The sequence below is a fragment of the Bacteroides sp. K03 genome (assembly GCF_019734355.1).
GTDB classification, from domain to species: domain Bacteria; phylum Bacteroidota; class Bacteroidia; order Bacteroidales; family Bacteroidaceae; genus Bacteroides; species Bacteroides nordii.
In genome coordinates this window covers 346,029-403,699 of sequence record NZ_JAASHC010000003.1, presented here as the reverse complement: position 1 = coordinate 403,699, position 57,671 = coordinate 346,029, and the positions used below count along the sequence as shown (strand labels likewise).

49 protein-coding genes (2 of these 49 cut by a window edge) are annotated in these 57,671 nt (G+C 39.0%); 32 read left to right on the top strand and 17 right to left on the bottom strand.

Annotation, left to right across the window (positions count from 1 at the left end):
• Together HCG69_RS04125 and HCG69_RS04120 are read left to right on the top strand one after the other, a co-directional pair.
• Positions 1-158, top strand: partial view of a hypothetical protein gene (locus tag HCG69_RS04125; protein WP_221648968.1) — the final stretch only. The gene continues 772 nt to the left of window position 1, outside the view; 158 of the gene's 930 nt are visible here — the last part of the coding sequence; its start codon lies beyond the left edge, outside the window; the stop codon is at positions 156-158.
• A gap of 2 nt (positions 159-160) precedes the next feature.
• A complete protein-coding gene (locus HCG69_RS04120; RefSeq protein WP_221648967.1) occupies positions 161-1,099 on the top strand; it encodes a T9SS type A sorting domain-containing protein in 939 nt (312 codons plus the stop codon).
• Positions 1,100-1,456: 357 nt separating this feature from the next.
• On the opposite strand, the gene HCG69_RS04115 is transcribed toward HCG69_RS04120, so the two are convergent.
• The 8 genes from HCG69_RS04115 to HCG69_RS04080 form a co-directional block, all read right to left on the bottom strand.
• Complete coding sequence (locus HCG69_RS04115; protein ID WP_221648966.1) at positions 1,457-2,155, bottom strand: LytTR family DNA-binding domain-containing protein; 699 nt, start codon at positions 2,153-2,155, stop codon at positions 1,457-1,459.
• Between the two features lie 115 nt (positions 2,156-2,270).
• Entirely contained in the window at positions 2,271-3,326 is a 1,056-nt protein-coding gene (locus tag HCG69_RS04110) for a sensor histidine kinase (protein WP_221648965.1), read from the bottom strand.
• Positions 3,327-3,434: 108 nt separating this feature from the next.
• The gene (locus HCG69_RS04105; RefSeq protein WP_221648964.1) at positions 3,435-4,655 is read right to left on the bottom strand and encodes an ABC transporter permease; all 1,221 of its coding nucleotides are present in this window, start codon (positions 4,653-4,655) and stop codon (positions 3,435-3,437) included.
• Positions 4,656-4,840: 185 nt separating this feature from the next.
• Complete coding sequence (locus HCG69_RS04100) at positions 4,841-5,587, bottom strand: ABC transporter ATP-binding protein (protein WP_221648963.1); 747 nt, start codon at positions 5,585-5,587, stop codon at positions 4,841-4,843.
• A gap of 18 nt (positions 5,588-5,605) precedes the next feature.
• A complete protein-coding gene (locus HCG69_RS04095; RefSeq protein WP_221648962.1) occupies positions 5,606-6,826 on the bottom strand; it encodes an efflux RND transporter periplasmic adaptor subunit in 1,221 nt (406 codons plus the stop codon).
• Positions 6,827-6,918: 92 nt separating this feature from the next.
• Positions 6,919-8,349: a TolC family protein gene (locus HCG69_RS04090; RefSeq protein ID WP_221648961.1), complete on the bottom strand. Its 1,431-nt coding sequence runs from the start codon at positions 8,347-8,349 to the stop codon at positions 6,919-6,921.
• A gap of 464 nt (positions 8,350-8,813) precedes the next feature.
• Positions 8,814-9,254: a hypothetical protein gene (locus tag HCG69_RS04085; RefSeq protein ID WP_221648960.1), complete on the bottom strand. Its 441-nt coding sequence runs from the start codon at positions 9,252-9,254 to the stop codon at positions 8,814-8,816.
• A gap of 176 nt (positions 9,255-9,430) precedes the next feature.
• The gene (locus tag HCG69_RS04080) at positions 9,431-10,780 is read right to left on the bottom strand and encodes an MATE family efflux transporter (protein WP_002560693.1); all 1,350 of its coding nucleotides are present in this window, start codon (positions 10,778-10,780) and stop codon (positions 9,431-9,433) included.
• Positions 10,781-10,904: 124 nt separating this feature from the next.
• Here HCG69_RS04080 and HCG69_RS04075 point away from each other — a divergent pair, with 124 nt between their 5' ends.
• The 3 genes from HCG69_RS04075 to HCG69_RS04065 all read left to right on the top strand — a co-directional run bounded on the left by HCG69_RS04075 (position 10,905) and on the right by HCG69_RS04065 (position 13,782).
• Positions 10,905-11,555 carry an HAD family phosphatase gene (locus tag HCG69_RS04075; RefSeq protein WP_221648959.1) on the top strand — a complete coding sequence of 217 codons (651 nt, stop codon included), beginning with the start codon at positions 10,905-10,907 and terminating at the stop codon, positions 11,553-11,555.
• Between the two features lie 245 nt (positions 11,556-11,800).
• On the top strand, positions 11,801-12,622 hold the full coding sequence (gene panB / locus HCG69_RS04070) for a 3-methyl-2-oxobutanoate hydroxymethyltransferase (RefSeq protein WP_002560691.1): 822 nt from the start codon (positions 11,801-11,803) through the stop codon (positions 12,620-12,622).
• A 5-nt stretch (positions 12,623-12,627) separates the two neighbouring features.
• On the top strand, positions 12,628-13,782 hold the full coding sequence (locus HCG69_RS04065; protein WP_221648958.1) for an MFS transporter: 1,155 nt from the start codon (positions 12,628-12,630) through the stop codon (positions 13,780-13,782).
• Between the two features lie 109 nt (positions 13,783-13,891).
• Here the strand turns inward: HCG69_RS04065 and HCG69_RS04060 are convergent, their stop codons facing one another.
• Together HCG69_RS04060 and HCG69_RS04055 are read right to left on the bottom strand one after the other, a co-directional pair.
• Entirely contained in the window at positions 13,892-14,254 is a 363-nt protein-coding gene (locus HCG69_RS04060) for a diacylglycerol kinase family protein (protein ID WP_221648957.1), read from the bottom strand.
• A 176-nt stretch (positions 14,255-14,430) separates the two neighbouring features.
• A complete protein-coding gene (locus HCG69_RS04055) occupies positions 14,431-16,647 on the bottom strand; it encodes a bifunctional (p)ppGpp synthetase/guanosine-3',5'-bis(diphosphate) 3'-pyrophosphohydrolase (protein WP_221648956.1) in 2,217 nt (738 codons plus the stop codon).
• A gap of 198 nt (positions 16,648-16,845) precedes the next feature.
• On the opposite strand from HCG69_RS04055, the gene HCG69_RS04050 reads away from it, so the two are divergent.
• Positions 16,846-18,363, top strand: a complete 1,518-nt coding sequence (locus HCG69_RS04050; RefSeq protein ID WP_221648955.1) for a DUF4301 family protein — start codon at positions 16,846-16,848, stop codon at positions 18,361-18,363.
• 207 nt (positions 18,364-18,570) lie between these two features.
• Here the strand turns inward: HCG69_RS04050 and HCG69_RS04045 are convergent, their stop codons facing one another.
• Positions 18,571-18,714, bottom strand: a complete 144-nt coding sequence (locus HCG69_RS04045) for a hypothetical protein (RefSeq protein ID WP_221649093.1) — start codon at positions 18,712-18,714, stop codon at positions 18,571-18,573.
• A 110-nt stretch (positions 18,715-18,824) separates the two neighbouring features.
• Here HCG69_RS04045 and purT point away from each other — a divergent pair, with 110 nt between their 5' ends.
• From purT to HCG69_RS03930, 23 genes are all read left to right on the top strand, one after another.
• Positions 18,825-20,009 (top strand): formate-dependent phosphoribosylglycinamide formyltransferase, encoded by a 1,185-nt coding sequence (purT, locus tag HCG69_RS04040; protein ID WP_263668521.1) that lies wholly within the window; start codon positions 18,825-18,827, stop codon positions 20,007-20,009.
• A gap of 712 nt (positions 20,010-20,721) precedes the next feature.
• The gene (locus HCG69_RS04035; RefSeq protein WP_002560678.1) at positions 20,722-21,249 is read left to right on the top strand and encodes a UpxY family transcription antiterminator; all 528 of its coding nucleotides are present in this window, start codon (positions 20,722-20,724) and stop codon (positions 21,247-21,249) included.
• Positions 21,250-21,253: 4 nt separating this feature from the next.
• Positions 21,254-21,724, top strand: a complete 471-nt coding sequence (locus HCG69_RS04030) for a UpxZ family transcription anti-terminator antagonist (RefSeq protein ID WP_221648954.1) — start codon at positions 21,254-21,256, stop codon at positions 21,722-21,724.
• A 399-nt stretch (positions 21,725-22,123) separates the two neighbouring features.
• Positions 22,124-23,329: a UDP-N-acetyl-D-mannosamine dehydrogenase gene (gene wecC / locus HCG69_RS04025; RefSeq protein ID WP_221648953.1), complete on the top strand. Its 1,206-nt coding sequence runs from the start codon at positions 22,124-22,126 to the stop codon at positions 23,327-23,329.
• Positions 23,330-23,341: 12 nt separating this feature from the next.
• On the top strand, positions 23,342-24,505 hold the full coding sequence (gene wecB, locus HCG69_RS04020; RefSeq protein ID WP_221648952.1) for a non-hydrolyzing UDP-N-acetylglucosamine 2-epimerase: 1,164 nt from the start codon (positions 23,342-23,344) through the stop codon (positions 24,503-24,505).
• Positions 24,499-25,812 carry a murein biosynthesis integral membrane protein MurJ gene (gene murJ / locus HCG69_RS04015; protein WP_221648951.1) on the top strand — a complete coding sequence of 438 codons (1,314 nt, stop codon included), beginning with the start codon at positions 24,499-24,501 and terminating at the stop codon, positions 25,810-25,812. Before wecB ends, murJ begins: the two co-directional genes overlap by 7 nt.
• Complete coding sequence (locus HCG69_RS04010; RefSeq protein ID WP_007485204.1) at positions 25,809-27,062, top strand: O-antigen polymerase; 1,254 nt, start codon at positions 25,809-25,811, stop codon at positions 27,060-27,062. Before murJ ends, HCG69_RS04010 begins: the two co-directional genes overlap by 4 nt.
• Positions 27,063-27,241: 179 nt before the next feature.
• Positions 27,242-28,192 (top strand): glycosyltransferase, encoded by a 951-nt coding sequence (locus HCG69_RS04005; protein WP_221648950.1) that lies wholly within the window; start codon positions 27,242-27,244, stop codon positions 28,190-28,192.
• 11 nt (positions 28,193-28,203) lie between these two features.
• Positions 28,204-28,614 carry a serine O-acetyltransferase gene (locus tag HCG69_RS04000; protein WP_255585411.1) on the top strand — a complete coding sequence of 137 codons (411 nt, stop codon included), beginning with the start codon at positions 28,204-28,206 and terminating at the stop codon, positions 28,612-28,614.
• A 207-nt stretch (positions 28,615-28,821) separates the two neighbouring features.
• Positions 28,822-30,711 (top strand): heparinase II/III family protein, encoded by a 1,890-nt coding sequence (locus HCG69_RS03995; RefSeq protein ID WP_221648949.1) that lies wholly within the window; start codon positions 28,822-28,824, stop codon positions 30,709-30,711.
• Position 30,712: 1 nt separating this feature from the next.
• Positions 30,713-31,930 (top strand): glycosyltransferase family 4 protein, encoded by a 1,218-nt coding sequence (locus tag HCG69_RS03990; protein ID WP_221648948.1) that lies wholly within the window; start codon positions 30,713-30,715, stop codon positions 31,928-31,930.
• A 23-nt stretch (positions 31,931-31,953) separates the two neighbouring features.
• Positions 31,954-32,562, top strand: a complete 609-nt coding sequence (locus tag HCG69_RS03985) for a sugar transferase (RefSeq protein WP_221648947.1) — start codon at positions 31,954-31,956, stop codon at positions 32,560-32,562.
• A gap of 4 nt (positions 32,563-32,566) precedes the next feature.
• Complete coding sequence (locus tag HCG69_RS03980) at positions 32,567-33,151, top strand: acetyltransferase (RefSeq protein ID WP_221648946.1); 585 nt, start codon at positions 32,567-32,569, stop codon at positions 33,149-33,151.
• Positions 33,152-33,164: 13 nt separating this feature from the next.
• Complete coding sequence (locus HCG69_RS03975; protein WP_221648945.1) at positions 33,165-34,319, top strand: DegT/DnrJ/EryC1/StrS aminotransferase family protein; 1,155 nt, start codon at positions 33,165-33,167, stop codon at positions 34,317-34,319.
• 564 nt (positions 34,320-34,883) lie between these two features.
• Positions 34,884-36,404, top strand: coding sequence for a F0F1 ATP synthase subunit beta (atpD, locus tag HCG69_RS03970; RefSeq protein WP_221648944.1), 1,521 nt, complete (start codon positions 34,884-34,886; stop codon positions 36,402-36,404).
• Between the two features lie 17 nt (positions 36,405-36,421).
• Positions 36,422-36,667, top strand: coding sequence for an ATP synthase F1 subunit epsilon (gene atpC / locus HCG69_RS03965; protein WP_221648943.1), 246 nt, complete (start codon positions 36,422-36,424; stop codon positions 36,665-36,667).
• A 42-nt stretch (positions 36,668-36,709) separates the two neighbouring features.
• On the top strand, positions 36,710-37,141 hold the full coding sequence (locus HCG69_RS03960; protein WP_221648942.1) for a hypothetical protein: 432 nt from the start codon (positions 36,710-36,712) through the stop codon (positions 37,139-37,141).
• Positions 37,125-38,231: a F0F1 ATP synthase subunit A gene (gene atpB, locus HCG69_RS03955; protein WP_221648941.1), complete on the top strand. Its 1,107-nt coding sequence runs from the start codon at positions 37,125-37,127 to the stop codon at positions 38,229-38,231. Before HCG69_RS03960 ends, atpB begins: the two co-directional genes overlap by 17 nt.
• A gap of 64 nt (positions 38,232-38,295) precedes the next feature.
• Complete coding sequence (gene atpE / locus HCG69_RS03950) at positions 38,296-38,550, top strand: ATP synthase F0 subunit C (protein ID WP_002560656.1); 255 nt, start codon at positions 38,296-38,298, stop codon at positions 38,548-38,550.
• A 142-nt stretch (positions 38,551-38,692) separates the two neighbouring features.
• On the top strand, positions 38,693-39,193 hold the full coding sequence (atpF, locus tag HCG69_RS03945) for a F0F1 ATP synthase subunit B (protein WP_221648940.1): 501 nt from the start codon (positions 38,693-38,695) through the stop codon (positions 39,191-39,193).
• Between the two features lie 10 nt (positions 39,194-39,203).
• Positions 39,204-39,764: a F0F1 ATP synthase subunit delta gene (locus HCG69_RS03940; protein WP_221648939.1), complete on the top strand. Its 561-nt coding sequence runs from the start codon at positions 39,204-39,206 to the stop codon at positions 39,762-39,764.
• A 96-nt stretch (positions 39,765-39,860) separates the two neighbouring features.
• Positions 39,861-41,447 (top strand): F0F1 ATP synthase subunit alpha, encoded by a 1,587-nt coding sequence (atpA, locus tag HCG69_RS03935; RefSeq protein ID WP_221648938.1) that lies wholly within the window; start codon positions 39,861-39,863, stop codon positions 41,445-41,447.
• Between the two features lie 135 nt (positions 41,448-41,582).
• Positions 41,583-42,467 carry a F0F1 ATP synthase subunit gamma gene (locus tag HCG69_RS03930; RefSeq protein ID WP_221648937.1) on the top strand — a complete coding sequence of 295 codons (885 nt, stop codon included), beginning with the start codon at positions 41,583-41,585 and terminating at the stop codon, positions 42,465-42,467.
• An 88-nt stretch (positions 42,468-42,555) separates the two neighbouring features.
• Here the strand turns inward: HCG69_RS03930 and HCG69_RS03925 are convergent, their stop codons facing one another.
• On the bottom strand, positions 42,556-43,191 hold the full coding sequence (locus tag HCG69_RS03925) for a DedA family protein (RefSeq protein WP_370634116.1): 636 nt from the start codon (positions 43,189-43,191) through the stop codon (positions 42,556-42,558).
• Positions 43,192-43,361: 170 nt separating this feature from the next.
• Between HCG69_RS03925 and HCG69_RS03920 the strand changes: the two genes are divergently transcribed.
• Together HCG69_RS03920 and HCG69_RS03915 are read left to right on the top strand one after the other, a co-directional pair.
• The gene (locus HCG69_RS03920) at positions 43,362-45,893 is read left to right on the top strand and encodes a helix-turn-helix domain-containing protein (protein WP_221648935.1); all 2,532 of its coding nucleotides are present in this window, start codon (positions 43,362-43,364) and stop codon (positions 45,891-45,893) included.
• 85 nt (positions 45,894-45,978) lie between these two features.
• On the top strand, positions 45,979-47,412 hold the full coding sequence (locus tag HCG69_RS03915) for a hypothetical protein (protein WP_221648934.1): 1,434 nt from the start codon (positions 45,979-45,981) through the stop codon (positions 47,410-47,412).
• A gap of 9 nt (positions 47,413-47,421) precedes the next feature.
• Here the strand turns inward: HCG69_RS03915 and HCG69_RS03910 are convergent, their stop codons facing one another.
• Genes HCG69_RS03910 through HCG69_RS03890 form a run of 5 tightly spaced genes read right to left on the bottom strand, consistent with a single transcriptional unit; the run spans position 47,422 to position 55,792 of the window.
• A complete protein-coding gene (locus HCG69_RS03910) occupies positions 47,422-50,310 on the bottom strand; it encodes a PD-(D/E)XK nuclease family protein (protein ID WP_221648933.1) in 2,889 nt (962 codons plus the stop codon).
• A gap of 13 nt (positions 50,311-50,323) precedes the next feature.
• Positions 50,324-51,256: an energy transducer TonB gene (locus tag HCG69_RS03905; protein ID WP_221648932.1), complete on the bottom strand. Its 933-nt coding sequence runs from the start codon at positions 51,254-51,256 to the stop codon at positions 50,324-50,326.
• Positions 51,257-51,281: 25 nt separating this feature from the next.
• On the bottom strand, positions 51,282-51,989 hold the full coding sequence (locus tag HCG69_RS03900) for an energy transducer TonB (protein WP_221648931.1): 708 nt from the start codon (positions 51,987-51,989) through the stop codon (positions 51,282-51,284).
• 15 nt (positions 51,990-52,004) lie between these two features.
• A complete protein-coding gene (locus HCG69_RS03895; protein ID WP_221648930.1) occupies positions 52,005-52,613 on the bottom strand; it encodes a radical SAM protein in 609 nt (202 codons plus the stop codon).
• Positions 52,610-55,792, bottom strand: a complete 3,183-nt coding sequence (locus HCG69_RS03890) for an exodeoxyribonuclease V subunit beta (RefSeq protein ID WP_221648929.1) — start codon at positions 55,790-55,792, stop codon at positions 52,610-52,612. Before HCG69_RS03890 ends, HCG69_RS03895 begins: the two co-directional genes overlap by 4 nt.
• 653 nt (positions 55,793-56,445) lie before the next feature.
• Here HCG69_RS03890 and HCG69_RS03885 point away from each other — a divergent pair.
• On the top strand, positions 56,446-57,671 hold the 5' end (the start) of the coding sequence (locus tag HCG69_RS03885; protein ID WP_221648928.1) for a zinc-dependent metalloprotease. 1,408 nt of this gene lie beyond the right edge of the window; only the first 1,226 of its 2,634 coding nucleotides appear in the window; its start codon is at positions 56,446-56,448; the stop codon falls past the right edge of the window.

Below are 57,671 nucleotides of genomic sequence, written 5' to 3'. Positions count from 1 at the left end.
CTTTACCAGGTATTCCTAGTGAATCAGATGTTAAAGCCAATGGAGTTAGTTTGGGTGAAGTGAATGCTTTATTACTTCAAAAAGTTGAAGAGTTAACCTTGTATGTTATAAAATTGCAAGAAGAAGTAAATGAGTTAAAAACGCAAAAAAGTAATTAATTATGAAAAATGTTATAATATTGTTTTTGTTATCACTGTACTCATTTACAGTGAATGCTCAGTATTATTTAAAGGGTGAACTTAATTATTGGGAAATCCATGAACCTTATAAAGAATATTCCTATATTTTTCATCTTGATATAGCTGTTGGTATACAGACACGTGCATCTGAAGTTGGTTATGTAACATGGAATGTTGTTAATGGGAAAATAAAGGATGAGAATGGGAATTATACTTTGACTACAATAACAAAACTTGCCAATGATTATCCTCATCCTAATGCAAACGTAAGTAATATTTGTGTAATGTGGGATGGCAAAGAAGAAGGAAAGATAGAATTTTATATGCCATTAAATTATTATATTTATGGATATGAAGAAATTAGGCCTTTCGTATATACAATTCCTATTAATCCATTTAATGGTAATGTTGAAAATGTTAATATAAATAATGAAAGGTCTTATCAGGCTCAAGATATATATGTTGAGAATGTAAACATAAAGAGTGGAGCTAATGTGATATTGAATGGTTCTAATTCTGTGCGGATTGTTCCAGGATTTACTGCAGAGTTGGGAAGTGTTGTAAGAATTTATAATGGAAATACTTTTATTATATCTCAAACAAAAGCTGATTTTAGTAACAGGAATATGGCAGATAATCAAATGCAAATAGAGAAGAAGTCTGCTTTATTAAGCCAAAACTCACCTAATCCTGTAAGTGAGCATACTACTATTAATTGTTATATTCCTGAGAATTCAGGAAGTGCCTGTTTGCAATTTTATAATATGATGGGAGTTTTAGTCCTGAAAATACCAATAACTTCTATTGGCCCAAATAGTATTGATGTAAACACTACAGAACTAACTAATGGAGTTTATATGTATTCTCTTATAGTTGATGATTGTTTGATTGATACCAAACGAATGGTAGTAGCGAATTAAAAATTAAGGCAGCCTGATAAGCTGCCTTAATTTTTTAGTATTGCAGCAATAAAACGGCAATAGAATATCGCTCAAAGTGACGTTTTGGGGTTCTTAATGATAAATACTAATTAAGAAAGAAAATACCCGATTTGTATTTGTAATTAATTGAAGATAAGTAAATAAAAAAGAGGCTTCCTTGTTCGTCCGCCGACGAGGAAGCCTCTTAACACAAAAACTAAACTAGACTTAACTAAACTATTCTATTCTCAGAGTTTCACAACTCCTTTCTGTTCGGTACAAAGATACATATTTGTCATCTATTTTGCAAATAAGAATAGACAAATGGGGGCTTTTTACCGATAAACGGGTTATTTCTTAGCTTCTTTCATCAAGAAAAGTTTGAAAAACCTGTTTGTAGCTATCACTGATGGGGATATATGTCTTATCAAAGACAATCCGACCACGATCTATGATCCGTATTTTATCCTTTTGCACAATGAATGAACGATGTACTCGCATGAAGCGAGTGGGAGGGAGCAATTCCTCCATAGCTTTCATGCTCATCAGCGAAAGGATGGGTTTGGGCTGATCTTCGGTATATATTTTAATGTAATCTTTCAATCCTTCGATATAAAGAATCTTTTTAAGTTCTACTTGTACCAGTTTATAATCGCTTTTTACGAAGATACTTTCGATCTCTTCCGGTTTCTGTACGAGCTCAAACCACTGTAACGCCTTGTTGGCTGCTTGCAGGAAGTCGACGTATGAAATGGGTTTTAGTAAATAATCGAGAGCATTCACCCGATACCCGTCGATGGCATATTGATTGAAAGCAGTGGTGAATATAATACGGGTATTTTTGTCTACCATTTTGGAGAATTCAAGCCCGTTAAGTTCCGGCATTTGAATATCTAAAAAAAGCAGATCAACTTTCTTTTCCGGAAGCTCGTTCATTGCTTGTACAGCACTCGAATATTTACCGGTTAAAGACAAAAACGGAGTTTTGTTGACATAACTTTCCAACAGATCAAGAGCCAGAGGTTCATCGTCTACGATGGCACAATTTAGAGTCATGATTTTAATAATTAGTGATTAGTGATTAGTGAATAGTGATTAGTGAATAGTGATAAGTGATTAGTGGGCTACGCTGTGAACCGCATGGCACTAATCATTAATCACTTATCACTAATCACTCCTCCCTAATCACTAATCTTGATGAATATTCTTTTTTATCTTTACTCACTTCGTGTTGCCACTGATAGCGTCCGGGATAGATTAATTCGAGACGTTTGCTTACTTGTTCCAGTCCGATACCCGAACCGCTTTTATCTGTTTCGGCTTTGGGATGGTAACTGTTTGTAATTTCACATCTCACTTCTCCGTTGGCTTCAGAAAAAGCAATGCGGATAAAGCTGGGTTCTGTAGGAGAGATACCATGCTTAAAGGCATTCTCGATAAGTGATATGAAAATGAGCGGAGCGATTTCTGTCCGGTTATCCGGAGAGATATCGATATTTGTTTCTACTACTACATTGGAGGAGAGGCGGATACGCATTAGCTCTATGTAATTGCGAATGAAATCCATTTCTTTCCCTAAAGAGACAAATGTCTGCTGATTATCATACAATACGTGGCGAAGAAGCCGGCTTAACTCTTGTACGGCTTGTTGTGCTTTGTCTGTATCAAAGGCGATAAGGGCATAGATGTTATTCAGTGTGTTAAGTAAGAAATGAGGATTCAGCTGATTCCGTAAGTTCTTTAATTCGGCTTCAGTACGGCTTCTTTCCGCTTCCCGTCGTGCAGCTTCAATTTGTCCCCATCGGATACTCATTTTGATAGCGGCAGCAAGTCCTATGGTAAGTACCATCGAGAACATATCGCGAACAAAAAAGATCCAGCCGGGAGGCATGTTTTTATGGGGAGTTTTGGGAATATCGTTAACAAACATGATGGTTTGCCATAAATGAAGCCCACCGCTCATAAGAACGATTAGTGTGAGATTCAGCAATAGAAACTTTTGAATGCGTTCATTAAACAGATAACGGGGGATAAGAATGAAATAGTTTAAATAGAATACGATACAAAAGCTAAGAGGTACTCCACTACGGCGTATGTATCCTATCCAGTCAATAGGTTCTCCTCCCCGGTTGATGAAAAAGAACGGGAAGCCAAAAATGATACCCCAGCCAATGATATGGGTTAGTACCATGGCAAAGCGAACGCGGCTGTTTGTAGATTGTTTCATATTTGCAAAGATAGTAAAATTAGTGATTAACGAGTAGTGATAAGTGATTAGTTCCATGCGGATCATAGTACTCATCACTTATCACTACTCATTCTTTACTATTGCTGTTTATTCGTATCGTATTGCTTCAATCGGATCAAGGTCCGCTGCTTTTTTAGCCGGGTACCAACCAAAGAATACTCCTGTGACAGTACATACGGCAAATGATAGGAATACGCTCCACGGTTGTATAAAAATAGGCCAATGGGCTACGCTCTTAACGATCCAGCTGGCACCACAACCTATAATTACGCCTATAATACCTCCGGTAATACTTATCAGGATAGCTTCTATCAGAAACTGGCTGAGGATATCTATCCCTCGTGCACCTACCGACATACGGAGTCCGATTTCACGGGTACGTTCTGTGACAGATACATACATAATATTCATAATACCAATGCCACCCACTACCAATGAAATACCGGCGATACAAGCGAGTAGGGTAGTCATCAGGTCGGTTGTAGAATTGAGCATTGTACTAAGCTCCTGTTGGCTGCGTATAGTAAAATCATCATCATCGCTGTCTTTCAGCTTATGTTCGCGACGCAGGATACTTGTGATTTCTTCAATGGCATAATCTGTCATATCTTCGGAGAGAGCAGAGGCATAGATACCTTGCAGGTAAGTGACGGCCAGCAAACGTTTCATTACCGTAGTATAAGGTGCCAGTACAATATCGTCCTGGTCCATGCCCATAGAGTTGTATCCTTTGGCTTTGAGTACACCTACTACGCGGAAAGGTATTTTATTGAAGCGAATAACTTTTCCAACAGGATCAGATCCGTCAGGAAAGAGGTTGTCAGCTATTGTTTTTCCGATGATGCAGACTTTAGCAGAGCTCTGTATATCTGCCTCGGTGAACATCTCTCCGTTTTCTACATCCAATTGGCGGATTTTTAGATAATCCAGTCCTACTCCATTAACGGATGACGGATAGTTGCTGTTACCATTAACAAGCTGTCCGGAAGAAGATACATTAGGACTTATCCCTGAAAGATAGTTTGTTTCTTCACGCAGCTTTTCATAGTTTTCCAGCTTTAACGTCTGCATCTCGGATGCATCACGACGTACACCACCACGCATGTCACCTCCGGGATGTATCATGATCATGTTCGATCCCATTTCGGCTATTTGCGTCTGGATACTTCTTTTGGAGCCTTGACCAATAGCCAGCATGGTGATAACGGATGCTACGCCAATGATAATACCAAGCATCGTCAAGAAAGCCCGCAACTTGTTGTTGGCTAATGCCCTAAGGGCTATTTTGAATAAATTGGTTCCGTTCATTATTTTGATTTACAATTAGACAATTTACGATTTACGATTGAGGGTACTTCGACTTACGACTAGACAATTTACGATTGAAGTCATTTTGATTTACGATTAGATAATTTACAATTGAGATTACTTTCATCTATAATTTAAAGAGTGGCTTCAATCGTAAATTGTAAATCGTCCAATCGTAAATCCTTTCAGTCTTCATCATTTTTCGGCAGTGCCGCCAATCCTTCAATTGCGGAGAGGATATGAGTATTGATCGTATCTTCTATCACGTGGCCGTCCCGCAACCGGATGTTGCGACTGCTGTATTGTGCTAATTCCGGATTATGGGTGACAAAGATAATAGTACGCCCTTCGGCATGAAGTTTCTGGAACAGTACAAGTATCTCAAATGAGGTACGTGAGTCAAGGTTACCCGTTGCTTCATCCGCCAGTATTACAGCAGGATTATTGACCAATGCGCGGGCAATAGCCACACGTTGCATCTGGCCTCCGGACATCTGGTTGGATTTATGTTCCAGTCGATCACCCAGTCCTACATCCTGTAATGCTTCAATGGCCCGTCTACGACGTTCGGAAGCACTGACGCTGGCATTATACATCAGAGGAAGTTCCACATTTTCTATGGCAGTTGTTTTAGGCAGCAGGTTATAACTTTGGAATACGAAACCTATTTTCCGGTTTCGTAGTACGGCCCGTTGAGATTTACTCATGCTTCTTACAGATATTCCGTCAAGCAGATATTCTCCGCTTGTTGGAGTATCCAGGCACCCCAACGTATTTAACAAGGTTGACTTGCCTGAACCCGACGTACCCATAATGGTTACAAACTCTCCTTCGTTGATGGTGAAGGAGACCCCACGCAGGGCGTGTACAATCTCTTCCCCCACCAGAAAGTCCCGTTTGATGTTATGTAGTTCAATTACTTTCTTGCTCATATTATTGAGAACATTAATTTATTTTTTCTTATTTCCTCCCGGTCTGCCAGGCATGAAGGGGCTTTTCTCTGTATTGCCGCCAGCTTCCATTTCTGCTGTATTACTTGTAGTTGCACCGAGATTGGCTTCACTTATCACTTGGGTACCTTCGTTGATTCCACCTGTGATTTCAGTTTTGATTCCATTACTAATACCTATTTGTACAGGATGTGCAGTGAACGTATTACCTTCTTTTGTCCAAAGTTTATGTTCGCCCGCGCAATCTTTTACAATGTCTTCTTTACCGATGAGAGGAATTTCAGGAGTGAAGCGTAATGCTTTGGAAGGTACGCTGAGAACATCCTTCTTGTCCAGGATATAGATTGTGACGTTGGCTGTCAGGCGAGGTTTGAGTTTTAAGTCCGGGTTTTGTGCAGAGATGACTACCTCATATGTGACTACGCTTGTTGTTGTACTACTACTCGTACTTGTACTACTGCTTGTACTTCCCAGGCGTATCTGAGTGACTTTACCTTCGAACATATCATTGGGATATGCATCTACAGTGAAACTTACGCGTTGTCCTTCTTCTACACCACCTATATCGGCTTCATCCACATCGGCCACAACTTGCATCTGTGTCAGGTCTGCGGCAATAGTGAACAGGGTAGGCGTTTCAAATCCGGAAGCAACTGTCTGTCCTTCTTCTACATCACGGCTGATAACTACACCATCAATAGGCGAAGTGATGGTAGCATATGAAAGGTTACGTTCGGCTTTGGCTAAAGCGGCTTTACTACTGTCGAACATGCTTTTAGCCTTATCGTAATTGTATACGGCTTGTTCGTAATCTGTATCGCTGATAAGAGCTTTCTCATGCAATCCTTTGCTACGCTCGTAATTCTTCTTCTGATATTCGTATTCAGCTTTATTTCCGTCATAAGTTGCACGTGCTGAAGCAAGTTCACTTTGGAGTGTCACTTTATCCATTTCTGCAATAAGTTCTCCTTTTGTAACTACAGAATTGTAATCGACGTAAATCTTATCTACGATACCGGATACCTGTGTACCGACTTCTACTTCCGTTACAGGCGCAATCGTTCCTGTAGCCGTTACAGAGTTAGAGATGTCACTTTTGCTCACGGTAGCTGTGACATATGAGATTTTGTGCTTGGTTACCCGACCACTTAAAGCCCATATCGCTACACCTGCCACCACTATTATGGCAACACCGATGAGGATGATTTTTTTCTTGTTCATGGTTATATTTACTATTTTATAATTTACTGTTTACTATTTACTATTTACTATTTGATTTGCGTATACCATTAGGCAGGTTACACGTAATCTGTCTATAATTCGATATTCCCCCCCTGGTAGAATTTTAGTAGCTGAGCATTTAATATGGCCATGTATTTAGCCTGCAAGGTTTCTTGTTGGGCACTGAGAAGGTTATTCTTTTCCGTTAGCAGTTCTACGGTATTTTTCATACCCAGGTTGAACTGTGCACTAACCAGATCGAAGCTGGTCTGAGTACTACGGAGTTTTTCTTGTGCAGCTACATAACGTTGCTGAGCACTATTGGCATCAAGCCACAACCCTTCAATGGTTTTATACAATGTTTTTTGTTCGTCCAGCAGGTTTAACATACTGGTCTCACGTTGTAATTTAGCTTTCTGTACAGCACTTTTCGTCTGGCGATTATTGAAGATAGGTACACTAATAGATAATCCCAAAGAGTTGTTCCAGCCATTCTTTACTTGTTGAGCAAAGGTAAAGTCAGAACCACTGGTATTGTTTGTACCAATCCCGGCACTAAGGCTGACACTGGGCATGTATCCGGCACGGGCGATATCGATATTTAATTCGGATGCCTGTATGTTCAGTTTTCCCGATTCAATTTCCGGACGTACGGCAAGAGCTGCATGATAAACATCCGTTTTGGTAGGTAGGGGAGAGAGTACTTTACTATTATCCAGCGCAGGCAGATAGAGGTTGATTTCTTCTTCACCGTCCAGCTCAAGTAATTGTTTCAGTTGCAACTTGTAGTTTTGCAAAGTGGTTTGTGCAGTAACAAGTTGATAACGATCAGTACTTACTTGTGCTTCCAATTGTGCCAGATCGGCTTTAGACAGGCTTCCGGCAGCAAGCAACTCTTTTCCACGGTCGCATTGTGCTTCACTGACAGCAAGGGTACTTTCATTAACCTTCACCGACTCGGCAGCATAGAGAATCTGTACATAAGTTTGTGTGATACTTTCCTCGATATTCTTTTCTGAGGTAGCTACATCCAGCTTTGCTACACGGTTGTTCAGCTTTTCCTGTTCAATTGTTTTCAGGCGTTTACTGCCATTGTACACGGTCCATTGTGCATTTAGTCCATAGTTACCATTGTAACTGGTTTTACTGTTACTGCGTAGAATTTCGGTTCCACTTACCGTACTGCTTGATTCCTGATATGGACGGTTCACCATATTCTGGCTGGTAGAAAATGAGAGACTTGGGAAAAGAGCTGCTTTAGCTGTTTTTACATCAACGGCTGTACTTTCTGCATTAATACGGCTTTTGCGTAGGGTGATGTTTTGCTCTAAAGCGTAGTCGATACAGTCTTGTAAAGTCCATTCGGCAGGGAGTTGTAGAGAGTTGTTCTCCACCGCTTGTTCTGTGGCTGGAGTAACGTAAGTGTTCATAGCAGGATTATCTTGTGCCCTGAGGACATTGCCACCTATGCTACTACTGGTTACGCAGAGTGTTATTACTGTCAATCTTCTTACATTTATCATACTTCTTACAGTTTATTATTCTTTTTGATGTATGCGAAGGTACGTACCTATAATAACTGTTGCAAAAATGATAGACGTAAGGGGAAGTTTCGCCGCCGAATGAGTTATTTATGTCGATAAGATAACTATGATTTATCCGCTAAATACATAGTTGTCAAAAAAGTAATTATATGAATCCTTTAAGGAGAAAAATGAGGGAAGACGATGAATGTTTATACCTATGTAATAGCCTGATTTATAATGAATCAGAAACTCTTGTTTATAGGTTGTCAAGAGTGTACAGTTTTGTAAGTGTTAATTGTACACTTTTACTATACTATATTGTACATTCTTGATATGCTAAAGTGTACACTCTTATGAAATAAAACTCGGATGTTAAAAAATAGCGTTAACAATATTAACGCTATTGTATCGAGTTATACATTTGACAAATGATCCATAATAATGGATTTCTTTTCATGCTTTTATTTTGTTCGTGAACTCAGGGTTACCATATTATCAGGTGAAGGTTCTTTTCCCATTGAAGTAGAAAGTATATCTTTTTTTATGCCATACATATACAAAATAGGAGTGTTATCTGTCCCTATTAGTATGCAAGCATCATCCTGTTTAATCCACTTTTTTATTTCTATTCTTGTATAATCATTTGTTGCTCTATTTTCTATAATAAGTGCATTTTCTTGATATTCTTCATAAATATCTTTGAGTTCTGTTATACCGGCAACTCCTCCATATTGACGGAATGGTATCCAATGGCCTATAACGCAACTTTTTATGGCGCTAATAGGGATGTCCTTGAACAAGACATTAGACGGATCATATTGGGGATTGGATTCTTCTTTACTGCATGCAAACAATGACAAAATGCAAAATAATAAACAGATTAGTTTTTTTATAGTTTTCATAAGCTTAGGTATTTGTTTTATAGTTCAAAGGTTTTATTGACTAACAAATATAAATGCTTTTTTTAAATAAACCTACTGTTTGTAAGGATTGTTTTGAAAACAGTTGTAATTAATATCTTTCTTTTTCGTACAAATGCTATAAAACAAGGACACTGAATCCGAAATCTTAATTGGTTTTAGGCATTGTGTTTTATTCTTTTTATATAGATCATCAGGCTAATTACTGCTGTGATAAAAGCCAGTCCGTCTGATACCGGCATACTCATCCAAATGCCATTTAACCCATACCAACCGGGAAATAACAGAAGGCAGGGCAGTAAGTATACCAATTGGCGGGACAACGAGAGAAATATGCTGACTTTTGCTTTCCCGATACTTTGAAAGAAGTTAGAAATAACAATCTGTGCACCAACCAGAGGGAACATCAAGATACAGATACGCAGTCCTGTTGCTGCCATATTAATCAACTCCTCACTGTCAGTGAATATAGCAGAAACGGTGTGCGGAAAGAGTTCGCAGATAATGAAACCACTACTTGTGATCAGTACACCAACGATGATACCCAGGCGGAGCGTATGTTTTACACGATCCTGTTTTTGTGCACCGTAGTTGTAACCGATGATGGGTTGCATCCCCATGGTCAGTCCCATTACAATCATAACGTAGAGCATTAACAACCGGTTCATAATACCGTATGCGCCGATAGCCATGTCTCCACCATACTTTTGTAAGCTGTTGTTGATAAGGATCACGATGACACAAGCGGTTACATTCATTGCAAAAGGGGACATACCGATAGAAAAGATACTGGCTACAATACGTCTTTTCATTTTCCAGAAACCAGGACGGAAATGTACAAAACTCTCCTTGTTGCGGAAATGTTGCACTACCCATACCATACCGATAAATTGCGATACTACAGTTGCCATAGCCGCTCCCCGGATTCCCCAATGGAAATGGAATATGAATATAGGAGCAATAATTACGTTGGCTAATACAGTTACCAGAGAAGTCAGCATCGCTTTCTTTGGATATCCGGTGGCACGCATTACATTATTCAAACCTATCATGGTATATGTCACAGGAGTACCAAGTAGGATTACCTGCATAAAATCGCGTGCGTAGGGTAATGTAGCAGGGCTGGCACCGAAGAAATTTAGTATAGGATCCAGAAAAATAAAAGCAATGCCGCCAAATACTACCGAGTTAATAAGGCACAGCATTAATGTGTTACCCAACACTTCTGTTGCGCCTTCCATATCTTTCTGCCCCAGGCGAATAGAAGAAATTGTAGCCCCACCGGCCGAAATAAGTACACAGAAAGCTACCACAAGATTCATCAGCGGGAATGTAATGGCCAGGCCGGAAATGGCTATAGCTCCTACACCGTGCCCGATAAAAATACTATCAATAATGTTGTAAAGTGAAGTAATAGTCATTCCGATAATAGCGGGAATAGAGTATTGTAACAGAAGTTTCCCGATTTTTTCGGTTCCCAGAATGCGTGGGTCGGTTTGTTGAGCCATATATTGAGTCGTTACGGTTTTTTAAGTGGCGCAAAGGTACAAATAATTTGCCTTATCCATTGATTATTCTGAACTTTGCGCCGATGTAAATACAACGTTTAACGTTTAAAGGTAAAAGATGTTTATGGATGCTACAAAGACAATTGCTGCACTGTTCGATTTTGACGGTGTTATAATGGACACAGAATCACAGTATACTATTTTTTGGAATGAACAGGGACAAAAGTATCTGCATAAAGAGAATTTTGGTCCCGGAATAAAAGGACAGACCCTGGTGCAGATTTATGATAAATACTTTTCCGGAGATCTTGTTCCGGTACGTGAGCAGATTACTCGTGAACTAAATAAGTTTGAGAAAGATATGGTCTATGAATATCTTCCGGGGGTACAAGGTTTCCTTGCCGATCTTCGTCGTCATGGTGTGAAGATCGCTCTTGTCACCAGTTCCAACGAAGAGAAGATGGAAAATGTCTATCATGCTCATCCCGAATTCAAGACACAGTTTGATCGTATTCTTACCGGAGAGATGTTTGAACATTCTAAACCGGCTCCGGATTGTTTTTTGCTTGGAATGAAGATCTTTGAGACTACTCCGGAGAACAGTTTTGTATTTGAAGATTCTTTTCATGGCTTGCAAGCCGGGCGTTCTTCCGGTGCTACTGTTATAGGATTGGCAACCACAAATTCCCGTGAAACGATCACAGATAAAGCAAATGTTATCATGGATGATTTCATGGGAATGACCTATGAGAAGTTACTGTCTATGGTGAAATGAAACTTATTCTGCCACTAACTTATTTAATGTTTTCAACAAGTACTCTCGTTGCATAGGGCCGGGAGCTTGCTTGTTTCTTGTTTGGTTTATTGGAGTATCATCAAAGTTGTAATAATTCTGATAATAAAGTAATTAAACGGATTGGGAAATTCTCTAAAATATGAATTCTTCTTCTTTTCTTGTTTGTTATAAATTAAAAGTTATACCTTTGCGCCCAATTTATTAATTCATAAATATATAGAAACATGGCTGGATATATATCAGATGACACCAGAAAAGTGACTACACATCGCCTAATAGAAATGAAAGAAAGAGGCGAGAAGATATCTATGTTGACTGCTTACGATTACACAATGGCACAGATTGTTGATGGTGCCGGAATGGATGTGATTCTTGTCGGTGATTCTGCTTCCAATGTGATGGCGGGTAATGTGACAACTCTTCCTATTACGCTCGATCAGATGATTTACCATGGTAAGTCTGTTGTGCGTGCAGTGAAACGTGCTATGGTGGTAGTAGATATGCCGTTTGGTTCCTATCAGGGAAATTCAAAAGAGGGTCTTGCTTCTGCTATTCGTATTATGAAAGAGAGCCATGCCGATGCATTAAAATTAGAGGGTGGCGAAGAAATTATCGAAACTGTAAAGCGCATTCTTTGTGCAGGTATTCCTATCATGGGTCACTTAGGACTGATGCCACAGTCAATCAATAAATATGGTACTTATACGGTTCGTGCTAAAGATGAAGCAGAAGCTGAAAAGCTGATTCGTGATGCACACTTACTTGAAGAAGCCGGTTGTTTTGCACTGGTTCTTGAGAAGATCCCTGCCGAACTGGCTAAACGTGTGGCAAGTGAACTGACTATTCCTGTCATTGGTATTGGTGCCGGTGGTGATGTAGATGGTCAGGTGCTTGTTATTCAGGATATGTTGGGTATGAACAATGGTTTCCGTCCTCGTTTCCTGCGCCGTTATGCTGACTTGTTCACAGTGATGACGGATGCTATCAGTCACTACGTATCGGACGTAAAGAACTGTGACTTCCCGAACGAGAAGGAACAATATTAATATTTATGACAAACCATTTGTGGACAATTCATTTTATGCGGATATGTGTTGCTAATTTGCTGTTGTTCATATCCCTGTATATGCTATTTCCGGTTGTTCCGGTAGAGATGGCGGACCACTTGGGTGTGCCGGTTTCTCAAACCGGAGCAATGTTTTTGTTGCTTACTTTGGGAATGTTTGCCATTGGTCCCTTTCATGCATACCTGGTAGATGCATACAAGCGGAAGTATGTCTGTGCTTTCTTTTTTGCAACGATGGTAGCGGCTACGGTGGGATATGGCTTTGTTAATGATATCACACAGCTGTTGCTGCTTTGTTTCGTACAAGGTATTGCATTTGGTATGGCTACTACGGCAGGCATTACGCTGGCTATTGATATTACCAATACTAATCTGCGTAGTTCGGGGAATATTGCTTTCTCGTGGACGGCCCGGTTAGGAATGCTTATCGGCATAGCATTGGGGGTAGGTTTGTATCAGTGGTATGATTTTAAAACCTTATTGTATGTATCGGTTATTGCCGGATTGGCAGGCATTTTCTTTGTTTCCCGTGTTTATGTACCTTTCCGTGCACCGATTGTGACTAACCTATGTTCGTCCGACCGTTTTTTACTTTTACGAGGATGGTTGCCCGCTTTCAATCTTATGTTGATAGCTTTTATTCCGGGATTGTTGTTACCTGTTTTTCATAATTCATTGAGTGATGTGTTTATAGGTAATATCGAAATTCCGTTTTTTGCAATAGTAGGAGTGGGCTTCCTGTTTTCTGTATTGCTGGCAAGGTTTGTTTATCGTGAGGAGAAAACGCTGAGGGTTATTACTTTAGGAATTAGCCTGATGATGGTTTCTTTTATTTTACTGAAAGAACTGCCGGCTATTGTAACTGCCATATTGTTGGGAGTGGGACTTGGATTGGTTACTCCTGAGTTCTTGCTGATGTTTGTAAAACTGTCACAACATTGCCAGCGTGGCACTGCCAATACCACTCATCTTTTAGCATGGGAAACAGGCATGTCTTTGGGAGTTGCTGCTGCTTGCTATCTGAGCACTGAGTCTTCTGTAGATGCCGTTTATCATTTAGGGCGTATTCTGACTCCGATAGCTTTGCTGTTCTTCATATTGCTAACCTATCCCTATTTTAAGAAAAAGCGGGTACGATAGTTGAATAATTGAAAATTGAAAGTTGAAAATTGAAAATGAAAGACTGCTGGTAAATCTCCAGCATGTTTCTTCTGCCTTTCTTCCATTTTCAATTTTCAATTTTCAACTTTCAATTAATATATGGTATAAAGATAATCAATCCTACGATTGCTGCTGCAATAGCACATATCAGTACGGCGCCTGCTGCAATGTCTTTTACCTCACCGGCTATCGGATGCCATTCAGGAGATACTAAGTTCACGAGTCGCTCAATGGCTGTATTGAATGCTTCTGCCGCGATAACAACCCCTATGCAGATAATAATTGCTACCCATTCGAACTTCTCTATATCGAAAATAAAGCCTGCAATAATTACTAACATAGCAATTGTCAGATGAATCCATACGTTGTGTTCCCTACATACAAAGCCTCTGATCCCTTTCCATGCATAGGTAAAGCTTTTCAGACGTTTTTTTATACTGAATGATTCCATAAGTACTGTATCCTAATTAAATGATCGTATCATTGAAACGCAGATTATCGCAAATTTACGCAAAGAATATCGTCTCTCAAATGTAGCAAGCCATCTAATCTGCGAAAATTTACGATCATTCGCGTTTCAATAAAACATTGGCACATTGGCATATTGGCACATTGATTCATTATTTTTCAATTTCTGCTCACTTGTTTCACTCCTTTTACCGTCCTTAATTTCTTTATCAAAGCTTCCAGACGACCTGTATCACCTACCATGATAGTCATTGTACCCGAGAACAGGCCATCATGGGAGTCAATGCCAATGGAACGTAACGTGATATTGTTTTCTTTAGAAATAATCGAAGTAATGTTTGTGACAATACCAATGTCATCATGTCCCACTACACGGAGTGTGATGGGGTATTGTGTTCCCTGTGATTTTCCGGCCCAACGGGCTTTTACAATACGATATCCAAAGCGTTCTCTCATTTGATCTGCGTTCGGACAATCCATGCGATGAATCTTGATACCTCCGGATACAGTAACAAACCCGAATACTTCATCTCCATAGATCGGATTACAGCATTTTGCCAGTTTGAACTCCAGTCCTTTCAGGTTTTGATCAATGACAAGTACATCTTCTTTGCCATTCGTCTCTTCTATCTGGTTTTGCAGGTTATATCCTTCGGCACTGCGGTATACAATTTCATCATGTGTATCGTTGTCTCGTTTTTGCTGTTCTGTGTATTTGTCGAGCAAGTCGTTTACATCCAGTGTGCCATCGGCTATCGCCTGATAGAACTCTGTAACTACCTTATATCCTAATCGCTTGATGAGGCGCATCATTGTACCCTCATCGTATTCCATCTTCCGGTTCTTAAATTTACGTTCCAGTGTTTCTTTGGCAAAGTCATGCTGGCGTGCCACCATCTCTTTCAGTGCCTGTCGAATCTTGGTACGAGCCTTGGAGGTGGTTACAATGTTCAGCCAATCCTGCTTGGGTGTCTGGGTGTTCGATGTCATGATCTCTACCTGGTCACCGCTGTTCAGTTTTTGTTTCAACTGGGCGTTTTTGCCATTGACCTTTGCACCGATACATTTACAACCTAATTTGCTATGGATATGGAAAGCAAAATCGAGTACAGTTGCTCCTTTGGCCAGTTTGAAAAGGTCTCCTTTGGGTGTAAATACGAACACTTCATCCTCGTACAGATCCATTTTGAACTGGTCCATCACTTTCATTGAATCATTGTCCGGATTCTCAAGTGCTTCACGTACAGAAGTCAGCCATTCGTCCAGTCCTGTCTCTCCTTTGATACCTTTGTACCGCCAGTGAGCTGCAAGACCCCGTTCGGCTATTTCATCCATGCGACGGGTACGTATCTGTACCTCCACCCATTTTCCTTCCGGTCCCATTACGGTGATGTGGAGCGATTCATATCCATTACTTTTAGGGATAGACAGCCAGTCACGCAAACGCTTCGGATTGGGCTGATACATATCTGTCACGATAGAATAAGCCTGCCAACACTCCTGTTTCTCTTTGTCCGGATCCGAATCGAGAATGATTCGAATGGCAAAAAGGTCATAGATACCTTCAAAAGGCGTTTTTTGTTTCTGTATCTTGTTCCAGATAGAGTGGATGGACTTGGTACGCCCCTTAATGTCGAATTTCAGCCCGGCCTCTTTTACTTTCTTTTGTATCGGTTCTATAAAAGCAGCAATGTACTTGTCCCGCGATGCTTTTGTTTCATTCAGTTTGTCTTTAATGAAATAATAAGTATCCCGGTGAATATACTTCAGAGACAAGTCTTCCAATTCCGACTTCAGTTTGTAGAGCCCTAACTTATGAGCTAACGGTGCATACAGATAGGCCGCTTCATTGGCTACCTTGATACGGTCTTCCTCATTTTCCGAATCCTTGATTTGCCGCATTACGTTTACACGGTCGGCAATCATAATAAGGATTACGCGCATATCTTCTGCAAAAGAAAGAAGCAGGTTACGGAAGTTTTCTGATTCGATAGCAGGACTTTTAGCATACAACTCATTGGTCTTTACCAATCCTGTGATAATACTCGAAACATCCTCTCCAAACTCACTGCGGACAGTTGCGGGAGATAATACGTTATTTTTTACAATCTCGTGCAGCATGATACCTATCAGGCACGATCCTTTCATTCCTATCTCATCGGCTACAATAACAGCCGTTTGTAAATCCCTGATAACAGGATTCATCCCAAAATTGTTACGGCGCAGACTATTGCACTGTGCAGCATGAATAAGGTATTTCTTCAGCTTCCGGGTATCGTCCTTCGTGATACTTTCTCCTGCTGACCGTATCAGCCGTTTATATAAAGCGAATAACTCAGCTTTCTCTTTTTCTGTGAAAAATGAAATATCCTCCATGATAAATAATTATTTAATGTGCCAATATGTCAATGTGCCAATTAGCTGCGCTGTGATACCGAATGGTAATTGGCACATTGGTATATTGGCACATTACTACATTATTTCGATGTAAAAGTAGTTTTTTTTGTTTAGTAAAAGGGCATAACTAAATAACATTTTGTATTTTTGGGCATCAATTAATAAAAATAGATACGTATGATGACACCACAAGACAAAGAGTTGCTTGCCAAAAAAGGTATTTCGGAAGCTCAGATAGCCGAACAACTGGCATGCTTTCAGAAAGGTTTTCCGTTTTTGAAATTGGATGCAGCTGCATCGGTTGAGAAGGGGATTCTTGCTCCTGATGCAGATGAGCAGGGGGCATATCTTGCAGCCTGGGATGCATATAAGAATACAGAGAAGACGATTGTGAAGTTTGTTCCTGCCTCCGGAGCAGCCAGTCGTATGTTTAAGAATTTGTTTGAGTTTCTGGGAGCCGACTATGACCGGCCTACAACGAAATTTGAGCAGGCTTTCTTTGAGAGCATTGAGAAGTTTGCGTTTTATGATGATTTGAATGTAGCCTGTCAGCGTACAGCCGGAAAGGACATTTGCGGATTAATAGCCGAAGGAAATTACAAAGCAGTGGTATCTGCCCTGCTCGAAGAAGCCGGATTGAACTACGGTGCTTTGCCTAAAGGACTACTCAAATTCCATAAATATGAAGAAGGTTCACGTACGCCGCTTGAAGAACATTTGGCCGAAGGTGCTATGTATGCTGCCGGAAAGTGTGGCAAGGTGAATGTGCATTTTACTGTTTCTACTGAGCATCGTGAACTGTTTAAAGTTTTGGTAGCAGAGAAAGCCGGAGAGTTTGCCCAGCGTTATGGGGTAGATTACAATATCACTTTCTCAGAGCAGAAGCCCAGTACAGATACGATTGCTGCCGATATGGATAACCAGCCTTTCCGTGATAATGGTAAGCTGTTGTTCCGTCCGGGTGGTCATGGAGCACTGATTGAGAATCTGAATGATCTTGATGCCGATATTATCTTTATCAAAAACATCGATAATGTAGTACCTGATAGATTGAAAGCAGATACGGTGCTTTATAAGAAACTGATTGCGGGTGTGCTGGTTGCTTTGCAAAAACAAGCTTTTGAGTATCTGGAATTATTGGATAGCGGTGATTATTCTCATGAACAGGTGATGGAAATTCTTCAGTTCGTACAAAAGAAACTATTCTGTAAGAATCCGGAGACCAAGAATCTGGAAGATTCGGAATTGGTGATGTATCTGAGAAAGAAACTGAATCGTCCGATGCGTGTTTGTGGTATGGTAAAGAATGTAGGCGAACCGGGAGGTGGTCCGTTCTTAGCCTATAACAATGATGGTACTATCTCATTGCAGATTCTGGAAAGCTCTCAGATTGATATGAATGATCCTACTGCCAAAGAGATGTTTGAGAAAGGTACTCACTTTAATCCGGTAGATCTGGTATGTGCCGTGCGTGATTATAAAGGCCATAAATTTGATTTGACGAAGTATGTAGATAAAGCTACCGGGTTCATATCTTATAAGTCTAAGAATGGCAAAGATCTCAAGGCTCTTGAACTTCCCGGATTGTGGAATGGTGCAATGAGTGACTGGAGCACCGTGTTTGTAGAAGTGCCACTCTCTACTTTCAATCCTGTAAAAACGGTGAATGATTTATTGCGTGAGCAACATCAATAAACACGTTGAAATAGAAAGAAAAAAGCCAGGCTCCATGCAAAGGAGGCTGGCTTTTTTCTTTCCTTACACTTTATATGCGGGAATTATTTTTTTAACTTCTTTTGTTCCTTCTCAAAACGTAACTTCTATTTTAGATTCACCATCTTCAGTTTGATAGAGTAATATGTTTCCTTTATTAAATTCTTCCATAAATAAAAACAGTTTCCTTTATATCTTACTGATTGCATAGATAGCTTCCGGTAAGATCGATTTTCTAACATTGTTTCGTCCTACTATCAGATTGACTGGTGCCAATGAGTCAATAGAGAGGTCTTTGATATTTTTATAGTTTTTAATGACTATCGACTTCATGAATTCTTAGGTTATATGGATGAATAACTACGCAAATGTACATAAAATCTTTTGTTTTTCTCTTTATGTATACAATGTTTCTCTAAATGTACTAATTTTGTAGCATTAAAATTAAACACTCAAAACCAATGAAGAAAATACTTTTACTCGGTTCCGGTGAATTAGGAAAAGAGTTTGTTATTTCTGCCCAGCGTAAAGGGCAATATATCATTGCATGTGATTCGTATGCCGGAGCTCCTGCTATGCAAGTGGCTGATGAGTATGAGGTGTTCAACATGCTCGATGGAGAAGAACTGGAACGCGTAGTCAGGAAACATCAGCCGGATATTATTGTACCGGAAATTGAAGCCATTCGTACAGAACGCCTATATGACTTTGAAAAGGAGGGAATACAAGTAGTGCCCAGTGCGCGTGCAGTAAACTTTACAATGAATCGTAAAGCTATTCGTGATTTGGCAGCTCAGGAGTTGGGCTTGAAAACGGCTAAGTATTTTTATGCAACTTCTCTGGAAGAATTGAAAGAGGCTGCTGCTAAAATTGGTTTTCCATGCGTGGTGAAGCCATTGATGTCGTCTTCCGGTAAAGGTCAGTCATTGGTGAAAAGTGCCGATGAATTGGAACATGCCTGGGAGTATGGTTGCAGTGGTAGCCGTGGAGATATTCGTGAGCTTATTATTGAAGAATTTATTAAGTTTGACAGTGAGATAACATTGCTTACTGTTACTCAAAAGAATGGTCCCACTCTTTTCTGCCCGCCTATCGGACATGTACAAAAGGGAGGAGATTATCGTGAAAGTTTCCAGCCCGCACATATTGATCCTGCTCATTTGAAAGAAGCGGAAGAAATGGCTGAAAAAGTGACTCGTGCTTTAACCGGTGCTGGTTTGTGGGGAGTAGAGTTCTTCCTGAGCCATGAGAACGGAGTATATTTCTCCGAACTTTCTCCTCGTCCGCATGATACGGGTATGGTGACTTTGGCAGGAACACAGAATCTGAATGAGTTTGAGCTTCACCTGCGTGCCGTACTTGGTTTACCTATTCCGGGCATCAAGCAGGAGAGGATAGGAGCCAGTGCTGTTATTCTATCAACAATTGCCAGTCAGGAGCGTCCTCAATATCGGGGGATGGAAGAGGTGACACGCGAAGAAGATACATATCTGCGTATTTTTGGTAAGCCTTTTACCCGTGTTAATCGTCGTATGGGAGTGGTGCTTTGTTATGCTTCTTTGGGTTCGGATTTGGATGCATTACGTGACAAGGCAAAACGAATTGCTGAAAAGGTAGAGGTTTTCTGATAATTATAGAAAATAGATAAAATAAGAGGGCTGCACATGCAGGATGTTTAATTCTGGTGTGTAGCCCTTTTTGTATTAACATTGTTAACGCCACATCAGGCATCCTATTCTTTATATTATAAAAGTACGTATTTTATAGGTGTAAATTATGCATATTAAATATGGGTTAATTAGGTAATTAACGGAGATTTAAATACGTTATTTTGTAATGAATAAATAGTATATAATAAAACGTTGTTTATTAATGAAATAGTGTATTGAAATACTATAAAAATATATTCAACTCATTATTTATAATAAAGAGATAATTGATGATTTGTGAATTCTGGTTGTTATTAAGAAAAGTGTTTCAATAAACGTTCGTTTAATGGCACACTTTTTTTGAGGTCTTTTTAAGAGAAATATTTAATGGAGGAATACATGAAAATATTAATTTTTCCGGAAGATCATATTATTGAATATCAAAGATATACAACGTAAAAAAATAATGTTTTGAATTTTATATATAGAAATATTTTGTACTTCTAATTATACGTTTTACCTTTGTGCCATTAAACGAACGTTTATTGAAACGTTTTTATCTTCTAAACGCTTCGTTTCCAATATTAAATAAATTCTAAAAAGTTGACGGTTTGAAAGAGGTTCTATGTCTCATTCAAACCGCGAAGCGCACCCGAAACTAAGGAAAAAACTTCCCAATCATTTCTCGTAAATGTCTGAACAACAACAATATTGGTTTGCCGCCCGTACTCGCGACAAGCAAGAATTTGTCATCCGGGATTCTTTAGAAAAATTGAGAGCCGATATTAATATTGAATATTATCTTCCTACTCAATTTGTTATTCGCCAATTAAAATACCGTCGTAAATGTGTTGAAGTTCCTGTTATTCGAAACTTGATCTTTGTTCGTGCCACTAAACAGGATGCCTGCGATTTATCAAATAAGTATGGTGTTCAACTTTATTATATAAAGGACTTTGTGACTCGTGCTATGCTTATTGTTCCCGATAAACAGATGGAGGACTTTAAACAAATAATGGATCTTAATCCCGATAATATCAGCTTTGACAATGAAGTTCTCACTGTTGGTAGTAAAGTTCGTGTGATGAAAGGTGATTTATGTGGTGTTGAAGGTGAGTTGGCTTTAGAGGCTAATAAAACTTATGTCATCATTCGTATTGAAGGTGTATTGACAGCCAGCGTAAAAGTGGCGAAAAGTTATTTGAAAGTAATCAGTTAATTTTATGAATAAAACAGAAGAATTGCAGCAGCTTGCTCAAAAATCACTCTACTTAGGTTTGGATGGTGACCCAATTTACGCAGAGCATTTTAGTCGTTTGAATAAAGAAATTCAGATTCTTTCCGATGCTCTTTATTCTGTTAAGGGTGATACTCCCGAAGAAGAAGCCGGCATTTGCCTGGCTTTGTTGATGGGTTACAATGCCACTATCTATAGTGATAAAGATAAAGAAGCGAAAAAACAGTCCATTCTCGACCGTGCTTGGGAGGTATTAGAGCAACTTCCTCCTTCTTTATTAAAATGTCAGTTGCTGACGTATTGTTATGGTGAAGTTTTTGAGGAAGAGTTAGCACAAGAAGCTCATGCAATCATTGATAGTTGGCAGGGACGAGAGCTGACGGCCAAAGAGCAAGAGGTTGTTGAGAATCTTCGGAATTTGGAGGAAAATCAATATCCATATAGTGATTTTGAATAATGGTTCTGCCTTATTTTTTTACAAATATGAATTGAGGATTTCATAACTTATATTCTTTTTGTTACATAATATGACTTTTTGATTTATTTCTCGTAGAGAATAATCCTTTTTCTCGTAGAGAATCGGGATGTTTCTCGTAGAGTTTCTTATCATTCCTCGTAGAGAAAAAAGTGTTATATGCAATTACTTGATAACTAATGTTTTATGTAATACTATAAATGTATTTATATTTCTTAATATAGAAATAGCACTTTTTTTAAGAAACCATTGTCTGATATTTTTTAATTCGTTACAAATTTGTTTTTTTACCTATATGATAACTGACCTGTATAAAAGTTTATAGTATATCTATATATTATAGGTCAACCCCACAAGATACTTACTTAAATAGATACTCAAATGAAAGCTTGTTTTATGGGCTTAGGCTACATTGGCCTTCCTACTGCTATTATAGCAGCTAAACACGGTATTCAAGTTACCGGTGTTGATATTAATCCGAAAGTTGTTGAGATGACCAATCAGGGGCAATTACATATCATTGAACCGGGTATGCAGGAACTTCTTCAGGAAGTTGTTTCTGCCAAGCAGTTAAAAGCTTCTACTACTCCTGAAATCAGTGACGCCTATTTTATGGTAGTACCCACTCCCTTTAAGGGTAATCACGAACCGGATATTTCGTATGTGGAATCCGCAACCCGTGCAGTAATCCCTTTGTTGAAGGAAGGTGACTTATATGTTATCGAATCTACTTCACCGGTAGGCACAACAGATAAAATGGTTCATTTAATATTTAGCCTTCGTCCAGAATTGGAAGGCAAAATATTTATAGCGTACTGTCCGGAACGTGTATTACCGGGAAATGTAATACATGAGTTGGTACACAACGATCGTGTGATTGGCGGTATGGATGAAGCATCTACAGATAAAGCAATTGAGTTTTACAGCCAATTTGTACAAGGTACGCTACATCGGACTAATTGTAAAACAGCCGAGATGTGTAAACTGACAGAGAATTCCTCGCGAGATGTACAGATAGCATTTGCAAATGAATTATCTCTTATTTGTGATAAAGCAGGTATTAATGTCTGGGAATTGATCAGCTTAGCCAATAAGCATCCGCGTGTAAACATTCTCCAGCCGGGTTGTGGAGTAGGAGGACATTGCATTGCTGTGGATCCTTATTTTATCACAGCCGATTTTCCGATAGAATCTCAGATAATATCAAAAGCCCGTGAGATCAATAACTATAAATCCTTTTGGTGTGCAGAGAAAGTAGAAAACGCCATGTTGAAGTTTGAGTTAGAGCACCATCGCAAGCCTGTTGTCGCCATGATGGGATTAGCTTTCAAACCGGATATTGATGATTTACGTGAGGCACCGGCAAAATACATCACAACAAAGGTGATGCAAAGTTGCAACAATGCAGATATATTGGTAGTTGAACCGAATGTGACAGAACATAAAGTTTTTAAACTCACTGATTATAAAGAAGCTTATAAGCAGGCGGATATTGTTGTATTCTTGGTAGCTCATTCTGTATTTAAAGCTTTGCCTTATGATGACACAAAAGTGATACTTGATTTTTGTGGGATCTATAAAAAATAAGTATATATTATTATGAAAAAAATAATGTTAGTCTTCGGGACTCGTCCCGAAGCTATAAAGATGGCTCCATTAGTGAAGGAGTTCCAGAAGTATCCGGAGACATTCCAAACCATTGTATGTGTAACAGGCCAGCATCGTGAAATGCTTGATCAGGTACTTCATCTTTTTGACATTAAGCCGGACTATGATTTAAATATAATGAAACAGGGACAAGATCTTTATGATGTCACTTCCCGAGTACTTTTAGGTATGCGTGACGTTTTGAAAGAAGCAAATCCGGATATTGTCTTAGTACATGGTGACACCACTACATCCACTGCTTCAGCTTTAGCTGCCTTTTATCAACAAATTCCTGTTGGTCATGTAGAGGCAGGACTTCGTACCCATGATATCTATAGCCCCTGGCCCGAAGAAATGAATCGTTTGATAACCGGCCGTATTGCTACTTATCATTTTTCTCCAACTGCACTAAGCAAACAAAATCTATTGGATGAAGGGATAAGTGAAGAAGCTATTACCGTGACAGGCAACACTGTGATTGATGCTCTTTATATGGTGGTTGATAAGATTAAATCGGACAAGCAGTTAGGAAAGGAGTTGGAGACCCTACTTCGTGAATCCGGTTATGACGTAAATCGTTTGAATGGTACTCGAAAGTTAGTTCTCATTACCGGACATCGACGTGAGAATTTTGGTGAAGGTTTTATTTCGATGTGCAGAGCAATAAAGGCCTTGACTGAGAAGTATCCGAATGTTGATTTTGTTTATCCGATGCATTTAAATCCCAATGTTCGCAAACCCATTCACGAAGTATTTGGTGAAGACTTATCCGATTTGGATAATATGTTCTTTATAGAGCCATTGGAATATCTTTCGTTTGTTTATTTGATGGAGAAATCTACCATTGTTCTTACCGATAGTGGAGGCATTCAAGAGGAAGCGCCAGGACTTGGTAAGCCTGTTTTGGTTATGCGTGATACCACGGAGCGTCCGGAAGCTTTAGAAGCGGGAACAGTAAAACTGGTGGGTACGGATTATGATAAGATTGTAAATGAAGTTTCTGCTTTACTGGATGATAGAGAATATTATGATAAGATGAGTAAGGCTGTAAATCCATATGGGGATGGACTGGCTTGTGGACAGATATGTTCTTTATTTAATTTTTCTAAATGTTAGCAGCGGGTAAGCTAAAAAGAAATTTTGTAATGCTAGCTATTGCTACAATTTGTAGTAAATGCATTGGTTTTCTGAGAGAAATATTGTCAGCACAGCAATTTGGATTATCTAATGAGTTTGATATTTATTTATCTGTATTTGTAGTTCCTGGAATAATTATTAGCCTTTTGACATATGCTGTTCCCAATATTATTATTCCTAAATTAAATAGGAATATGGATGATCCTACTTTCTATCGTTATTTCGCATCTCATTTTTTTACTCCATATGTGCTGTTTTTGATATTTATTGTTATTGTATATCATTTATTTATAGGGTCTTATATTAATATTTTAGCGTTTTCTCATGAGCAAACAATATTAGCTTTAAAATTAGGGCGCCTTTTATCTATATATGTGTTTTTCGAGTCCTTTTTTAATTTGCTGATGACACTTTACAATTCAAAAGAAAAATTTATATTACCTGCTTTTTTACATTTGACACTGCAATCAAGTGTAATATTATTTATGCTTTTATTTTCCAAAAGAGTAGGGGTTGTTTCTATTTGTTATGGTTTAGCTTTTGGTGCAGTACTAGAATCTCTTCTTTTTTTAGTAGTACTAAAAAAACAGTCAATTTTGAAATATTTTACATTTAAAATGTCGTATACTCCAAATCTTTTGTCTAATATATTTGTTGTTTTAATAATTGAAGCTTTAGGGCAATTTTATACATTTTCGGATAGGATCTATGTTGCATATTTACCACAAGGATATATAACAGGATTATATTATGCTAATATTGTAAAGGAACTTCCATTTACTGTATTAGGAATAACTTTAGGCGGAATTTTACTCCCTAAAATAGTAAGAGTTTATCAAAATAATGACTATATTATTTTGGATGGATTGATGAGGAAGATTCTGCTATATGTATTTTTATTGGCGTCTCTTATAGCTTTATTTTTAATACTAGGTAATAATTATATAATATCATTACTGTTTGAACGGGGGGCTTTTTCATCTAATGATACTTCCTTATCATCACACTTATTGTCTTTGTTTGCCATTGGATTACCATTTATGTTTATTCAATTCATTATTATTAAGTTATACTATACGTTGAAATTAGAAAGATATATATTTTACTTCTCTATATTGTCTGTTTTGTTAAAATGTTTTTTGAGTTTTTGTTTTGTGCAAGTAGGTTATTATGAGGGGTTGGCATTATCAACATCTATTGCTTATATGTTTAGTGCTAGTTTATTTATACTTATGTATTTTGTAAAAATACATCCGTACTTAGAGGGTAGAAGAAAAATATTATGATATTGTCTTTTTTACAGTTTTTTGCTTTTGTTTTTATCATAATATATGAATTTAGGAGAAAATCAGTGTCAATTTTTCTTTGGGGAACTCTTTTTGTAATGTTCTCAATACCACATTTGCTGATGTTTTTTGTTGGTAGTTTTGAATATCCATCTTGGGTGATAGATAAAGTTTCAATATTTGTGGTATTATTTTGCATATTTTATATGGTGGGAATTAAATTAATTCCTTGGAATAATCGACCGAATATATCGTTGTTAGTTCCTGAAAATAAGAGTTATATAACTACATTTGTTTTTCTTTTATTCGTTTTGATCTTCGTAAGGACTCTTGTACTTTATAGAGCCACAGGTAGTTTGCTAAATACTTCATGGGCAGAGAATAGAAATGTATCTGATGAAGTCTTTTTTATGAAGTTGTATGCCTATTTTTATTATGTTTTTTCTTCTGTGCTGCTGTTATGCTTTTTGTATAGAACACATTTGAAAATAGTTGTTGTTATAGCTTTATTAGTCTTTGGCGTAATATTATCACGAAATAGAATGGAAATTCTTCCTTTATTTATTTCTATATATTGGTTTTATATTTTAAAAGAGAATAAGTTTGGTGGTCTATTTTTTATAAAATGTTTGTTATTATTGGTATGTGCTGTATATTCTATCTTTGCATTACTAATTTTTAGGTATTATGGTAGCATTGATATGTTTTTATCTTCTGATATTAAGTGGGGAGATTTCAATGAGGTTGTGACTAATATGCTTTTTGAAGGAGATGGCGAACTTGCTTTACGTAAAGTATTTTATTATTTTGTTTATCATGATAATGATTTTGGGGGATTTGGAGAAGGGCATACTTATTTTAGGATTTTATTATGGTTTCTGCCAACGAGTTTAAGCTTTGGAATAAAACCTGATGATTTTGCCATAACTATGGGGCAAGCTTGGATTCCAGGAATTGCGAATTTTAGTGTTCATCCTACATTATTTGGAGATTGCTATGCTAATTTTGGAATGTGTGGATGTTTTCTTGGACTTTTTTGGGGAATATTTATTGGAGTATTAGATTCGTATATACGTAAAGCTATGTATAATAATATAAAAGGTTTTCTATTATTGATTTTAGTATCTTCAAATTTAGTGACTATAGCTAGAGGATCTGTTTATAATGGTTTTATGTGTCTATTTGTTGGAGTTATAATCTTGAATATAATTTTTAAATTTCTATCCTTCCATAAAAGTTTAGATTCGTAGGTATATGGTGTTTTATGTTTTTGACCGAGTCAAATAGATATAAAAATAGGATTAAAAAATGATATCAAATTATCTAAAAGATACTTTTCCAAGTGTTTAATATTAATTTGTTGAACTGTAATAATTATTGAATAAATATGAGAATATGTTTTTTTTGTAAAATAAAGGATCGCAAACTTTTGGATACGATAGAATTCTATAAAACAGACATTGATTGTTTAAAAGAGATAGATGATAAAATGGTAATTGCTACTAAGTATTCGGAAATAGATTGGAAAGCAGATATTTTGTTTGTGTGGTGGTGGACTTATGCTTTTTTACCTGTTTTTATATTTCGTTTATTACGGAAGAAAGTATTCATAACAGGTACGTTTAATTATTATGTTCCTAAAGGTGAGATTGATTATTTTCGTCGTCCTTGGTGGCAAAGATATTTAATAAAAGGAGCATTTAAGTTGGCTACTAATAATATTTTAGTATCTAAAAAGGAATATGATATGATAAGAAGAGATTGGGGATGTGAAAATATGTCTTATTCTCCACATGGAATAGATACAGAAAAATATAAATTGAAACAAGGGGAGCGAGGTGATTTCTTTTTGGTAGTAGGATTAATAGGAGGGCATAGTATTGTTAGAAAGTCTTTTATAGAGATTGTGGATGCTGTAAGTTTGTTAATCTCTCAAGGATATGTTGTAAAGTTGAAGATAGCAGGGCACAAGGGTGATGCCTTTGATTTTTTTTCTAATTATATAAAAAAATTGAAATTAGAAAATTATATATCATTTTTAGGTAGTGTTAGTGTAGATGAGAAAATATGTTTAATGCAAAACTGTTATTGTTATATTCAACCGTCTAAATATGAGGGATTTGGCTTAGCTGTAGCTGAAGCTATGGCATGTGGTGCACCTGTTATTGTTAGCCAAGAGGGAGAATTACCAACCTTGGTAGGTAATTCTGGTTTTATACTAAATGATATAACTCCTTTAAGTATTGCAAAAGTAATTAAAACTGTTAGTGAGCTTTCTAATATAGAAGAATATTCAAAATTAAGCCGTCAGCAAATTGTTGATAATTATGATGTGAAAAGGAGGTTTAGGGAATTAAAAAATATTATATTAAAAGGATAATTCTTTCTCATATGAATGCTATAGGATTATATCGAATCGAACATTGGTGCTATCTTAAAAAGATACCTATATTCCCAAAACTAATTCACTCTCTTATTTTCTTGTTATTTAATTCTCATATTCCAGCTTCTTGTACAATTGGAAAAGGTACCCGTTTTGGATATGGAGCTATTGGAGTGGTGATTCATTCAAATGCTATTATTGGAAAAAATTGTATAATTGGTACAAATGTTACTATTGGAGGGCGAGGAAGACCAGGTGTACCTATTATTGGAGATAATGTTTATATTTCTACTGGAGCAAAAGTTCTTGGACCAATCAATATAGGAAACAATGTAACTATTGGTGCAAATGCTGTGGTTATTACGGATGTTGTTGACAATGCTGTAGTAGGAGGAGTACCTGCAAAGATATTAAAGTAAAACTCCGTATGAAATTTGTTATGTGGTCATTGACGTAAATGTACTTGGGTAACCTAAAATTTATTATACCATATTGGGATAAGACTATATTCTTGATTTTTTTTTCATTTCTATATTGTAGCAATTATTCTTTTAATGTAGTAATGAGGAATGGTTATTATTGTACTAAATAGTAGCACTAAATAAAATAGAAATGTTGAATATTATATGTCATTGATAGTTAATTTTCATCTCTACTCCCAGATATTGAAAAATATGGGAGGAAGATATTTTTTATTTCGTGCCTCTTATGAAATGCAACGTAAATCGGGTTTATTACGGCTTAGATATCCGGTGAACTATAAGTTGCAGAAGTTTTTTTCATTAGAGGAATGGAAAGAGAAAGTACTACCGTTCTTCTTTGATTCGTCAAAAGAGGTCTCATTCAGTAGAGTGCATACAGATAATTTGGCTTCTGATTTCCATCGGGTTGTAAAAGGGGAGTGCTGTTTTTTTTCATCTGCATGGTATGATTTGGGTACTGATTATGATTGGGTGACTAATCCTGATACAAATTATAAATATGACGTATCCAAGCATTGGACAGAGGTGGAAGACATTGTACAAGAAGCCGGAGATATCAAGTATGTATGGGAGAAGTCAAGATTCTCATATCTCTATACGGTGATACGATATGACCACTCAACCGGAGAAGATCATAGTCAGTTCGTATTTGATCAGATACAGGACTGGATTGATAAAAATCCTCTGAATTGCGGACCGAATTATAAGTGTAGTCAAGAGATTTCGTTAAGGGTTCTCAATTGGATTTTTGCTCTGTATTATTACAAATCATCCCCTTTTTTAACAGAAAGTTGTTTTCAGAAGATCATAAACTCTATATACTGGCAGATAAAGCACGTCTATGGTAACATTAACTTCTCAAGAATAGCAGTCCGTAATAATCATGCTATAACAGAGACATTAACATTGTATATTGTAGGTTTACTTTTTCCATGGTTTCCGGATGCGAAGTTATGGAAATCGAAGGGAAAAAAGTGGTTCGAAAAAGAGATCGAATATCAGATAGCAGAAGATGGAACGTACCTTCAGTTTAGCATGAATTATCACAGGGTGGTGATTCAATTACTGACATGGGGCATTGCTCTTGCTCAAAGGAATGGAGAATGTTTTAGCGAACATGTCTATCAGCGCGCTTATCAATCTGTCAATTTTCTATATCAGTGCCAGGAATTATCAAATGGATATTTACCTAATTATGGTTCGAATGATGGAGCTCTGTTTTTTAAATTAAATGATTCGGATTATAGAGATTACCGTCCTCAGCTCGATGCTCTTCATTATCTGCTTACCGGTGAAAATCTTTATGATGATGTATATGAGGATAGAGGTTGGTATGCAAATAATCGGAATTGTATACATGCTGAATTTGCTCCTCTCAAGCAGAAGATAGGATGTATCTCTTTTGATGTAGGAGGGTACTATTTGATACGTGAACAGGATACATTGACTTTTATTCGTTGCGGTAAATATAAGGATCGTCCGGCACATGCAGATAATTTGCATATGGATGTTTGGTATAAAGGAGAAAATATATTGATGGATGGAGGTAGTTATAAGTATAATACGGATGCTTCGGATATCAATTACTTTATGGGGACCCAATCTCACAACACAATCATGTTGGGCAATAATAACCAGATGTTGAAAGGGGCAAGATTTATGTGGTTTTATTGGTCGCAAGCTTTAAAGGCCTCTATACAGGAGTTGGATGATTCTTATTGTTTTTCGGGAGTAGTAAGTTGTTTCAGGCAATTAGGACACGATATAGCTCATTCAAGAAAGATTATAAAGAAGAAAAATGCTCCGGAATGGATGGTTGAGGATATTGTTTTGAATAAACCTCAAGGGAGCAAAATACGCCAACTGTGGCATACCCAATCTTCAAGAATAGATTTTAAATCTGTAAGTCATAATTACATTTCGTCCAAGGGTATGTACTCTGAATATTATGGACAAAAAAAAGAGAATAAAGAAATCGAATTTATAAGTGATACAGAATCTAAATCTATAACAACAATTATTCAAGTGATTTAAAATGAAAGTTCTTTATTTTCATCAACATTTTACGGTCCCTACTCAGGCTGGAGGTACACGATCTTATGAATTGGCAAAACGGCTCGTTGAACGTGGACATTCGGTTTGCATGGTATGTGGTGAAACTGCAAAGTTGGACTTACCGCGCACTCAAATGAAAAATGTGCACAGAGGGATGGTAGATGGAATTGACGTGATACAAATAGCTTTGCCCTATTCGAATAAGGATGGGATAGCTAAAAGAGCATTAACGTTTATAAAGTTTGGCTGGAAAGGAGTACAAATCGCATTAAAAGAAGAGTACGATTTATTGTTTGCCACTTCAACACCATTGACGGCTGGTATTCCGGGAATTGTGATGAAACTGTTCCGAAAGAAGAAATTTATATTCGAGGTACGCGATTTATGGCCGGAACTTCCTAAAGCATTGGGGATGAAGAATCCGCTACTTTTATGGGGAATGAGTGTTCTGGAATGGTTAAGTTATCATTATTCGGATGCTTGTGTGGGACTTTCACCGGGGATTTGTGAAGGTATTCGAAAGCGTAGTCAATCAGGAAAACGCATAGCTATGATACCCAACGGGTGCGATTTGGATATATTTAAACCTGCTCCAAGGGAGCTTTTGAAACTAAAGGGTATAAAACCAACAGACAAAGTTGCTGTATTTACAGGAGCACATGGAATTGCTAATGGGTTGGATGCGATATTGGATGCTGCAAATGAATTAAAAAATAGAGGCAGAAATGATATTGTATTGGCGTTTATCGGGGATGGAAAAATGAAACCTCATCTACAGGAACGGGTGGAAAGAGAAAAACTGGATAATTGCCGGTTTTATGCTCCGATACCTAAGAAAGAATTAAATGCAATTGTTGCATCGGCAGATGTGGGGTTAATGGTATTGGCGAATGTTCCTGCGTTTTATTATGGAACTTCACCTAATAAGTTTTTTGATTATATCTCATCGGGATTGGCTGTTTTGAATAACTATCCCGGTTGGTTGGCCGATATGATTGAAAAAAATAATTTGGGAGTAGTGGTACCACCGAATAATGCACAAGCTTTTGCGGATGGTTTGATTAAGCTGGTAGATGATGATAATTATAGAATGAATGCCGGACAAAACGCAAGGAGGTTTGCAGAAGCTAATTTTTCAAGAATAAAACTGGCTGATGATTTTGTATCGTTTCTTGAAGAAATTTCTTCGACAGATTAATTTTTTAATTCTGGCTATAATATATGTATCGTTCTTTTTTGAAACGTTTAATTGACTTTAGTCTTGTTTTTTGTGCTTTGGTGATTTGTTGTCCTGTACTTTTCATTATTGCTCTTTGGTTACATTTTGCTAATAAAGGTGCGGGCGTTTTCTTCTTGCAAAATCGTCCCGGCAGAGATGGTAAAATCTTCAAAGTTATAAAATTCAAAACCATGACGGATGAGCGTGATTCAAAAGGTTGTCTTTTACCTGATGAACAGCGTCTGACAAAAGTTGGTAAGTTTGTCCGTTCTACTTCTATTGATGAACTACCCCAATTAATAAATGTGCTAAAAGGTGATATGGCTTTGATAGGGCCTCGTCCTTTATTACCTCAATATTTACCTTTATACAATAAAGAGCAAGCTCGGCGTCACGAAGTTCGTCCGGGTATAACAGGCTGGGCTCAAGTGAATGGTCGTAATGCTATCTCGTGGACGAAGAAGTTTGAACTGGATGTGTGGTATGTGGATCATTGTTCTTTTCTGTTGGATTTGAGGATTTTCCTCTTGACTATCAGGAAAGTTTTTGTTCGTGAAGGAATCAGTTCTGATACTTCTGTTACAATGGAACCTTTTACTGGAAATAATTAAACGAATGTATTTATATGGTGCAAGTGGTCATGCCAAAGTGATCATTGATATTTTAAAAGCTAATCATGAATCGATTGAAGCTTTGTTTGACGATGATGAGTCGCTTACTCATCTTCTTGACTATCCCGTACTACGTCCGTCGGAAGTCCGGGGACCGTTGATAATCAGTATCGGAAACAACAGGATACGTTCTAATATAGCGAAGATGTTGTCAGTAGAGTTCGGCCGGGCTATTCATCCGCTTTCTATTGTTTCACAAGTCGCAAACATTCATTTAGGTAGCGTTGTAATGCCGGGTGCCATTATTCAATCTTGTGTCAGTATTGGGAAGCATTGTATCATTAATACTGGTGCATCGGTTGATCATGATTGCGTAATAAGTGATTATGTACACATCGCTCCACACTCTACACTTTGTGGCAATGTATATGTGGGCGAAGGTACGTTGATTGGTGCCGGATCTACAATAGCTCCGGGTGTGAAAATTGGTAGTTGGAGTGTGATAGGCGCTGGCTCTGTTGTAACCAAAGATATTCCGGATCATGTATTGGCGGTGGGTAATCGCTGTAAGATAATAAAGAACTTATAAATATAGAAATAAAATGAACAAGAGAATCTGGCTTTCGCTTGCTCACATGGGTGGCCGTGAGCAAGACTTTATAAAAGAGGCTTTTGATACGAACTGGGTTGTTCCTTTGGGACCTAACGTAGACGCCTTTGAAGAATCGCTAAGGCGATTCTTAGTTGACAATGGACAATTGACAATTGACAGTGATAGAAGGGTTGTAGCATTGAGTGCCGGTACGGCTGCACTTCATTTAGGATTAATACTTCTTGGTGTAAAACCGGGAGATGAAGTGATTTGCCAAAGTTTCACTTTTGCTGCTTCTGCCAATCCCATTTCTTATCTGGAAGCAAAACCTGTGTTTGTGGATAGTGAGACGGATACCTGGAATATGGATCCCGTATTATTGGAGGAGGCTATCAAAGACCGTTTGAGAAAAACAGGAAAACTTCCGAAAGCAATTCTTCCCGTGCATCTGTATGGTATGCCTGCCAAGATGGATGAGATTATGGAGATAGCCGGACGTTATGACATCCCCGTGTTGGAAGATGCTGCTGAAGCCTTAGGTTCGGAATTGAACGGGCGGAAATGTGGTACGTTTGGAGAATTGGCTGCACTTTCTTTCAATGGCAATAAGATGATCACTACTTCGGGTGGTGGTGCTTTGGTGTGTAAAACGGAAGAGGAAGCTAAACTTACAAAGTTTTATGCTACACAGGCTCGTGATGCAGCTCCGCATTATCAGCATACACATATTGGTTATAACTATCGTATGAGCAATATTTGTGCGGGTATTGGCCGTGGACAGATGTTTGTGCTGGAGGAACATGTGGCACGCAGACGGGCGATTCATGCTTTGTATACAGAGCTCTTTAAGAATATAGATGGGATAACTGTTATGGAAAACCCAGACAATAATTTCAATTCTAACTTTTGGCTGACTTGTATCCTGGTTGATCCTTCGATAGCAGGTAAAACCCGTGAGGATATTCGTCTGAAGCTGGATACAGAGAATATAGAGACCCGTCCGTTGTGGAAGCCGATGCATCTGCAACCGGTATTTAAGGATGCTCCTTTTTATGGAAACGGTACGAGTGAGCATTTGTTTGATATCGGTTTGTGTCTGCCTTCGGGACCTACGTTGACCGATGATGATATCAGAAGGGTAGTAGAAGTGATTGTAGGGATGTAGTAACTCCATTCTACATTATAAAAATAAAGTAATCTCCCGGTAGATCTGTAAAAAGAATCTGCCGGGAGATTTTTTTATTATTTGCAAAAATTAATATAGTCTTTTTTATACTCTATTGCTGTTGTATTTCTTATGTGATCGGCATTATATATAGAATTATTGCGTGTTCGGACACGAAACTCGTTGTCTATTTTACTTTTTCTCTTTTAACTTAATCTGTTGACTCCGTCGTAGAAAGAAAAAAACTCTTTTGTGTGAAAACGTTTTTTTTGATGAAATAAATCTCTGAATGATATTTTGATTATAATACTTCTGGTTTACTGTAAATTTAGGTCAAAAAGTAGGATTTTTAAGACTAACGAATGTTATCTAAAACAAAAAAAAAGCAAATCAGAATAATGAATCACATTTGTTTCTACATTTGCACAGTTGTTTGTTTAACTACTCGTTTGTATACGTTAGTGAACAAAAGAAAAACTCAGATGTTATGTTTATAGTAAAGTTGGTAAAAACGCGGCTTACTATACTATGAAGTTTAGAAAATAATATATAAAAAGATTGCTTATGTCACAGATTATCGGACATATCTCTCAGGTAATCGGACCTGTGGTTGATGTGTACTTTGAAACTACGGAAGCTGAGATTGCGTTGCCAAGTATACACGACGCATTGGAGATAAGAAGACCGAATGGCAAAATTCTGATTGTAGAGGTGCAGCAACACATTGGTGAAAATACGGTAAGAACCGTTGCAATGGATAGTACCGATGGACTGCAACGTGGTATGAAAGTATATCCGACAGGTGGCCCTATCACTATGCCGGTAGGTGAGCAAATTAAAGGACGACTCATGAATGTCGTTGGCGACTCTATTGATGGTATGAGAGAACTCAGCCGTAAAGGAGCTTATTCTATTCACCGTGATCCCCCTAAATTTGAAGATTTAACAACTGTACAGGAAGTACTCTATACAGGTATCAAAGTAATCGACTTGCTGGAGCCTTATTCAAAAGGTGGTAAGATTGGTTTGTTTGGTGGTGCTGGTGTAGGTAAAACGGTGCTTATTCAGGAGCTAATCAATAATATTGCTAAAAAGCATAACGGATTCTCTGTTTTTGCCGGAGTAGGAGAGCGTACGCGTGAGGGGAATGACTTGCTTCGTGAGATGATTGAGTCCGGAGTTATACGCTATGGAGAAGCTTTTAAGGAAAGCATGGAGAAAGGACATTGGGATCTTTCGAAGGTGGACTATGAAGAAGTGGAGAAATCTCAGGTATCTCTGGTGTTCGGTCAGATGAATGAACCGCCGGGAGCACGTGCTTCAGTGGCTTTATCGGGACTTACAGTAGCTGAGTCTTTCCGTGATATGCATTCGGGAGATGAAGGTCCGAAGGATATTCTGTTCTTTATTGATAATATTTTCCGTTTTACACAAGCAGGTTCTGAAGTATCAGCATTGTTGGGACGTATGCCTTCGGCGGTAGGTTATCAGCCGACTTTGGCTACGGAAATGGGAGCTATGCAGGAACGTATTACTTCAACCCGATATGGTTCCATTACTTCTGTACAGGCTGTATATGTACCGGCTGATGACTTGACTGACCCGGCACCGGCAACAACTTTTACGCATCTGGATGCAACAACCGTACTCGACCGTAAAATTACGGAATTGGGTATTTATCCGGCCGTAGATCCGTTGGCATCTACTTCTCGTATTCTTGATCCGCATATCGTAGGGCAGGAACATTATGAGGTGGCTCAAAGGGTAAAACAGATTCTTCAGCGTAATAAGGAATTACAGGATATTATCTCTATTTTGGGTATGGAGGAACTTTCGGATGAAGACCGTACAATTGTAAACCGTGCGCGTCGTGTACAGAGATTCCTGTCGCAACCTTTTGCTGTAGCTGAGCAGTTTACAGGAGTGCCGGGAGTGATGGTCTCTATAGAGGATACTATAAAAGGATTCCGTATGATTCTGGATGGTGAAGTTGATAATTTGCCGGAACAGGCTTTCTTGAACGTAGGTACGATAGAAGAAGCTATTGAGAAGGGTAAGCAGTTGCTTGAACAGGCAAATAAATAATTAAAAAATAATAGTTAATGAAAAGGCTGCATTTGAGTATTGTTTCTCCGGAAAAAGAGATATATAATGGGGAAGTGAATAGCGTGACGCTGCCCGGAGTTATAGGTTCGTTCACTATTCTGCCACAGCATGCTCCGATTGTCTCTTCTTTAAAGGAAGGAAAACTGAGTTATGTGATGGAGGATAATGAAGAGTGTACGCTTGATATTGAAGGTGGTTTTGTAGAGATGAGCGATGAAACGGTTTCCGTGTGCATCTCCTGACAAGACAAAAATAAGATTAACAGAAAAACACAGCGATATAAGATGAACATAAGTTTAACGAAGCGTAAGTATTTGCTCTATCTTACGATCCTTACTCTTTTATTGAGTGGGGTAGGTGGTGTGACTTACTTTTCTTTGGTACCCGAACATTATTTTGGAGGATATCCGTTAATTCCGGTATACTTCTATATTTTTGGAGTATTTAATATTTATATGTTCGATGCTTGCAGGAGGTTTGCTCCGGACAAGATGTTGTTGCTGCATTTGGCAATGAAAGTGCTTAAAATGATTTTGTCTGTTATAGTACTTGTTATTTATTGTATGGTAGTTAGAGAAGAGGCAGTGGCATTTATGCTTACTTTTATAGTGTACTATCTGCTGTATTTGATATTTGAGACAAGTTTCTTTGCCGGTTATGAACTGAATAAGAAACGACAAAAGAAAAATAAAACAAAAAATGAAACAGTTGCATAACATATTCACAGGATTACTCCTCATACTTGGGTTGCTGATTGCTTCTCCTGCAGTAGCGCAGGAAGAGGATGTTACCCCTCAGGAGCAAAAGGAGAACACGGTTGATGTGAAGAGCATAGTCTTTGGACATATAGGAGACTCCTATGAGTGGCATATCACTACGTGGGGGGATACTCATATAACAATTCCATTGCCTGTGATTGTGTACAGTTCTAATAGTGGCTGGCATTCATTTTTATCTTCACGATTAGAAGAGAATGGAGGAACCTACGAAGGATTTTCTATTGCTCCCGCAGGAAGCCGGTATGAGGGCAAAATAATAGAACATGATGCAGCTGGTGAGGAAATACGTCCATGGGATATTTCTATTACTAAAGTTACGTTGTCATTGTTGATAAACAGTGCTCTGCTACTGATCATTATTTTAGGTGTGGCACATTGGTATCGTAAACGTGAACAGGGTGCAGCGGCTCCAGGTGGTTTTGTAGGCTTTATGGAGATGTTTATCATGATGATACATGATGATGTAATAAAGAGCTGTGTTGGTCCTAATTATAAAAAATTTGCTCCTTATTTATTGACAGCTTTCTTCTTTATTTTCATTAATAATATTATGGGATTGATACCCTTCTTTCCCGGAGGAGCGAATGTAACAGGTAATATTGCCATAACAATGGTGCTGGCTATCTGTACTTTCCTTGCTGTAAATATCTTCGGATCCAAACATTACTGGAAGGATATCTTTTGGCCTGATGTACCCTGGTGGTTGAAAGTGCCTATACCGATGATGCCATTTATTGAGTTTTTCGGTGTATTTACCAAACCATTTGCTTTGATGATCCGTCTGTTTGCAAATATGCTTTCGGGACATATGGCGATGTTGGTATTGACTTGTCTTATCTTTATCTCGGCAAGTATGGGGCCTGCCTTGAATAGTACGTTGACTGTTGCTTCTGTGTTGTTCAATATATTTATGAATGCACTTGAGCTATTGGTGGCTTTCATTCAGGCTTATGTATTTACCATGTTGTCTGCTGTGTTTATCGGATTGGCACAAGAGGGTGGAAAGTCGGAAGAAGCTACTGAATAAAAAAGTGAGTTAGACTAATCTGAATTTTAAATTAATAATATAAACCATTTTAAAACTGAAAATTATGTTACTATCAGTCTTATTACAAGCAGCCGCAGGTGCTGCTATCGGAAAGTTGGGAGCAGCAATTGGAGCTGGTCTTGCCGTTATCGGTGCAGGTTTGGGTATTGGTAAAATCGGTGGTTCGGCAATGGAAGCTATTGCACGTCAACCGGAAGCTTCAGGCGATATTCGTATGAATATGATTATTGCAGCTGCGCTGATTGAAGGTGTGGCTTTGTTGGCAGTAGTTGTTTGTCTGTTGGTATTCTTCTTGTAATTTACAATTAGACAATTTACAATTTACAATTTGCCATGCGGTTATGACGTTGGCGATTGGTGATTTGTAAGTTGTATCTTGTAAATAGAAGAGTAGAGAGTATTAAATCGTAAATTGTAAATCGTAAATTGTAAATAAATTTATGTCATTGTTATTACCCGATAGTGGCCTGTTATTCTGGATGCTTCTCTCGTTTGGGATTGTGTTCGTTGTATTGGCAAAATATGGCTTTCCTATTATCGTCAAGATGGTGGATGGCCGTAAAACATACATCGACCAGTCTCTGGAGGTGGCAAGGGAGGCGAATGCCCAGTTGGCTAAACTCAAAGAACAGGGTGAAGCACTTGTGGTTGCCGCTAACAAGGAGCAGGGACGTATCTTGAAAGAGGCCATGCAGGAGCGTGATAAAATTATTCACGAGGCCCGCAAAAAAGCAGAAGCCGCAGCTCAGAAAGAACTGGATGAGGTGAAGAAGCAGATTCAGGTTGAAAAGGAGGAAGCTATTCGTGATATTCGTCGCCAGGTAGCTTTACTTTCGGTGGATATTGCCGAAAAGGTGATCCGTAAAAATCTGGATGAAGATAGTGAGCAGATGGCTATGATAGACCGGATGCTGGATGAAGTGTTGGACAACAAGAATTAAGTGAAAGAGTATGGATATAGGAATTGTTTCAATGCGTTATGCCAAAGCACTGATTGAATATGCGAAGGAAAAACATACGGAAGATGTGCTTTACAGAGAGATGAAAATGTTGTCGAAGAGCCTTTGTGCAGTTCCCCGTCTAAGGGAAGCTTTGGCAAATCCTGTTTTGAACATTCGGGAGAAGTATTCATTGATTTGTACGGCAGCTACCGGTGATAAGAAAGTAAGTCGTGAGTTTTCACGTTTCGTCACTTTGGTATTGAAAAACAACAGGGAACAGTTTCTGCAGTTTATCTGTTTATCTTTTCTGGATTTATACCGGAAGTTGAAACACATTGGAGTGGGTAGGCTTACTACAGCAGTAGCGGTCAACAAAGAGACAGAAGAACGGATACGTAACTCTGCAGGTATGATTCTTCATGCCCAAATGGAACTGGAAACCGTAATAGACCCGTCTATTGAAGGTGGTTTTATATTCGATGTCAATGATTATCGTCTTGATGCCAGTATAACTACCCAGCTGAAACGAGTGAAACAACAATTTATTGATAAGAACAGAAGAATCGTATAATTTACAATTGGACGATTTACAATTTACAATTTGCCATGCGGTAAGAGTGTAAATTGTAAATTGTAAATTGTAAATTATCAAATTGTAAATAGAACCATGTCTGAAAATATAAAAGTAAGCGAAGTCTCCGATATTCTGCGCCGTCAGCTTGAAGGCATTGATACACGCGTGCAACTTGATGAGATAGGTACAGTGTTGCAGGTCAGTGATGGTGTGGCGCGTATCTATGGATTGCGCAATGCCGAAGCGAATGAATTGCTGGAGTTTGACAATGGTATTAAAGCCATTGTGATGAATCTGGAAGAAGATAATGTGGGTGCTGTGTTATTGGGACCTACAGATAAAATCAAAGAGGGCTATATCGTCAAACGTACCAAACGTATTGCTTCTATCCGTGTAGGAGAGGGCATGTTAGGGCGTGTTATTGATCCGTTGGGGGAACCATTGGATGGTAAAGGTACGATTGGAGGACAGTTGTATGAAATGCCACTGGAGCGTAAAGCGCCGGGAGTTATTTTTCGTCAGCCGGTAAATCAACCGTTGCAGACCGGGCTGAAAGCAGTTGATGCTATGATCCCTATCGGTCGTGGGCAACGTGAGTTGATTATTGGAGACCGCCAAACAGGTAAGACAGCCATTGCTATTGATACTATAATCAACCAGCGCGATAATTATCTGGCCGGTAAACCTGTATATTGTATCTATGTTGCTATTGGGCAGAAAGGTTCTACTGTTGCTTCTATTGTAAATACATTGCGTGAATATGGTGCAATGGATTACACGATTGTAGTTGCTGCTACAGCTGGTGATCCTGCTGCCTTGCAATATTTCTCACCGTTCTCCGGTGCTGCTATCGGGGAGTATTTCCGTGATACCGGTCGGGATGCATTGGTGGTTTATGATGACCTTTCCAAGCAGGCGGTTGCTTATCGTGAAGTATCTCTGATCCTTCGTCGTCCGTCTGGTCGTGAAGCTTATCCGGGAGATATCTTCTATCTGCATTCACGTTTGTTGGAGCGTGCTGCCAAGATTATCAACCAGGAGGAAGTAGCCCGTGAAATGAATGATCTTCCTGATAGCTTGAAAGGATTGGTAAAAGGGGGTGGGTCTTTGACTGCCTTACCGATTATCGAGACGCAAGCCGGTGACGTATCTGCTTATATTCCTACTAATGTGATTTCAATTACCGACGGACAGATTTTCCTTGATACTGATCTGTTTAACCAAGGTAATCGTCCGGCTATCAATGTAGGTATTTCTGTATCGCGTGTAGGAGGTAATGCACAGATTAAAGCCATGAAGAAGGTGGCTGGGACATTGAAGATTGACCAGGCACAATACCGGGAGTTGGAAGCGTTTACGAAGTTTAGTGGCGATATGGATCCTGTGACTGCTCATATTATCGATAAGGGGCAGAAGAATACCCGTTTGCTTGTACAGCCGCAGTATAGTCCGATGTCGGTAGAGAAACAAATTGCAATTCTGTATTGCGGTGTTCATGGGCTGTTGCGTAATGTTCCTCTTGATAAGGTAGAAGATTTTGAACGTAGCTTTCAGGAGAGTCTTGCCATTAATCATCAGGCAGATGTACTTGATGTACTCAAAGCAGGTGTCATTGACGAAAATGTAGAGAAAGGTATCAGGGAAACAGCAGAGATGGTGGCTAAACAATTTATTCAGTAGTTAAGTAGTCAAGTAGTTAAGTAGTAAGTAGGATACTGCTGCGGTATTTAACGCTAAACTATCTGCTACTTACTATTTAACTGTTTACTGCTTGACTACTAACTACTTACTACTAACTTCTAACTACTAAAGAATATGGCTTCACTTAAAGAAGTAAAAACCAGAATAAATTCGGTACAGAGTACACGAAAGATCACTTCAGCAATGAAGATGGTGGCTTCTGCCAAATTGCATAAAGCACAGGGAGCCATTGGAAATATGTTGCCTTATCAAAGGCAGATGAATAAGATTTTGCGCAACTTTCTTAGTGGCGAACTCTCTATAGAGTCGCCTTACATTCAAGGAAGAGAGGTAAAACGCGTAGTTATTGTCATGTTTTCATCCAATAGTTCGCTGTGCGGAGCTTTCAATGCCAATGTTATTAAAATGTTTCTACATACAGTTGGCGAATATCGTAAACTGGGACAAGATAATATTTTTATTTATCCGGTTGGACGCAAGGTAGAAGAGGCTGTGAAGAAGATGGGGTTTGTTCCCAAAGGAAGTTACCAGCAGTTAGCGGATAAACCGACTTATCAGGAAGCAGCTGCACTGGCCGAACGTCTGATGGAACTTTTTGTATCCAAAGAGATAGACCGGGTAGAGTTGATCTATCATCATTTTAAGTCGATGGGAGTACAGGAGCTGCTCCGGGAACGTTATTTACCTATTGATCTGACACAAATAGAGGAGGAGCATGAAGAAGATATAGAGGAAGATAAAGTGGTAAAGGATTATATCGTAGAGCCTTCGAGAGAGCAATTTATAGCTGATCTTATTCCGAAGGTATTGAAACAGAAACTCTTTACGGCTGCAATGGACTCTAATGCATCTGAACATGCTGCGCGTACGTTGGCAATGCAGGTAGCTACGGACAATGCAAATGAACTGATTCAGGATCTGACGAAGCAATATAATAAGGGACGCCAGCAAGCTATTACGAATGAACTGCTGGATATTATAGGTGGATCGATGAAATAGTAAAGGAGACTGATTGATAAAAATAAAGAGCAATGTGATTGTGTTACATTGCTCTTTATTTTTATCAATAGGCTTACTCTGTATTTGTTTATTTACTTCTCTTGTTCCTTATTACTTCAATAACTCCTGGGAGTACGGATACTACAATAATCCCCAGAATGAGTAATTTAAGGTTTTCCTGAACAAAAGGTAGGCCACCGAAGAAATAGCCTGCATAGATGAAAATTACTACCCATATTATACCTCCGGTTACATTAAAGACGGAAAAATGCCTGTAGTTCATATGTCCCATACCTGCCACAAAAGGAGCGAAGGTACGTACTATTGGTACAAAACGGGCTAATATAATTGTTTTTCCTCCGTATTTCTCGTAGAAGCCATGTGTCTTTTCCAGATAACTTTGTTTGAATATTTTAGAGTTCCGGTTACTGAATAATTTCTCTCCGAAGAATCGTCCTATCAGATAGTTGGACGAATCTCCAAGGATGGCTGCCAGTATCAATGCCAGTGCCATTATATGTACATTAATATTGTTTGTAGGGAGTGAGCCTAGTGCACCGGCTACAAACAGTAGTGAGTCACCCGGAAGGAACGGGGTAACAACTAACCCTGTTTCACAAAAGATAATCAGGAATAAGATAGCATATACCCATATTCCATATTGAGCTATAAGTTCGGCTAAATGGACATCGATATGTAAAATGAAATCGATAATAAATTGAATAAAATCCATGAAAATTGTATTTTATAAATGATGTTTGCAAAGATAGGGATAGCTTTGTGAAATGAAATTGCATACAGTATTACATTTCTGTTTCATTTATATTAATATTTTCTTACTACAGGGGCAGGGGTACTGTAATTTTCAGTATCTTTGACGGAAAAACTATATACATGGAAACCAATTTCGAAATACAACTTGCCTGGCAGTTTATAGAAAATACTGGTACCCACCTGTTTCTTACCGGAAAAGCTGGAACCGGAAAGACTACTTTTCTCAGAGAGTTGAAAGCAAAATCGCCCAAACGTATGGTAGTCGTAGCACCTACCGGGATTGCTGCTATCAATGCCGGTGGAGTGACAATACACTCTTTCTTCCAGCTTCCTTTTGCACCTTATGTGCCCGATACAAAGTTTATGTCGGCACAAACTTTTCATAAATTCGGTAAAGAGAAGATTAACATTATACGTAGTATGGATCTGTTGGTGATTGATGAGATCAGTATGGTACGTGCAGATCTTCTGGATGCTATTGATGCAGTACTGCGGCAATATCGTGATCGCCATAAACCTTTTGGCGGTGTACAAATCCTGATGATCGGAGACTTACAGCAGTTGGCTCCTGTGGTGAAAGAAGAAGACTGGCAATTGTTGAGTCCGTATTATGATACTGCTTTCTTTTTTGGTAGCCGCACTTTGAGAGAGACAGAATATGTCACGATTGAATTGAAAAAAGTATATCGTCAGAGTGATAGTACTTTTTTGAATCTTTTGAATAAGATACGGGAGAATACAGCGGATGAGTCAGTACTTGCCGAACTCAACAAACGTTATCTTCCCGGTTTTCGTCCCAGAGAAGAAGAGGGTTATATCCGTTTGACTACTCATAATTATCAGGCTCAGCAGTATAATGACCGCCAGCTGATAGCGTTGCCGGGACAGCCTTATAGTTTTCGTGCAAAGACGGAAGGTACATTCCCTGAGTCTGCTTATCCTGCCGATGAAATATTGACGGTGAAGAAAGGGGCACAGATTATGTTTATTAAGAATGATTCTTCGGGTGAGCATCGGTTTTATAATGGTAAGATCGGGTTGGTGACAGACGTATGTAAAGATGGTATTAGGGTACGTGGTAATGGAGATGCAGAATCTTTTCTTTTAGAGACTGAGGAGTGGACAAATAGTAAATATACCTTGAACCCCGTAACGAAAGAGATAACAGAAGAGGTAGAGGGACGTTTCCGACAGTATCCTGTTCGTTTGGCATGGGCTATCACTATCCATAAGAGCCAGGGGCTTACTTTTGAGCGGGCTATCATTGATGCGAATGCTTCCTTTGCTCATGGACAAGTGTATGTGGCATTGAGTCGCTGTAAAAGTCTGGAAGGATTGGTGTTGGGTTCTCCGCTAAGACAAGAGGCTATAATCAGTGATGATACAATTGATCACTTTACGCGTGAGGTGGAAGCGTTGTCTCCGGATCGGCAGAAGTTGAATAAGTTGCAACGCCAGTATTTTTATGAATTACTTTGCGAGCAGTTTGACTTTCATTCGTTGGAACGGCATTTTGCATTGGTACTTCGCTTGTTGGATGAACATCTTTATCGTCTTTATTCCAAGTTGTTGGAACGATATAAAGAAACTTATGAGTTATATAAGGCAAACATAACGAAGGTAGGAGATACTTTTCGATTACAGTATACAGAATTGGTGAATGCGACAGATGATTATGTGGGTGATCGGCAATTACAGAGCCGTTTAATATCCGGTGCCCGTTATTTTAGAGAAAAATTGGAGGAGATAGTCTTTCCTTTGGTCTCTGAAACCAAAGTACAGACAGATAATAAAGAGGTAAAGAAGAAAATCACCGAGGCTTTAGGTGTGTTGCGGGTGGCATTGCATGTAAAAAAGGGAACTCTGCTCTCAACGGAGGAACATGGCTTTTCTGTATCAACCTATTTGAAACAGAAAGCTATATTGACGATCACAGAAGAGAATGGTGAGGGGAGACGAGAGAGAGGAGAAGGAAAGAGGGAGAGAGGAGGACAGAGAGCCGATAAGATAGAAGTTCCTACCGATATTCTTCATCCTGAGCTCTATAAACAATTGATAGCCTGGCGAAACTCAGAAGCCGCACAGGCAGGAGTTCCTGTGTATACAATTATCCAACAGAAAGCCATATTGGGTATTGTCAATTTGTTGCCGGTGGATGTGCCCTCTCTGGTTCGTATTCCTTATTTTGGAAAGAAGGGCGCCGAGAAATATGGGGATGTATTACTGAATATGGTAAATAACTATGTGAAAGAGAACAATGTGGAACGTCCTGAGATGCCAGAGCCCTCTAAGAAAAAGATAAAAGAGGAGATAGTTACCACAAAGCCGGATGCAACAGTAATAGTTAAAACTCCTAAGCAAGATACGAAAGAGGTGAGCTTCTCTATGTTCCGTCAAGGTATGAACATTGAGGAGATCGCTAAGGCCCGTGAATTGGTAACCGGTACGATAGCCGGACATCTGGAACATTATGTACGTTCGGGAGTAATTAGAATTAATGATCTGGTCCCACAAGAGAAGGTTAATAAAATAACACAGTATCTACAACAACACGCCGATGCCCCAAGCATTACGCTTATAAAAGCAGGTTTGGGCGATGACGTGTCGTATGCAGATATCCGGTTGGTGATGGCCTCGTTGTCTAAAGCATAATTTTTGAATAATTTCTTTGTTAAGATATAACGTCTTAGTTCTTTATTATTACCTTTGGGAATTGTTCAACCAAAATATTGATATTATGAAAAACACTACTATTCTATTATTATTTTTGTGTTGTATGTATCCTGTTTATATGCAGGCTCAAACGGAATTTTCACAGACTGGTACACAATGGAAAACAAATTATTTCAGTTATGGAGGTTGGCGTGATAAGTATGTAGATGTCGATTGCTTTTATGAATTAGGAGGAGACACGCTACTCGGAGATAAAAACTGCAAGAAACTGTATATGAATGAGGCGTTAATTGGAGCCTTTCTGGAAGAAGATCGTAAAGTGTGGTATTATCCGTTTCAGGAATACACAAACGATCCGGAGAGATTACTATTGTATGACTTCTCTAAAGAAAAAGGAGACAAGATTGAATCATACGTTATACCTTGGAATACTGGAGGTAATTTGTCTAATTTAGGTTTTCCTGGTAATATTGTAACATTGACAGTGGAGAATGTTCACTTTGAAAGTGGACGGAAAGTGATGGAAATCAGCTCTAATTATAGTAATGGAGATATTTGGATTGAAGGTATTGGGAGTACATTAGGTTTTTGGGGCGCTGATTTAGCGATTCCAACTGATGGTAGTAATACGAGTACAAGCCTTGTGCAAGTACTTGCTTCGGATAAATCTGCTCTTTATCATAGTGGTCAGGTCGTTGATCCTAATTATAAGTCTACTTTTCTTAAGGTAGGTAAGACTTGGGAAATCCAGACTCCATCAAATAGCATTGACAAATTTACAATTGGAGAGCCTCAGATAATAAATAACTATCCAAGTTATCCGGTTTATAAAAATGGGTATCGTTATGATGGTGGTTATTTATATGATGTGAATGGAGTAATTTATTGGACTTTTAATAGTCGAAACGGGCTTACTTTGGCTTATGATTATTCTCTCTATAACTTTAATCATTCTGTCGGTAAGCAGGTTTATCTTTGTACACGGCTTTATCGTACAGAAGTATATTACGCACCTTCCGGATATAGTCCTTATAAAGTGATACAGGCAGACATGATACAATGTATGGGGAAATCACTGAAACGTGTTGTGTTAGAGGGAGATATTAAACATGTGTGGCTGGAAGATGTGGGATCATTGAATCTATTACTTTATTTAGACAATTCCGGTTATCATCTGGATGCTCCGCAGTATAAGTTGTTACGCTGTTATACGGGAGATGAAATGATCTATGACTGTTCGGACTTTCCCGATGGAATAGAAGAGGCGGTTCTTTCTGCGCCTACTTATTCGATTATCGATAATCAGCTGATTGTAAAAGACGGAGATGGATATCGTCTTTCATTATATGATCCTTCTGGAGTTGAAGTGTATAATCAAGCTCTTTCTGATATGGAAGAATCAATTCCCCTTCCAGTACATCCTGCCACAATACTGATTGGGCGGTTACAGAAAGGGGATATAGTTGTCTCTTTCAAAATAGGAGAAGCAGGAAAATAAAACGATGATTTACCTTTTACACAAAGCACGGAAGTCGCAATATTCGCAGACTTTCGTGTTTTCTGTTTGGATAAAGGGCGTTTCATTCCCAAAGATTTCTTCCAACAGAGTTTGTAACCGTTCCCGGAATTCGTCTTCAAAGAAGGCAAAGTTATTGACTGGTATCTTTGGCTTCCGAGGTTCACCCATTTCGATAACGGGAGAGTAGCTTTCATTAGCAGCCCGATGAATATAGAGTAGGGCAGGAGCTACTTTTAGGGATTGCTGCCTGCTCATGATAGCTGCATACAAAAAGGTCTGAAAGATATAATTCGGTCTTCCTTCGGCGGGAGTGAACAGTTGTTCAATGTTTGTTGGTGTTTTGGGGCTTCCTCCTGTTTTGTAATCAACAATACGAAGTGTATCACCTTTACAATCCATACGGTCGATGGTTCCGCCTATCCGTATCTTTATCGGGCTTTCAGGAGTATTTACTGTCACTTCTTCCTGTACCTTCTTTTCCATACCTACCATAGAAAAAGGTGTATATTGCAGGTCATTGCGTAACAGTTGCCGAAGATATGAGCCTATTACCTTGGAGTTTATTAATTGCACTCCATTGTATTCCGGTCGTTCGTTGAGATCAACATGGAAGAATTCTTCTTTGAAGGCACGATCTACGTATCCTTGCAAACGAACGTCATCACGTAGAAGGCGTTCTAAATCTTCTTTTCTTATCTCTTTGCCGTTAGCACTTAAATCACCGTAAGTAAGTTCCGCTGAACGGTGGAAAATGGTACCAAACAGGGCTGAGTCTATTTCCGCACTTACCTCATCGGGAGTTTTTAGCCCGGCTACATAGCGATAATAAAAACGCAGGCGACAATCCAGATAGGCATTGAGCGCCGATGGAGAGAGAGCAAATGCTTTGGGATTAGATTCGAAGTTGTATGTATTGCGGAGGCGATTCAATATTTCCGGTGTTTTTTCAATACAGATATCACGGCTGCTTTGTGGTGACTGACCGGCTTCAAGAAATTCCCGGCTGATGTCGTGTGGCCATTCTACAAGGAACTGTAACATAAAACGTGACCATTCTCCGCGGTTCAGGCCGTCTGACGAGGTGTTATATACCAATGTTACATTCTCTGCCCGCTGTATAAGGCGATAGAAGTAATAAGCATATACTGCATTCTTGTGTTCAATGGTTGTCATACCAAAAGCCTTACGGAGATTGTAAGGGATGAAGGAAGATTCACCGCTGGACTTAGGTAATTGCCCTTCGTTGAGCGAAAGTATGATGAGATTACGGAAGTCGAGATTACGGGTTTCGAGTACTCCCATAACCTGCATGCCGATAGCCGGTTCACCGTGGAATGGGATGTTAGCTGCATTCAGGATACGGCTAAGCAGGCGCTTCAAAGTATCGATACGTATTTGTAACTCTCCGTTCTCAATCAGGTTGAGCAGGCGATTTACCATTGTGTAGCTCTTGAACAATGACTCACGATAGAGTTGATTAAAAATATCATCCTGCTCCGATTCCTGGCGATAGAGGGTGGATACTTCTTTCAGTAACTCTGTAATGTAAAGACAGATTGCCCGGATACCACTTCTTGGGGTGAAGAGCAGTGATAGAAAATCATCCTGCTTCAGTTCTGTAGGCAGAGGATAGAAGCGGTTGGTCTTTGTCAGTTCACGTTCCAATGGTTCAGCTTTGAGAGAGATTTGGCGAGTATAGGGATGCTTTAGTACGGCTTGTACGGTATCATAGCTGTAACGACCAGTCTCAGAATGATAACCGGTTGTTTGCAACTCAACGACAGCATTGATAAAACTATAAACCGGGGTCTGTGCCAATGGGAATCCCATAGTGATATTGACGTTTTTTACTTCTGACGGAATAGAGTGCAGGACAGGAAGTAATAAAGATTCATTGCAAAGTACTACTGCGTTTTCTTTTTCTTCGCAAGGCTTTTCTTGAAGATCTTTGTTTAACAATGTATCTCTGACCCATTCCGGAAGATAGCGTGCCTGGGCATTTTCTGTGGGAGAAGAGATGAAACGTACTTTCTTGGGATGACGCAGACAATCGAATACAGTTTCGGGAAGTTCATTCGGAAACTTCTCCAGATTACGAAGAATAAACTCGCCTGCTTCATGTCTTTGCTGGGGCAGACGGGTGTAAAACAAATCATAGTCCCAATAGAAAAGTGCTTTACCTGCCTCTTGCAGTAGGGAGAAGAAGCGGGTTTCCACTTTGTTGAGCACATTAAAACCTACGAATACATATTTGTCATACCGCAAAGCATTAGTATCAAGTGCTTCAATGACATTACGGTAGAGCATTCCTTCGTAAGCAATACCTAAAGAGGCAAGTTGTGAACGGTAGCTCCGATAAATGTCCCCAAGCTTGTCCCAAAGAGAAATAAATTTCTCTTTCAATTTGGTATGTTTTTCTATGGAGAAGTTCTGGAAAAATTGACGAATAGCATCCTCCTGTTCTTTATCCAGAAAGTCGAAATCATCCATAATATTTTTCAGATCCTGCAGATTGGTAAAGAGTTTATCTGCATCTACAAGATTTTTGTCTACATCATCAAAGTCACTGATAAGTAGTTCCCCCCAAAAGTAGAAGTCGTCCAGAGATTCTTCACTTTTTGTTTCCTCACGAAAAATCTTATACAACTCACACACCAAGCGGATGGGATCTCCCAGTTTCTGATCGGACAGTTGCTGGAACAATTCGCTAATGCTGACATAAGCAGGAGACCAGATAGGATGATCGGATTGTGAAGCCAAATGTTCGTTGAAGAACAAACTTGCACGTTTGTTGGGGAAAACGATTGCTACACGCGATAAATCGTTTCCTATTTTGCTATGAAGGTCTTGAGCGACCAGTTGGAGAAATGTTTTCATACTTTGAATATAACTATTGATATCTGAAACTGACAGGTATTGTGTATTCCATGGCTACTGGTTTTCCTTTTTGGGTACCGGGCTTCCATTTTGGCATGAGTTTGACTACACGTAACGCTTCTTTGTCAAATTTAGGATGAACACCTCGTACAATTTTAGCATTTGTAATATTGCCGTCTGTTGATATGATAAACTGTACTATAACCTTTCCTGTAATACAAATATCAGGATCTGGATATTGTATGTTTTGCTGTATAAAGCTCATTAATGCGGTATTTCCTCCTGGAAACTCCGGCATGGTCTCGCTTACACAGGTAGTAAGTATCTTTTTTTTCTGTGATTTCTTCTTGGTATTTACCACTAATATTTCTCCCATCATTAGAGTACTATCTTCTTGGAGTACCACTTGTATATAAGCTGTTTTTTGTATCTCAATTTCCTGAGACTGAAAGCCTATAGATTGAACGACCAATGGATGTTTCCCTGAGACTTTTAATGTGAAGTTTCCGAATTCGTCTGTCACTGTTCCATTTTTAGTTCCTTTCTCAATAATGAGTACACCAGTAATTGGATTCCTCATGCTATCTGTAACAATTCCTTTTATTACAAATAATGAGTCTGTGTTATTTGTGCCAGATACCTCTGTTGATACAATTTCTATTATGTCAGTTAGACTTTGCTTTTGGATAGAATCTATATTTGAATTTTGTGCATTCATGGTCATAACTCCGGCCGATATTCCCAATACCGTAATTGCTTTTCCTGCCAATCTCTTCCGTTCCAGTTGTTGTTCGAGATAACGAACTTCTGTTTCACATTTCGGACAAGTACCCAGACAGTCTCCCTGATACTGGCATTCGGAAGTAATAAACTCTATGTCATTTGCTTCGGCAATTTGCCGGCGAATTTCTTTTAGGATTCTGCAAGTTTGCTTTCCTCTTTTCATAGTTGTTTTACTATATGTGAATTAATTATAACGGTTTTTGTTTAAATGTCACAGGAACTGTATATTTGACACATACAGGTATTCCTCTCTGGCTTGCAGGTTTCCATTGGGGGAGAAGTCTAATTACTCTCAGAGCTTCTTTATCTAAATCCGGATGCAAAGAACGTACTACTTTAGGCTCGACCACATATCCCTCTTTATCTATTGTGAATTGGACGATAACTCGTCCTACTATATTGGAGTCTTGTAGAGTGGTAGGGTATTGATAGTTTTCTGCAATGAACTTCATCAGTGCAGCATTTCCTCCCGGAAACTGCGGCATAGTTTCATTTATATAGCCTAATAAAAAGTCTTCCTCTTCTTCTGCTTCTTCTGCTTCTTCTGCTACTGGTTGGGAGGTTGGAACCTTTTTGGGGATTGCCAAAGTATCACTTCCTTGGACTATTGTTTCTATTGTATCTTTAGGAGATTGACATTTGGAAGAATTTGTATTTTGTGCATTCATGGTCATAACTCCGGCCGATATTCCCAGTATTGTGATTGCTTTTCCTGCCATTCTCTTCCGTTCCAGTTGTTGTTCGAGATAACGAACTTCTGTTTCACACTTCGGGCAAGTACCCAGACAGTCTCCCTGATACTGGCATTCAGAAGTAATAAACTCTATGTCATTTACTTCGGCAATTTGCCGGCGAATCTCTTTTAGGATTCTGCAAGTCTGTTTTCCTCTTTTCATGACTGTCTTTTGTTTTTAAGTGTGGTATATAAACTGATCAAAGTGAGATAGACCCAATTCCTTCAATTGATACATGCTCTTTTCCATATCCAAAGATGTATTATATGACGGGATATGTGGTATCCTGACTGTAATTTGTTCTGCCTTTCCCTGTGATATGAGCCAGTGGAGATTACTAATTACCTGTTGATTCTCTTTTCCTGTGTATTGTTTATAAATATCACAGTTCATGTCTTTGATATCTATGATATAATGATCTATTACGGGTAATAGTTTTTCTATCTGCTTTTGTGATACATTCATAGATGTTTCTACTGTAAGTTGCCATTGCGGTCCGCATAGTTCGCGGAAATCACAGATGAAATCACTTTGCAGTAAAGGCTCTCCTCCGCCGAAAGTAACACCTCCTCCGGTAGCTATAAAATAAAGTTCGTCTATTTTTACTTCCTCATATACCTGCAGACAATCATAGTGTTTCCATATTCCGGCAGGTTGCAATGATTGTGGGTTCAAACAATATTTGCACCGCAACGGACATCCATGAAAAGCGACCAGGGTGGTTACGCCTTTTCCGTCTGTTGCAAGCCGATGTCTGCTGATACCTATGATGGGAATGGTATTCATCTCTTTTCCACTTTTTGAATTAATTCTTCGTCTACATACCACAAATATCCTGTAATATTGGTATATCCCATCCTTGTTAGTAATTGCATGTATCCTTGTACCTGTTTATTATATTTCTTATTGGGCTTGCCAAATTTGAAATCTACAACCACCACTTGCCCGTTCCGCATCATTACCCTGTCCGGACGGCGGGTTTGCAATACTCCGTCTTCCTTATATATAATGGCACATTCATTGAATAATTGCCAACGTCCCGAGTACCAGTCCTGTATCTCTGGCAGGGCGAATGCTTTTTGTGTGAGCTTTCTCACTTCCTTTTCCATTTCCCTGCTGCCAATAACCCCTTCAAAGATCAACCGGTCAATAGCTGTGTTTATATCTTCTTCCGTTTCAATAGCCGAGAACAGAGTATGTAGCAACCGTCCGCGATTGATAAAGCGGTCATCCGATTCTTCTTCCTCAATTCCTTTGATGAAGTCCGCTGAGCGGTTGGATTGCCGGAACTCAATCTCATGCCGCATGGACTCCATTCTGACCGGCAGTTTCTCTGCTTTCCGGGTAAGCTTGTTGGCAGATATTTTTTTCTTCTCTTCCGAAGAGGGACAAAGTTCTCCTTGTTCATAGGGTTCTTCTCCGTCCCATTCTGTCCCATTTCTGCGCGCTACTTCTGGTAGGGCTGCAGTGAGTAATTCCGACATTGTATTGCGTTGTCCTTTTCGACTCCATACTATCAGATTTTTTCCGGCACGGGTAAAGGCTACGTAAAGCAGATTCAGATTATCCACCCATAGTTGCAGGCGTTCTTGCAGGTAGTCTTCCCGGTATACGGACTCCGCCATCTGTGTAGAGTAGTTGACGGGGACGATATCAAGCTCATTGAATGGTGCTGCTGCCGGAGTACACCACACGAGCTGATTATTGGTCTCATTTTCCATTTTCCAGTCACAGAAAGGCAGGAGTACTGTGTGAAATTCCAACCCCTTCGACTTATGAATTGAGAAGATACGGATTCCTTCTATCTCTCCACTGGGAATAGTCTTGTTGCATAATGTTTCCTCCCAGAAGCGGATAAAACTATCCAACTCAGAAGAATTGCTTTGCAGATAATCTGTTACAGCATCAAAGAAAGCAAACAGGTAAGCATCCTGAGCACTGATACGGTTCATTTCGAAGATACTGAATAGCTCTTCCAGCAACTCATAAAGAGGCATTAACCTTAGAGTCTTTATGTTTTCAATAAAAGCTTCCGGTAATAACTCTTTGGGTGCTCCTGTAAGCAATGCATCCAATTCTCCCTCAAAACCTTTAATTTTTAATTGGTAATTCATAATTAGTGAAGCCCTTGCTATCCGGTTTTCCGGATCAGAAAGGTAGCGCAGTGCATCTATCATCATACAGATGGCAAGCGAAGCATCCAGCCGAAAGGCTTCATCAGATACAATTTTGTATTGTAGTGTTTTGTCAAAATAGTCTGCAATACGGGGGATACTTTTATTTTTGCGGACAAGAATGGCGATATCGTTCTGCTTCACTCCTGAGTTCAGCAACTGTTCCACTTCTTCACCCAGGCTTATAAGTGTTTTTTCTGTGTAGTCATGCTCTTCATCCGGTTCAAGGAAAGAGACTTTGACGTATCCCATCTGTTTCTCTTTAGGAGATTCTTGTGCTACGTCCGAATAGGCTTTTTGCAACGCTTCACAGTCGGTGTTCAATTCACTTTTATACAGAGTGTTCAGGTACTCTACTGCAGCTGTAAATAGTTCGTTGTTAAACCGTATGACATTCGTTTCGCTTCTTCGGTTGATCTTTAGTGTTTCCACACGAATCGGAAAGTGTTCTATCCGGTCATTCAATCCGTTAAGTATTCCCCAGTCACCATTTCTCCAACGATAAATAGATTGTTTCACATCACCTACTATCAAACTGTCGGCTCCCTGGGAGAGTCCTTCCAATAATAACAATTTGAAATTTCCCCATTGCATCCGGCTGGTATCCTGAAACTCATCTATCATTACGTTTCGGATATTCGTTCCTATCTTTTCGAATACAAAAGAAGAGTCACCGTCTTTGACCAATTGGTGGAGTAGGGCATTGGTATCTGATAATAGAAAGCGGTTATTTTCCCGGTTCAGTTGGCGTACTTCTTCGTCTATATTGGCCAGTAGCTGCACTTTGTTGAGATGCTGCATGGAGAGCCGGCAACTGTTTACGATCTTGTTATTCCTGGACCGGAATTTCTCTGCTTCGTTCAGCAAAGGCATCAGACTGTCAGCAGCTAAACGAAGTATATCTTCATAACGCGGAGAGGTTTTTGCTGCCCAGTTCTTCTCATCACTCAAACATTTTTCTACCGTTGTATTACGGATATCATCACCAAGTATCCCATTATTGAGTTTTCGAAAATAGCTTCCTATTCCGCGCGAACCATTCTTCAGATCGTCTGCAGTTAATGCATGTCCGTCCAGTTCTCCTTCAAACTGATCGTAGAAGCCTTTCATTTGTTCAAGGGCCTCCGTCTCCATTTCCTTTAGTTCACGACGGTAGTTTTTTATAATTTCCGGATTTTCAATCAGCTTTTGCCGAAGTCCTTCCCCCTTTTCTATGTATCCTTCGTCGAATATATTGCGGCCAAAGCTTTTCACTTCTTCCGATACATTCCAGCGTTTGTCATCTGCAATACGTTCATCGATATAATTCAGTAACCAGGCAAGCACGGGAGAGGTAGGGGCCAGTTTTTCAATCATGCTGTCTACTGCATCACTCAGCACTTCGCTGTTGTTCAGTTCGATATTCAGATTGGGGCTTAGTTCAAGTTCGCGTGCCAGGTTACGCATCACGGACTGGAAGAAAGAGTCTATTGTTTCTACACGAAAACGACTGTAATCGTGTAACATATAGCTAAGAGCTATTCCGGCAGATTTTCGTATTTCATCAGTTTGCTTTCCCGTTTCTTCTATGATCCGCTTCAGGTAAGCATCAGAATCCGGATCTTCAGTCCAAATACCATAAAGCTGGCTGAGAATACGTTCTTTCATTTCGGCCGTAGCTTTATTCGTAAAGGTCACAGCAAGTATTTGGCGGTAGGCACGCGGATTAAGAATAAGTAGTTTGATGTATTCTACAGCAAGCGTAAAAGTCTTTCCGGAGCCGGCAGAGGCTTTATATACTAAGAGTTCCATGTAGTTTCGATTTGTAGGCAAAGATAATACAAACTGAGTGCAGAATAAAATGAAAGAGTTTATTTTTTATGTGAAGGTGCAGCTTAATTTTGCTATGGGATGCCTCTAAACGGTATTATTGTCCTTGCCCGGTGTTGTACTTTGTCTTTCTCGAAAAGGAACATTCTTTTTCTCGGTACCCTGTTTTGTTTTACATGTACATGTTTTACTGTTCCACATGTACATGTCATACTGTCCCACATGCACATGTCGTACTGCTTTACATGTACATCTAAAACAACGTTGCCTACCGAGACTTCGTACGTTACTCTATGAGACAGGACTTTATCAATACAGGAGAAAGTAACGGCAGAGGTTATTAAACCCTAAAACCAATTAGGTTAAAATAGAATTTCAATTACTGATTCGTATTATTGGCAGATTGATATGTGATATCTCTTCTCTTTTTATATTTCAATTTAGAGAAACTTTGTTAAAGTGTAATAGAAAGCAGGATGCATTTGTATGAAAATGCAAGTAAAATTCGTTTTAATTAAGAAAAAAGGTCAAAACTTGTTGCTAACAATGATTCATATTGATAGTTTTATTATCTTTGTCGTCCCCTTTATTCTATAGAGTAGAATGAAATAACTGATAATTGATAGATTAACTTGATGAAATTTAGAACAAGCCTGCTGATTACGGTGGCCACAGGTGCTTTCCTGTGCGGTCCTTCCGTTGTATTGTATGCCGGAAATCCGACTCCCGATTCTATGGGATGGTTCCGCAAGAAAAAGAAAAGTGAATCCAACGACAGTATTAAATCCAAAAATGAGTATGAGAAACTGACCGGAGATGGTAGCATCGTTCGTCGTGGTATGTTTAACGTATATCAGAAAAAGAACGACTATTATTTTGAGGTTCCGGCGAGTTTGCTGGGTAGAGATATGTTGGTAGTGAATAAACTGCAACGCGTTCCTGCTGAATTGAATGAAGCGGGAGTGAACCGTGGCGTTAACTACGAAAACCAAATGGTACGTTTCGAACTTGATAAAGCAACCAATAAGTTGCTTATCCGTCAGAGTCGTCCGTTGCCTCTTTCACCTATCGAAGATGCTATCAGTCAATCGGTACGTGATAATTATATTTCTCCATTGATCGCTGGTTTTAAGATTGAGGCGTTTAATAATGACTCAACAATGATGGTTGTTAAGGTGAACGACATTTATGATGGTACGGAAACAAGCATCAATAATGTGTTTACTAATATTAATCTGGGTACATCTTCTATAAAGAACTTATCACGGATCCTTTCTATTAAGTCATTTGAAAACAATGTGGTAGCTACTTCCGAGTTAACAACGAAAGTAACAGAAGGAACCACTTCCGTATACGTCACTGTAGAAGTAAGCTCTTCACTGATGCTTCTTCCGGAGAAACCAATGACAGGCAGACTGGATAATGCACGTGTAGGCTACTTTACGAATCCGCTACTGAGCTATAGTGACGGGCAACAACGAGTGGATACAAAAAGATTTATCACTCGTTGGCGATTGGAACCGAAACCGGAAGATCGTGAACGTTACTTACGTGGTGAGTTGGTAGAACCTGCTAAACCGATTGTGTTTTATATTGAAAATTCTACTCCTTATCGTTGGCGTAAGTATATCAAACAAGGTATTGAAGACTGGCAGATTGCTTTTGAACGTGCCGGTTTTAAAAATGCCATTATCGCAAAAGAGGTTACAGATAGCATGACAATAGATATGGATGACGTGAATTATTCTGTGCTGACTTATGCTGCTTCTACAAAAGCCAATGCGATGGGACCGTCTATTCTTGATCCGCGTTCGGGAGAAATTCTTGAGGCAGATATCATGTGGTGGCACAATGTATTGGG

Coding starts and splice junctions, on each gene's coding strand:
- atpE (WP_002560656.1), top strand. CDS start 38,296: ATGTTACTATCAGTCTTATTACAAGCAGCCGCAGGTGCTGCTATCGGA.
- HCG69_RS04095 (WP_221648962.1), bottom strand. CDS start 6,826: ATGAACAAGAAAAAAATCATCCTCATCGGTGTTGCCATAATAGTGGTG.
- HCG69_RS04110 (WP_221648965.1), bottom strand. CDS start 3,326: ATGAAACAATCTACAAACAGCCGCGTTCGCTTTGCCATGGTACTAACC.
- HCG69_RS03980 (WP_221648946.1), top strand. CDS start 32,567: ATGTATTTATATGGTGCAAGTGGTCATGCCAAAGTGATCATTGATATT.
- HCG69_RS03940 (WP_221648939.1), top strand. CDS start 39,204: ATGGATATAGGAATTGTTTCAATGCGTTATGCCAAAGCACTGATTGAA.
- panB (WP_002560691.1), top strand. CDS start 11,801: ATGGCTGGATATATATCAGATGACACCAGAAAAGTGACTACACATCGC.
- HCG69_RS04050 (WP_221648955.1), top strand. CDS start 16,846: ATGATGACACCACAAGACAAAGAGTTGCTTGCCAAAAAAGGTATTTCG.
- HCG69_RS04100 (WP_221648963.1), bottom strand. CDS start 5,587: ATGAGCAAGAAAGTAATTGAACTACATAACATCAAACGGGACTTTCTG.
- HCG69_RS04065 (WP_221648958.1), top strand. CDS start 12,628: ATGACAAACCATTTGTGGACAATTCATTTTATGCGGATATGTGTTGCT.
- HCG69_RS04060 (WP_221648957.1), bottom strand. CDS start 14,254: ATGGAATCATTCAGTATAAAAAAACGTCTGAAAAGCTTTACCTATGCA.
- HCG69_RS04010 (WP_007485204.1), top strand. CDS start 25,809: ATGATATTGTCTTTTTTACAGTTTTTTGCTTTTGTTTTTATCATAATA.
- HCG69_RS04030 (WP_221648954.1), top strand. CDS start 21,254: ATGAATAAAACAGAAGAATTGCAGCAGCTTGCTCAAAAATCACTCTAC.
- HCG69_RS03960 (WP_221648942.1), top strand. CDS start 36,710: ATGAACATAAGTTTAACGAAGCGTAAGTATTTGCTCTATCTTACGATC.
- HCG69_RS04045 (WP_221649093.1), bottom strand. CDS start 18,714: ATGAAGTCGATAGTCATTAAAAACTATAAAAATATCAAAGACCTCTCT.
- HCG69_RS04055 (WP_221648956.1), bottom strand. CDS start 16,647: ATGGAGGATATTTCATTTTTCACAGAAAAAGAGAAAGCTGAGTTATTC.
- HCG69_RS03975 (WP_221648945.1), top strand. CDS start 33,165: ATGAACAAGAGAATCTGGCTTTCGCTTGCTCACATGGGTGGCCGTGAG.
- HCG69_RS04000 (WP_255585411.1), top strand. CDS start 28,204: ATGAATGCTATAGGATTATATCGAATCGAACATTGGTGCTATCTTAAA.
- atpB (WP_221648941.1), top strand. CDS start 37,125: ATGAAACAGTTGCATAACATATTCACAGGATTACTCCTCATACTTGGG.
- HCG69_RS04115 (WP_221648966.1), bottom strand. CDS start 2,155: ATGACTCTAAATTGTGCCATCGTAGACGATGAACCTCTGGCTCTTGAT.
- HCG69_RS04035 (WP_002560678.1), top strand. CDS start 20,722: ATGTCTGAACAACAACAATATTGGTTTGCCGCCCGTACTCGCGACAAG.
- HCG69_RS04080 (WP_002560693.1), bottom strand. CDS start 10,780: ATGGCTCAACAAACCGACCCACGCATTCTGGGAACCGAAAAAATCGGG.
- HCG69_RS04075 (WP_221648959.1), top strand. CDS start 10,905: ATGGATGCTACAAAGACAATTGCTGCACTGTTCGATTTTGACGGTGTT.
- wecC (WP_221648953.1), top strand. CDS start 22,124: ATGAAAGCTTGTTTTATGGGCTTAGGCTACATTGGCCTTCCTACTGCT.
- HCG69_RS03890 (WP_221648929.1), bottom strand. CDS start 55,792: ATGGAACTCTTAGTATATAAAGCCTCTGCCGGCTCCGGAAAGACTTTT.
- HCG69_RS04120 (WP_221648967.1), top strand. CDS start 161: ATGAAAAATGTTATAATATTGTTTTTGTTATCACTGTACTCATTTACA.
- HCG69_RS03930 (WP_221648937.1), top strand. CDS start 41,583: ATGGCTTCACTTAAAGAAGTAAAAACCAGAATAAATTCGGTACAGAGT.
- HCG69_RS03900 (WP_221648931.1), bottom strand. CDS start 51,989: ATGAAAAGAGGAAAACAGACTTGCAGAATCCTAAAAGAGATTCGCCGG.
- HCG69_RS04105 (WP_221648964.1), bottom strand. CDS start 4,655: ATGAACGGAACCAATTTATTCAAAATAGCCCTTAGGGCATTAGCCAAC.
- HCG69_RS04090 (WP_221648961.1), bottom strand. CDS start 8,349: ATGATAAATGTAAGAAGATTGACAGTAATAACACTCTGCGTAACCAGT.
- HCG69_RS03985 (WP_221648947.1), top strand. CDS start 31,954: ATGTATCGTTCTTTTTTGAAACGTTTAATTGACTTTAGTCTTGTTTTT.
- HCG69_RS03905 (WP_221648932.1), bottom strand. CDS start 51,256: ATGAAAAGAGGAAAGCAAACTTGCAGAATCCTAAAAGAAATTCGCCGG.
- HCG69_RS03995 (WP_221648949.1), top strand. CDS start 28,822: ATGTCATTGATAGTTAATTTTCATCTCTACTCCCAGATATTGAAAAAT.
- atpA (WP_221648938.1), top strand. CDS start 39,861: ATGTCTGAAAATATAAAAGTAAGCGAAGTCTCCGATATTCTGCGCCGT.
- HCG69_RS04085 (WP_221648960.1), bottom strand. CDS start 9,254: ATGAAAACTATAAAAAAACTAATCTGTTTATTATTTTGCATTTTGTCA.
- wecB (WP_221648952.1), top strand. CDS start 23,342: ATGAAAAAAATAATGTTAGTCTTCGGGACTCGTCCCGAAGCTATAAAG.
- HCG69_RS03910 (WP_221648933.1), bottom strand. CDS start 50,310: ATGAAAACATTTCTCCAACTGGTCGCTCAAGACCTTCATAGCAAAATA.
- atpF (WP_221648940.1), top strand. CDS start 38,693: ATGTCATTGTTATTACCCGATAGTGGCCTGTTATTCTGGATGCTTCTC.
- murJ (WP_221648951.1), top strand. CDS start 24,499: ATGTTAGCAGCGGGTAAGCTAAAAAGAAATTTTGTAATGCTAGCTATT.
- HCG69_RS03895 (WP_221648930.1), bottom strand. CDS start 52,613: ATGAATACCATTCCCATCATAGGTATCAGCAGACATCGGCTTGCAACA.
- atpC (WP_221648943.1), top strand. CDS start 36,422: ATGAAAAGGCTGCATTTGAGTATTGTTTCTCCGGAAAAAGAGATATAT.
- HCG69_RS03990 (WP_221648948.1), top strand. CDS start 30,713: ATGAAAGTTCTTTATTTTCATCAACATTTTACGGTCCCTACTCAGGCT.
- atpD (WP_221648944.1), top strand. CDS start 34,884: ATGTCACAGATTATCGGACATATCTCTCAGGTAATCGGACCTGTGGTT.
- HCG69_RS03915 (WP_221648934.1), top strand. CDS start 45,979: ATGAAAAACACTACTATTCTATTATTATTTTTGTGTTGTATGTATCCT.
- HCG69_RS03920 (WP_221648935.1), top strand. CDS start 43,362: ATGGAAACCAATTTCGAAATACAACTTGCCTGGCAGTTTATAGAAAAT.